Annotated in this window: 43 protein-coding genes (1 of these 43 running past the window's edge); 14 read left to right on the forward strand and 29 right to left on the reverse strand. The window is 60.4% G+C overall.

Features of this window, described 5'->3' with window-relative positions; all coding sequences use genetic code 11:
* The 6 genes from METUNV1_RS07560 to METUNV1_RS07585 all read left to right on the forward strand — a co-directional run.
* A partial coding sequence (locus tag METUNV1_RS07560) for an IS110 family transposase (protein ID WP_043359362.1) occupies window positions 1–355 on the forward strand: 355 nt, incomplete at its 5' end.
* Window positions 356–873: 518 nt separating this feature from the next.
* Complete coding sequence (locus METUNV1_RS07565; RefSeq protein ID WP_008060469.1) at window positions 874–2316, forward strand: DEAD/DEAH box helicase; 1443 nt, start codon at window positions 874–876, stop codon at window positions 2314–2316.
* A gap of 366 nt (window positions 2317–2682) precedes the next feature.
* A complete protein-coding gene (locus METUNV1_RS07570; protein ID WP_139026320.1) occupies window positions 2683–3396 on the forward strand; it encodes a hypothetical protein in 714 nt (237 codons plus the stop codon).
* 71 nt (window positions 3397–3467) lie between these two features.
* Window positions 3468–3935, forward strand: coding sequence for a hypothetical protein (locus tag METUNV1_RS07575; protein WP_008060471.1), 468 nt, complete (start codon window positions 3468–3470; stop codon window positions 3933–3935).
* A 161-nt stretch (window positions 3936–4096) separates the two neighbouring features.
* Window positions 4097–5278 (forward strand): ADP-ribosylglycohydrolase family protein, encoded by a 1182-nt coding sequence (locus tag METUNV1_RS07580; protein WP_043359366.1) that lies wholly within the window; start codon window positions 4097–4099, stop codon window positions 5276–5278.
* Window positions 5279–5346: 68 nt separating this feature from the next.
* The gene (locus METUNV1_RS07585; protein ID WP_008060473.1) at window positions 5347–6972 is read left to right on the forward strand and encodes an AAA family ATPase; all 1626 of its coding nucleotides are present in this window, start codon (window positions 5347–5349) and stop codon (window positions 6970–6972) included.
* A gap of 4 nt (window positions 6973–6976) precedes the next feature.
* Here METUNV1_RS07585 and METUNV1_RS07590 read toward each other — a convergent pair whose 3' ends face one another.
* The 11 genes from METUNV1_RS07590 to METUNV1_RS07640 all read right to left on the reverse strand — a co-directional run bounded on the left by METUNV1_RS07590 (window position 6977) and on the right by METUNV1_RS07640 (window position 29889).
* A complete protein-coding gene (locus tag METUNV1_RS07590) occupies window positions 6977–7879 on the reverse strand; it encodes a hypothetical protein (protein WP_008060479.1) in 903 nt (300 codons plus the stop codon).
* Window positions 7880–7881: 2 nt separating this feature from the next.
* Entirely contained in the window at window positions 7882–11301 is a 3420-nt protein-coding gene (locus METUNV1_RS07595; RefSeq protein ID WP_008060480.1) for a TM0106 family RecB-like putative nuclease, read from the reverse strand.
* Window positions 11302–11548: 247 nt separating this feature from the next.
* Complete coding sequence (locus METUNV1_RS07600; RefSeq protein ID WP_008060481.1) at window positions 11549–13384, reverse strand: DUF262 domain-containing protein; 1836 nt, start codon at window positions 13382–13384, stop codon at window positions 11549–11551.
* A gap of 19 nt (window positions 13385–13403) precedes the next feature.
* Window positions 13404–14126, reverse strand: a complete 723-nt coding sequence (locus METUNV1_RS07605) for a hypothetical protein (RefSeq protein WP_008060482.1) — start codon at window positions 14124–14126, stop codon at window positions 13404–13406.
* Window positions 14123–16138 (reverse strand): BREX-3 system phosphatase PglZ, encoded by a 2016-nt coding sequence (gene pglZ, locus METUNV1_RS07610; RefSeq protein ID WP_008060483.1) that lies wholly within the window; start codon window positions 16136–16138, stop codon window positions 14123–14125. The genes METUNV1_RS07605 and pglZ overlap by 4 nt, the downstream gene beginning before the upstream one ends.
* Window positions 16135–18963 (reverse strand): DEAD/DEAH box helicase, encoded by a 2829-nt coding sequence (locus METUNV1_RS07615; protein ID WP_008060484.1) that lies wholly within the window; start codon window positions 18961–18963, stop codon window positions 16135–16137. Before METUNV1_RS07615 ends, pglZ begins: the two co-directional genes overlap by 4 nt.
* A 2-nt stretch (window positions 18964–18965) precedes the next feature.
* Window positions 18966–21743: a DNA methyltransferase gene (locus tag METUNV1_RS07620; protein ID WP_008060485.1), complete on the reverse strand. Its 2778-nt coding sequence runs from the start codon at window positions 21741–21743 to the stop codon at window positions 18966–18968.
* Between the two features lie 48 nt (window positions 21744–21791).
* Window positions 21792–25532: a DUF6079 family protein gene (locus METUNV1_RS07625; RefSeq protein ID WP_008060486.1), complete on the reverse strand. Its 3741-nt coding sequence runs from the start codon at window positions 25530–25532 to the stop codon at window positions 21792–21794.
* Window positions 25533–25568: 36 nt separating this feature from the next.
* Window positions 25569–26024, reverse strand: coding sequence for a BREX-3 system P-loop-containing protein BrxF (brxF, locus tag METUNV1_RS07630; protein ID WP_043359370.1), 456 nt, complete (start codon window positions 26022–26024; stop codon window positions 25569–25571).
* A gap of 7 nt (window positions 26025–26031) precedes the next feature.
* Window positions 26032–28713, reverse strand: coding sequence for an ATP-binding domain-containing protein (locus tag METUNV1_RS07635; protein ID WP_008060488.1), 2682 nt, complete (start codon window positions 28711–28713; stop codon window positions 26032–26034).
* Window positions 28714–28893: 180 nt separating this feature from the next.
* Complete coding sequence (locus tag METUNV1_RS07640; protein ID WP_008060489.1) at window positions 28894–29889, reverse strand: helix-turn-helix transcriptional regulator; 996 nt, start codon at window positions 29887–29889, stop codon at window positions 28894–28896.
* A gap of 241 nt (window positions 29890–30130) precedes the next feature.
* Between METUNV1_RS07640 and METUNV1_RS07645 the strand changes: the two genes are divergently transcribed.
* The 3 genes from METUNV1_RS07645 to METUNV1_RS07655 are packed head-to-tail and all read left to right on the forward strand — an operon-like array spanning window position 30131 to window position 31622.
* Window positions 30131–30535 carry a hypothetical protein gene (locus METUNV1_RS07645; protein WP_232416233.1) on the forward strand — a complete coding sequence of 135 codons (405 nt, stop codon included), beginning with the start codon at window positions 30131–30133 and terminating at the stop codon, window positions 30533–30535.
* Between the two features lie 2 nt (window positions 30536–30537).
* Window positions 30538–31005, forward strand: a complete 468-nt coding sequence (locus METUNV1_RS07650; protein ID WP_008060491.1) for a hypothetical protein — start codon at window positions 30538–30540, stop codon at window positions 31003–31005.
* Window positions 31002–31622 (forward strand): hypothetical protein, encoded by a 621-nt coding sequence (locus tag METUNV1_RS07655; RefSeq protein WP_008060493.1) that lies wholly within the window; start codon window positions 31002–31004, stop codon window positions 31620–31622. The genes METUNV1_RS07650 and METUNV1_RS07655 overlap by 4 nt, the downstream gene beginning before the upstream one ends.
* Before the next feature lie 867 nt (window positions 31623–32489).
* Here METUNV1_RS07655 and METUNV1_RS07660 read toward each other — a convergent pair.
* The 4 genes from METUNV1_RS07660 to METUNV1_RS07675 all read right to left on the reverse strand — a co-directional run bounded on the left by METUNV1_RS07660 (window position 32490) and on the right by METUNV1_RS07675 (window position 36972).
* A complete protein-coding gene (locus METUNV1_RS07660; protein WP_008060494.1) occupies window positions 32490–34445 on the reverse strand; it encodes a coiled-coil domain-containing protein in 1956 nt (651 codons plus the stop codon).
* Window positions 34442–34996, reverse strand: a complete 555-nt coding sequence (locus METUNV1_RS07665) for a hypothetical protein (RefSeq protein WP_008060496.1) — start codon at window positions 34994–34996, stop codon at window positions 34442–34444. The genes METUNV1_RS07660 and METUNV1_RS07665 overlap by 4 nt, the downstream gene beginning before the upstream one ends.
* Window position 34997: 1 nt before the next feature.
* Entirely contained in the window at window positions 34998–36284 is a 1287-nt protein-coding gene (locus tag METUNV1_RS07670; RefSeq protein WP_008060498.1) for a dsDNA nuclease domain-containing protein, read from the reverse strand.
* Between the two features lie 421 nt (window positions 36285–36705).
* Window positions 36706–36972 carry a helix-turn-helix domain-containing protein gene (locus METUNV1_RS07675; protein ID WP_008060499.1) on the reverse strand — a complete coding sequence of 89 codons (267 nt, stop codon included), beginning with the start codon at window positions 36970–36972 and terminating at the stop codon, window positions 36706–36708.
* 142 nt (window positions 36973–37114) lie between these two features.
* On the opposite strand from METUNV1_RS07675, the gene METUNV1_RS07680 reads away from it, so the two are divergent.
* Window positions 37115–37561: a hypothetical protein gene (locus METUNV1_RS07680; RefSeq protein ID WP_139026322.1), complete on the forward strand. Its 447-nt coding sequence runs from the start codon at window positions 37115–37117 to the stop codon at window positions 37559–37561.
* A gap of 218 nt (window positions 37562–37779) precedes the next feature.
* On the opposite strand, the gene METUNV1_RS07685 is transcribed toward METUNV1_RS07680, so the two are convergent.
* The 5 genes from METUNV1_RS07685 to METUNV1_RS07705 are packed head-to-tail and all read right to left on the reverse strand — an operon-like array spanning window position 37780 to window position 42134.
* Window positions 37780–38949: an MFS transporter gene (locus METUNV1_RS07685; protein ID WP_232416232.1), complete on the reverse strand. Its 1170-nt coding sequence runs from the start codon at window positions 38947–38949 to the stop codon at window positions 37780–37782.
* Window positions 38950–38987: 38 nt separating this feature from the next.
* Entirely contained in the window at window positions 38988–39443 is a 456-nt protein-coding gene (locus METUNV1_RS07690; protein ID WP_008060503.1) for a chromate resistance protein ChrB domain-containing protein, read from the reverse strand.
* The gene (locus METUNV1_RS07695) at window positions 39440–39838 is read right to left on the reverse strand and encodes a hypothetical protein (protein ID WP_008060504.1); all 399 of its coding nucleotides are present in this window, start codon (window positions 39836–39838) and stop codon (window positions 39440–39442) included. Before METUNV1_RS07695 ends, METUNV1_RS07690 begins: the two co-directional genes overlap by 4 nt.
* Entirely contained in the window at window positions 39835–41199 is a 1365-nt protein-coding gene (chrA, locus tag METUNV1_RS07700; RefSeq protein ID WP_008060505.1) for a chromate efflux transporter, read from the reverse strand. Before chrA ends, METUNV1_RS07695 begins: the two co-directional genes overlap by 4 nt.
* On the reverse strand, window positions 41196–42134 hold the full coding sequence (locus tag METUNV1_RS07705) for a chromate resistance protein ChrB domain-containing protein (protein WP_008060506.1): 939 nt from the start codon (window positions 42132–42134) through the stop codon (window positions 41196–41198). Before METUNV1_RS07705 ends, chrA begins: the two co-directional genes overlap by 4 nt.
* Before the next feature lie 113 nt (window positions 42135–42247).
* On the opposite strand from METUNV1_RS07705, the gene METUNV1_RS07710 reads away from it, so the two are divergent.
* A complete protein-coding gene (locus METUNV1_RS07710) occupies window positions 42248–43300 on the forward strand; it encodes a DMT family transporter (RefSeq protein ID WP_043359377.1) in 1053 nt (350 codons plus the stop codon).
* A gap of 17 nt (window positions 43301–43317) precedes the next feature.
* Here the strand turns inward: METUNV1_RS07710 and METUNV1_RS07715 are convergent, their stop codons facing one another.
* The 7 genes from METUNV1_RS07715 to METUNV1_RS07745 form a co-directional block, all read right to left on the reverse strand.
* On the reverse strand, window positions 43318–43650 hold the full coding sequence (locus METUNV1_RS07715) for a helix-turn-helix transcriptional regulator (RefSeq protein WP_232416231.1): 333 nt from the start codon (window positions 43648–43650) through the stop codon (window positions 43318–43320).
* A 157-nt stretch (window positions 43651–43807) separates the two neighbouring features.
* Window positions 43808–44047 (reverse strand): type II toxin-antitoxin system Phd/YefM family antitoxin, encoded by a 240-nt coding sequence (locus METUNV1_RS07720; protein ID WP_008060509.1) that lies wholly within the window; start codon window positions 44045–44047, stop codon window positions 43808–43810.
* Window positions 44048–44145: 98 nt separating this feature from the next.
* Window positions 44146–44781, reverse strand: a complete 636-nt coding sequence (locus METUNV1_RS07725; protein WP_008060514.1) for a hypothetical protein — start codon at window positions 44779–44781, stop codon at window positions 44146–44148.
* Between the two features lie 653 nt (window positions 44782–45434).
* Window positions 45435–46058 carry a hypothetical protein gene (locus tag METUNV1_RS07730; protein ID WP_008060516.1) on the reverse strand — a complete coding sequence of 208 codons (624 nt, stop codon included), beginning with the start codon at window positions 46056–46058 and terminating at the stop codon, window positions 45435–45437.
* A gap of 269 nt (window positions 46059–46327) precedes the next feature.
* Complete coding sequence (locus METUNV1_RS07735) at window positions 46328–46981, reverse strand: hypothetical protein (RefSeq protein ID WP_008060518.1); 654 nt, start codon at window positions 46979–46981, stop codon at window positions 46328–46330.
* The gene (locus tag METUNV1_RS07740; protein ID WP_139026323.1) at window positions 46978–50355 is read right to left on the reverse strand and encodes a site-specific integrase; all 3378 of its coding nucleotides are present in this window, start codon (window positions 50353–50355) and stop codon (window positions 46978–46980) included. Before METUNV1_RS07740 ends, METUNV1_RS07735 begins: the two co-directional genes overlap by 4 nt.
* A gap of 37 nt (window positions 50356–50392) precedes the next feature.
* A complete protein-coding gene (locus tag METUNV1_RS07745; RefSeq protein ID WP_008060521.1) occupies window positions 50393–51811 on the reverse strand; it encodes a tyrosine-type recombinase/integrase in 1419 nt (472 codons plus the stop codon).
* A gap of 339 nt (window positions 51812–52150) precedes the next feature.
* Between METUNV1_RS07745 and METUNV1_RS07750 the strand changes: the two genes are divergently transcribed.
* On the forward strand, window positions 52151–52840 hold the full coding sequence (locus METUNV1_RS07750) for a Bax inhibitor-1/YccA family protein (protein WP_008060524.1): 690 nt from the start codon (window positions 52151–52153) through the stop codon (window positions 52838–52840).
* Between the two features lie 288 nt (window positions 52841–53128).
* Here the strand turns inward: METUNV1_RS07750 and rlmD are convergent, their stop codons facing one another.
* Window positions 53129–54451: a 23S rRNA (uracil(1939)-C(5))-methyltransferase RlmD gene (gene rlmD / locus METUNV1_RS07755; RefSeq protein ID WP_008060525.1), complete on the reverse strand. Its 1323-nt coding sequence runs from the start codon at window positions 54449–54451 to the stop codon at window positions 53129–53131.
* A gap of 117 nt (window positions 54452–54568) precedes the next feature.
* Here rlmD and METUNV1_RS07760 point away from each other — a divergent pair, with 117 nt between their 5' ends.
* On the forward strand, window positions 54569–55702 hold the full coding sequence (locus METUNV1_RS07760; protein ID WP_008060527.1) for a cupin domain-containing protein: 1134 nt from the start codon (window positions 54569–54571) through the stop codon (window positions 55700–55702).
* A complete protein-coding gene (locus METUNV1_RS07765; RefSeq protein ID WP_008060529.1) occupies window positions 55699–56187 on the forward strand; it encodes a DUF7931 domain-containing protein in 489 nt (162 codons plus the stop codon). Before METUNV1_RS07760 ends, METUNV1_RS07765 begins: the two co-directional genes overlap by 4 nt.
* A gap of 787 nt (window positions 56188–56974) precedes the next feature.
* Here the strand turns inward: METUNV1_RS07765 and ccmI are convergent.
* Window positions 56975–57671 carry the 3' portion of a c-type cytochrome biogenesis protein CcmI gene (ccmI, locus tag METUNV1_RS07770; protein WP_008060541.1) on the reverse strand. Its footprint extends 149 nt past the window's final position, so only the last 697 of its 846 coding nucleotides appear in the window; its start codon lies off the right edge, out of view; its stop codon occupies window positions 56975–56977.

Below are 57671 nucleotides of genomic sequence, written 5' to 3' on the forward strand. Positions count from 1 at the left end.
CGCCGCAGGCCTGTGCGCCACCTTCCACCGCGCCCGCTTCAGCGGCGGCGATGCCTTCATCGCCTTCCTGGGCCTGGATGTGACCGTGCGCCAATCGGGCACCCAGCGCGGACGCGGCGCGCTCAGCAAGAAGGGGGATGCCGAGATGCGCCGTCTGCTCTATAACGCCGCCATGGCGGCCAGCCGCTCCAGCACCTGGCAACCGTTCTACCAGCGCTTGCTCCAGCGCGGATTCAGCCGCACCCAGGCGCTGGTCGCTCTGGCAAGAAAGCTCGCACGGGTCGCCTTCTCGTTGATGAAGAACGCTTCCAACTACGTTCCTAAACAACACGAAAACGCTTGCGTTGGAACATAGAATCTCCCACGGAACCGGTCGCGGTCTGCGCAGATTCCCGTGGAAGCGGCGCCCCGCCGCGATGCGGCCTGCGATCACACCCAGCATCGGATCCGCCCCTGATCGCCGCGGCAAAGCCCGCCCTGCTCCAGCCAAGACCCGCAACAAACACGTGCAAGCGGCGCCCCCGCCGCCACATGTCCCGGCTAAGGATCGACGCCGGCCAATGGCCGCGCAGAGCCGCCCCCGACAGCCACCGACGACAGACCGCGTCTGTGCGATAATGCGCGATGCAGTCGCCTCGCCGGTTATGGCGCGGCCAGAGGTATCCGGCCTGTAACGGCCTTCCTTCCCCGCCCTGGCGCCTGCGCCCCCGGGCTCGACTTCCGCGCTGGCCACCACGCCGCGCGCCTCGCGCCGGGTTTTCCGGAACCGATTTCCCCAGCCTGAACCGGCATGCCAGGCGGAAGTCCACAGAAGCGCCACGCGCCCCGGCCACAAGCCGTACGCACGCTTCTGCACAAGAGAGCTTCGCATCCATGTCGTTTGAAGAACTCGGGCTGATCCCCGAACTGCTGCGCGCGGTGGCCGATACCGGCTACACCTCGCCCACCCCCATCCAGGCCCAGGCCATTCCGGTCGTACTGGCCGGCCGTGACGTGATGGGCGGCGCCCAGACCGGCACCGGCAAGACCGCCAGCTTCACGCTGCCACTGCTGCAGCGCCTCGCCCCGCACGCCAACAGCTCGCCGTCGCCGGCCAAGCACCCGGTGCGCGCGCTCATCGTGTGCCCGACCCGCGAACTGGCGATGCAGGTGCACGAAAGCGTCAAGACCTACAGCAAGCACCTGCCGCTGCGCTCGTCCTGCATCTACGGCGGCGTGGACATGAAGGCCCAGGTGGCTGAACTGCGCGAAGGCCGCGAAATCGTGGTCGCCACGCCGGGCCGCCTGCTCGACCACGTCGAAGGCAAGACCGTGAATCTGGGCCAGGTGCAGATGCTGGTGCTGGACGAAGCCGACCGCATGCTGGACATGGGCTTCATCCCCGACATCAAGCGCATCCTCGCGCTGCTGCCCACCCAGCGCCAGAGCCTGCTGTTCTCGGCCACTTTCTCGGAAGAGATCAAGAAGCTGGCGCAGGCCATGCTGCGCGACCCGCAGCTGATCGAAGTCGCCCGCCGCAATGCCACGGCCGAAACCATCACCCACCGCGTGCATGCCTGCGACACCGACGACAAGCGCGCGCTGCTCACCCACCTGCTCACGCAGGACAGCTACGCCGACCGTCAGGCGCTGGTGTTCGTGAACACCAAGTTCGGCGCCAGCCGGCTGGCCCACCACCTGGTGCGCCAGGGCGTGGCCGCCGACGCCATTCACGGCGACAAGAGCCAGCAGCAGCGCACCGAAGCGCTGGAAGCATTCAAGAACGGCAGCGTGCGCGTACTGGTGGCGACCGACGTCGCCGCCCGCGGCCTGGACATCGAAGACCTGCCCTTCGTGATCAACTTCGAACTGCCGCACAACGCCGAAGACTACGTGCACCGCATCGGCCGTACCGGCCGTGCCGGCCGCTCGGGCGAAGCCATTTCGCTGGCTGCCCCGGAAGAAAAGGGCCGCGTCGCCGACATCGAAAAACTCATCCGCAAGCCGATCGAAATCGTCGCCCCGGAAGGCTTCGATCCGCGCGCCACGCGCAGCCGCGAGCCGCGCCACGAGCGTTCGGAACGCAGCGAGCGCCCGGATCGCGGTGAACGCCGCAGCCGCAGCAGCGCAGGCAGCGCCGGCAGTGACGCCCCGCGCACGCCGCGCGCCCCGCGTCCGGCCCAGAAAATGATTGCCGCCGACGGCTTCGACTTCAGCAAGCCCTACGAATCCGCCACCCCGGCCGACACCTCCGCCCCGGCCTCAGGCGACACCTCCGCCGCCAAGCGCCCCCGCCGCATGGTCGCCGCCCTGCTCGGCGGCAGCGGCAAGCGCTGATCACCCCGGTCAGCATCCCCTGCCGACCGCCCTACTCCGCTTTCGCTCCCCGCTGCAAAAGAAAAGGCCCGCACAAGGCGGGCCTGCAAAGAGGGAGTATCCAAGGCCGGCACGCAGCCGGACAGCGATTCAAGCTTAGCGGTTTGAGCGGGCGGGGGTTATCCGGAATCGGCAATGCCGCGCGGAAGCGTGAAAGTTTCCAGATCCACTTACGCAGGCATCTGACCGTCCACTGCGGAGGTCTTCTGCAGACAGTACCTCAACAAACCGTCCTGTCGCCTCCGGAGCTCGGAACCTAGGCTCATTCCATGAGCCCTGCAGCGGAGAGAATCAGCGGAACACTTTCGAATTCGCGAGAGGCCCGCTGTGATCAATCCTGCCGACTGGATGGACCTTTGGCTGAAGAAGCCAGCACTCGAAGCTCACGCGCTTCCTGACATCGCCTATCCAATTCCCACACACGCCTGGGAACTTGCTGCAGTGACAGGCTCACTTCCGTTCAAGTGGATGCTCTACGGCCTGCAGATGCGGGCAAAGGATGACGCCGCACTCTGGAGAGCGCTGTCCCCGGCACTCAACCGACTTGCGGAACTGCTGACACCTGATACTGCACGGGAAAATCTTGCCGTCTCAGGCGAGAACTGGTGGCTTGAAGTCGGGCCGGTGGATCGTGGTCAGACGCTGGTCACATTACAGCGTGAGATGGAGGTCATCGCGGCGATACGCCCGCGAGACGACGGACGGCTACGCATCGCCGCCTACCACCCTCTGGACGCCAAGAGCATCGGCTACCTGATCGCGCTCGGGCAGACGCCGCATCCGGAGTACGGCGTGTGCATGCGTGAGAGCAACTGGGCATACGCACTCGACGGTGCAGCAGCCAACGGCAACGCCTACGCGGCAGATCGCGGCGAAGCCTACCTTTCGTATTGGCAGTTCGGTCTGGGCATCACGCGAGAGGGCCACAGCCTTCCAATCTGGCGCGATCAGATCGCCCGTCCTCCGCGCCCAGCAGCGAGCGTTGCCATCGAGATCGGCATCCACTACGCCCTGTCGGCGAATGACACACAAGGCGTCTGAATACGGATGCGGCACACCTCACTTGCGACGCCTTGCGTCACTAATTCAGTCACTTGCCATGAGGAGAACGCATGAGCACAGCCCAACAACCGGATGTCCCCCTCACGCCGCAAGCGCGTGAGGTGCTTGCCTGGCTTGAGGCCGAAGGCTATCGCCCCACCGTCGACCCCGACGGTGATCTGCGCATCGTCATGTTCGGCCGTCGCTACCTAATTACGCAACGCGCGGACGACAGCAGCCATTACGTGTTGGCAGCGCAATGCATCCATCGGTTTGACGAAGAGGGCCGCGATCAGGCCATGCAACTTGCGCAGGAAGTGAGCATGGGCACCAAGGTAGTCAAGTGCATGGTGCCCGACGCCTTCGTAAGCGTGATCGCAGAAGGACGCTATGCCGAGCCTGCGCATTTCGTAGCGGTTCTCGATCAGCTTCTGGGCGCTGTCGACTACGGCGTACGCGCATATCGGGACGGACTGCACGAGCATGCCGCCCGTCAGGCAGCCGCGGACCTTATCCGGAAAGCGCAGGAACGAAACTGAGGCGGCGCTGCCCTGCGCACCGGACGATGCCGACGACCCGACGTGGAAGACGTCAAGCGTGACGCGCAAGCATCGCTCGTTGTACCTCGCCTAGAGACGGACAACGCAGACACCGATCTTGCGCGGTCCTGCACCTTCGGCGGCCCAGAGAAGGAGAATAAATGACGGAAGAAAACGCAAGAACTTATGGCGAAACGCCCTTGCTGGCCCGCTTCAGAGGCTGCCTTCTCGGCGGCGCGGTCGGCGATGCGCTTGGCGCGCCGGTTGAATTCTGGTCGCGCAGCGAAATCCTGAAGCAGTTCGGGCCGGACGGAGTGCGCGATTATATTCCGGCCTATGGCCGCATCGGTGCCATCACTGACGACACGCAGATGACGCTGTTTACGGCTGACGCGCTGCTGCGTGGCTACATCCGCATGGCCACCAAGCGCATCGGCGTGCATGGTCTGCTGATGCGCCACGGCTACCTGCGCTGGTATCGCACCCAGGGCTACCGCCATCGCGACCTCGGCGACGATGGGATGAACGGATGGTTGCTGACCCATCGGGCGCTTTTCGACCGGCGGGCACCCGGCAACACCTGTCTTTCGGCACTGCGCGCATCACAAGTGGATGGCGTGGCGAACAACACGAGCAAAGGCTGTGGCACGGTGATGCGGGTAGCGCCGATCGGTCTGTACGCGCATGTGCATCACGGCAGCCGCGGACCCGAGCAGGCCTTCGCCCTGGGCATGGACTGTTCCAGGATCACGCATGGCCACATCACCGCCACCCTCTCCGCCGGGTTCCTGAGTGCGCTGATCGCGGCGATCTGCCTCGGGCAGACGCTTGATCAGGCCATCGAGACATGCATCGTGCTGCTGCGTGCTCATGACGGCCACGACGAAACGCTGGCCGCGATCGACGCGGCATACTGCGCGGCGCGACGGTCTCCTAACAGTGCCGACAGCCTTGCGTCGCTGGGCGAAGGCTGGGTGGCGGAAGAGGCGCTCGCCATCGCGCTGTACTGCGCCCTCGGCTGCACGGACTTCGAATCTGCGCTCAGCCTGGCGGTCAGTCACGAAGGCGACAGCGACTCGACCGGTGCCATCGTCGGCAACATCCTGGGCGCCCTGCACGGTGACCGCGTCATCCCGGAACGCTGGCTCACCCCGCTCGAACTGCGCGACGTGATCCGCGACATCGCGGACGATCTGGCGAACCATCGGGGCTGGCCCATAATGTCCTGGAGTTCGCCGGACAGCGGAATTCCTGACACGCCTGAAGGCCTGGCGCAAAAGGCGCAGGTCAAGGCCCGTGACGACGAGCAGGCGCGCATCATTCAACGCTATCCGCCGGGTTAGCCCCTCCGGGGCGCGGCAAGCGCCGCGCCTTGATTAGAATGCCGTTGTCGTCCATTCACTCTCCGGTCATGGCACATCTGCATCCGATGCACCCCGGTCCGCGCCTCGATAGCGGCTATTACCGCGAACTTGACGTCATCCGCCGACTGCAGGATGGCCTGGACGCGAGCTTCGACATCTTCCACAGCCTGACGCTCCACACCCTGCGTGACGGTGCGGACGAACACCGCGAGATCGACGTGGTCGTGCTTGGCCCCGCGGGCGACATGGTGCTGCTTGAAATCAAGGCCGGCCAGCTCAGTCTGAGCAACGGCGAACTGCTCAAACTCTACGCAGGGCGCACTCACGACGCGGCGCGGCAGTCCCGCATCCAGTTTGCAGCCATGGTGAACAAGCTGAAGCAGGCAGGCCTGCACGCAAGAGTGCTCAACTGCCTGGTACTGCCGGACTTTTCAATCGGCAGCGACCAGATCGCCTCCTTTGCCCGCGAACGCATCTTCGATGCCGAAATGTTCGACCGGCTTCCGGAGCTGGTACGGGGCCTGATGCCAGCCGACCCCGACAACAGCCCGCGTGAAGACATCCGTCGCTTCCTTGCGAACGAATTCCGCGTATCGCCGGATCTGCGTGCGCTGGGCGTGCAGTTGCGCGACACCACGCACCGACTGTCAGACGGCCTCGCCACCTGGGTGCTCCGCATCGAATCGCCGTCGGGCGTCATCCGTGTCGACGCCACTGCGGGGTCAGGCAAGACGCAGCTCGCGCTCCGGTTGCTTGACGAGGCGGCCGCACGGAAGCAACGTGCGCTCTATCTCTGCTTCAACCGTGCCTTGGCTGATCACATCGTCGGCCTTGCACCGGCAACGGTAGAGGTCGAGACCTTCCACGAACGCTGTGTCGAGCACTACCGCCGCGTGGTCGGGGAGCCGGATTTTTCCGATGCATCGGTGTTCCAGACCATCGCCGAGCGCTATCACGCCGACGCACCGTCAATGCCCTCGCGCTACGAGCTGCTCGTCATCGACGAGGGCCAGGATTTTCAGCCAGCCTGGCTTGAAAGCCTGCTGCCGCAACTCACCAGCCAAGGGCGTCTCTACCTGATGGAAGATCCCTCACAGCGGCTCTACGAGCGCGAGGAATTCGATCTGGACGGCGCAGTCACGCTGCGCTGCGACGACAACTTCCGCACCCCGCGCCACATCATTGGCGTCATCAACGCGCTCGCGCTGACGGCCCGACCGGTCAGCGCATGCAGCCCCTACGCCGGCGAACTGCCGGACTTCCTCACCTACGGCGGCTCGGCGGAACTGATGCGCAAGACGGTTGAGGCCGTACAGGCGCTGCTCGACCGGGGCATACCGCTCAACGACATCGCCGTGCTCACCGGCCACGGTCTTAAGCACTCTCAGCTTCTTTCACTCGACCGCATCGGCCCATGGCGTACCCGGCGTTTCACCGGCCGCTACGACCGCAACGGCACGCCGCTTTGGACCGACGGCGAGCTGCTGATCGACTCCATCTTCCGCTTCAAGGGCCAGAGCCGGGCCGGAATCGTGCTCACGGAACTGGATTTCGAGGAGCTGACGCAGACGGAGAAGAGGAAGCTGTTTGTCGGACTGACTCGCTGCCATCTGGCAGCACATGTCGTCCTGTCCGGAGACGCCGAGCACGCAGTGGTGCGAGAGATCGGCTAGGGGATCACCCTGCTCCTGCTGACGAGGATGTAAAGCGCGCACTCTGCAGACTTCTGAGGTACTCCTCCCCATAGCTGTTCTTCAGCGTCTGCAGCACATCTTCGACCGATATGAACTGCACCCGCCCGTCGAAACGGGGAATCAAAGCCTGCGGGCAGAAGATGTATAAATTCGCATCGGGCTCTCCTGTCGCCGCAATCATCGCGTTCGCTGCTGCAATAACTAAGTTGCAGGTTCCGCCATTCTTAACTTGGGCCAGAATGGGCCCCTGCCGCCCGACACCCACGATATCAAAGTGAGCCATTGTCCCGCCGTTGCGGAAGATTTTTGCCGTTAACCGCCCGGTAAGGCGCATATACTCCTCGCAGGCCACCTCTATAGACGCCGGCAGATAGCTGCATCGGTTGAGCAAATCAGCTTGCCTGTTACATATCCAAGGAATTGCAACGGGCTCTATAGCTTCCCATCTGACGAAGGTCGATCTCGGCGGGGCCAGCAAATAGGCATGAGGAAAGGCATCTCTCTGGATCAACTGAGGATTATCGAGAAAAAGAACCTTTAGCGGCGGAATTGGACATCCGTCCCTCGGAATATCGTCCAGTGCGCTAAGGAAACACTTGGAGTCGGGTTTCGGCCGCCCGCCGATCACAACGCGATTACCTATACCAAGGGTGTAAGAGGCGAAAACATACGCCCCCTCTTCACGATCAACATTGGCCGCTGTCTTAAGATCGTTCAGCGTGTTCATATGGCGAATTGCCGAAGCGCCCCCAGGACTTGAGTAATCTTCGGGGCTCCATGACTCGATCGGATCGAATCTGATTGCGATCGCTCCCCTTTCATGCAGGTAGTTGAGCCAACCACCGCCATGCCAATCGTCGGTATGCCGAGCGAAGTACACTTCCATTTTTACAGCTCCGTCATTGATTCAGTCTGGGTGGCACCAACGTCCTTCACCCAGCAAAGCGTATTCACCAACGCCATATCCTCCGGCGTTTTGCAGCGGATCGCGGTCAGCGCCGGGTTGGCCACAACCACGGCGAGGCAGCGGGCGCGGGAGATGGCGACGTTGAGTCGGTTGCGGCTGTAAAGAAAGCCGATGTCGCGCGGCAGGTCGTCGGCGCTGGAGGTGGCCATGGATACGATGACCACTTCAGCCTCCTGCCCCTGGAACTTGTCCACGGTGCCGACGCGCGCGCCCTCGGGCAGAGTTTCCCTGAGCAGGTTCACCTGCATGTTGTAGGGCGCCACGACCAGGATGTCGTCGATCGTCAGCGGGTGGTCCTGACCTCGGCGGTCGCGATAGCGTTGCTCCAGCAGACTGCTGAAAAGCGCCTTCACCATGTCGGCCTCGACCTCGCTGCGCTGGCCATAGCCCTCGTGTTCGGCAGGCAAGAACACGATGCCCGTGGGCTTGAGCGCCGGATGGTGCCCGGCGTCCAGCAGCAGCGACTGATTGCAGGTCCCCGGCTCCGACTCGAGGCGCCCGTCATAGACCGCATCCGAGATGAAGCGACAGATATCCGGGTGCATGCGCCAGGTCTGCGCGAGGAAGATGCCGCGATCAGGTGCGATGGTGGCGACGCCGTCGAGCAGGTAGTCGAGCGAAGATTCGCCCGAACGCCCCGGGTGCACGCCCTGGATGGGCTGGCCGAGCTGCATCTGGTCACCCAGCAGCACAATGTTGCGGGCGGACGTCCCCATCGCCACCAGATTGGCCACGGCAACCTGTCCGGCCTCGTCGACGAAGAGGTAATCGAGCTTGCGATCGAGCGCGGGGTCAGCAAACAGCCAGGCCGTGCCGGCGACGAGCTGGTAGGGGTGCGGCCCCTCAAGTTCGCTCGTGATGTCCTCGTTCTCGAACACGTCTTCGACCAACTCGCCGTTCAACATGCTCTCGGCACTCTTGGAGGTCGACTTCTTGGCTCCGCGGAAGACAAGGCCACTCTCGCGCGCCACGCGTTCCACGCCGGACAGCAGGTTGTTGATCGCCTTGTGGCTGTTCGACGAAATGCCCACCCGTTTGCCCTGCTTCAGCAGCGCCACGATGACATGCGAGCCGGTGTAGGTCTTGCCGGCGCCAGGAGGACCCTGAACGAAGATGCAACTTTCCTCCACCCGCGTAATGACGTCGATGATCTGAGGCAGCTGATCTTCGGCACGCGGAACCAATGGCCCGCCCGGCACATGCCCCCTCACCTCTGGCGGCAACTGCTGCAGAAAGCTTTCGAGCGCCGGATATCTGCGATTCCCGGCCACCAGGCTGTCGGCGAACCGGAATACCGCATTCACGAGATCCTTCTGATCGACGGGTTTGCCGGGCCCCAGAGCGAGCGGCGGAGGCGGTAGTTCGCGGTTTGCGGCCAGCGTAAAGCTCACCCGTCTCGAATCTTCGTCGATGACCAGATTGCTCACCCCCGCGCCAGTACGCACGACCGTGGCCGCTACGCCGGAACGCAACTTGGTGTCCTGTGCCGGGTAGCGGAACGTGTAGCGCACCGACCGCTTTACCCTCTCCGGCGGGTACTCCGGATCAGGCTCCAGCCCACCCAGACATTCGCCGTCGTCGAGCAACTCTTCATCGCTCATGTCCATGCGGGCAAACAGCGCCCACCATTCCGGCTTGGCCGCGCGACGGTGAAAGTCCAGCAACTGGTAGGTCAGCAGTTGCAGATGTTCCCTGGCATTCCAGGCTTCGGCCTCCGCTGGGAGCACATCGACCAGGCGTTCGCGATACGACACTAGTCGCTGCTCCGCCGGGCTGAGCTCGCCAGGCGCGGGTGCGTCGCTCCCCTCTAATCCCGCGGCTGAGAACCACGGCGTGTCGACCGGCCGCAAGTTCAGCAGCCACTGCCGCAGCTCGAAGGTCGAGCGCACGTCATCGTAGTTGTAGGCCTCGATGTCTTTCAGGTACTTCTCGTCGCCGGTTTCCTTCCAGCGCTCGAACCAGACGATGCTGGCCCCCGCATTGGTTACGTCACCCGTGCGTCCCTCGAGATAGAAGTGCTCGATGTTCTTGATCGAATATCGCGGTTCCGAAACGCGAATGCCTTCGCGAACGACCTTGTACAGGTCGACCAGCTTTTGGGTGCGAAGAAGGTTGTCCACCTCCGCCTCGCGCGTGCCGTGCAGCGACATCAGTCGCTTCAGCGCTGTCTGTTCATACGCAGCGTAGTGATAGATATGCGCGCCCGGATGATCGCGCAGCCATGCCGTCACGAAATCCATGAACTGTTCGAACGCCAGCTTCTCGCCGGCCCGGTCATAGGCCCAGAAGGCGCGGAACCGCGCCTCGCCACCCTCGTGGAAGTAGAGACCGAACAGGTACTCCAGCCCGCCGTCCTCCAGCGGGTCGCCTTCCATGTCGAAGAAAAGGTCGCCGACATCGGGCCGAGGCATGCGGGCAAAGCCGGTCACGCGCCCCTCCGGCTGCAGCAATCGTTCGACCACGCGCTCACCCGTCTGTCGCGCACGAAGCTGGAGACCGGCCTGATGACGGAGGCGCGCAAACGTGTCCGGCGCAATCTTCGCGACCGACACCTCCGCCGGCAGACCCGCCAGCGCCTCCAGCGTTCGCACTCCGGCAGCTTCCAGCTTGCGGATCTGCACGCGGCTGATGTTGGCCACCTGACTCAGGTGATCGTCCTCGAGCCGGCGCGCGTCGCACAGATCCTCCCATGCACACTGCGCACACTTGTCACAGGGATCGGGATAGGTATCGACAGGCCCGCCCTGCACGCGCTCGACAAAACGCTGTCTGACCGTCTCGAAGTAGCGCGCGTAATCCGCACAGCGGTAGGTGAGCTCCCGGCGATCGCCAAGCACCACGTACATCGCCCGCGGAGCCACGCCCTGCACGACGGTCAGCAAGGCCGAGTAGTAAGCGAGCTGAACCAGAAACTTCGCGCGCGCCGTGCGTGCGAGCTTGGTATCGATGACCTCGTAGCTCCAGTCGCCGAAGGCCGAGGGGTGCTCTACCCGACGCAGGAAGTCGGCGTGCCCGATGAAGCAGCCGTCACGCAGCGTCGCCTGAAAGATCGCATCAGCCCCCGAGCGCATCGCGTCCAGCGTCGCAGCGACCTGCTCGTCCATCGTCCCATCGACGTCCGACAGATCGATGACCCGAGCAAAGGCGCGCTTCAGGTGATCCAGATACGCGCTCTCGTGTTTGAAACCGTGCTGCTGGATCAATCGGTCTTCGTCACTTGCGACCTTGCGCGGCAGCGGCGTGTCGAGATTGATCAGATCGAGCGTCGTCAGGTGATCACATTCGAGGAAGTTGACGAGGTCGGAGGCGGAGTAGAGAACGTTGCCGTTGCGTCTTTGCATTGGATGAATGAACCGGGTTGGCGATCACGGCATGGCAGTGAGCAGGTCCGAAGGCACAGCCCCACGGAGCCCATCGAGGCGCTATCCGCCCAGACCGACCTCGACTGAATGCTCAGGGTGCGGACGGCGGAACACCGAGTTCGCGAGCGACCTCCGTGTCAAGCACTTATCCGGTCACGCAATTGCTCTTCGGATCGAGAGAACTCGCGGGGCCGTCATTCTTCGCGCAGCGCATTAACCTGCCCCATCAAACATCAATTGGCGTCGTCTTCCAGACTTCTTGCGCCAGCGCGATGAGCAGCGCGTGGCGCTTCTCGATGGACGCGGCATTCCACGCAGGAAAAGCCTCCAGCTTGGCGTTGATCCGGGAAATCGATGTGTTCTGGCCGACCTCGGTCAGCGCCACCAGACTGCGCGTCAGGTAGTTGCCGCTCTTGCCGTACTCTGCCTGCTTGGCCTTGTAGAAATCATTTCCCGCGACGATATTGATTGGTTTTTCCAGCAAGGTCAGATTGCCGAGGCGATTCTTGTAGTCGTCGTAGACCGCATTCGGGTTCTCTGCTGCCCACGTGGCACGCAGCTCCGCCTTCGGGTTGTCGGGCAGGATGTGCTCGATTTCCAGCTTGGTGAATGGCTCGAGACTGCCTGGGGCATTCAAGCCGCCGAACGCCATCTCGACGTGCTGGGTCAGCCGCGCCAGCAGGTAGCGCGTGCGGTACTGCTGCATCGAATACAGCGTGAAGCGCTTGAGGGCATCGGCGAGCTCCTGCGACTTGCCCGCCATGTTCTTCTCGAAGCGGTCGGCGACGAAGGTGTTGAGCTGAACCTTCTGCTTCACCGGATCAGTTGTCTCCGCAATCGCACGCAGCTCGTCGGCCCATTGTGAGAAGCTGCGCTCCAGATCCTTGGTCGGCGTCTTGGTGAAGATGTAGTAGAAGAGGAAGCTCTCCAGTTGCGCGACGAAGTGATCGAACAGCGGCTTGGGAAAATTCGCGGCTGCCAGCAGCAGGACGTAGTGCAAACTGAACGCGCCACCAGCCAGCCGCTTGAGGCTGTCCATCGCCAGACTGGGCTTGCCGTCATTCCCCAGCCCGTTGGCGAAGGCCAAGTAGTGCTCGACGTTGCGAATCACCTTGCGGACGAACTCGAAGGGTTTGCCTGCGTAGTCGCAGAGCGCCGCGTTGTCCTTGGCGATGAACCAGTCGTAGATCTCGTCCTCGCGCACCACCGCATCACCGCGCTCGTTCTTGATGACGTAGTTGGCCATCAGGAAGTAGCGCAAGAAGCGCAGCGGCTTTTCCTTCTCCTTCTCCAGCGGCTTGGTGATCTTCTTCCACTCATCCTTGAGCCGAGTGAACTGGGTCTGCTTGACCTGCGTGAACAACAGGTTCTTGAGCAAGTCCATCGGGTTCAGACCGACGCCGCGCTCGTTGATGGTTTCGAAAATCTTCAACGCGCTGCTGACGTCGGTGGAGATCTGGATGAACACCACGTTGTTGGCCAGATAGCCCCAATACTTCTTCAGCTTGGCCGTGTCGTCGTAGTTGTCCTTCAGGTAGCGGTACAGCGTGCCGTAGGCGTTGACCAGATTCTCCAGCGACCCAAAGCTCGTGATGCCAGCAGCCTGGATGCCCGCACGAACAGCCATAGGGTCGGCTTCCAGCTCTACGAGTTTGGCCATCACTTCGCCCGCACCTTCGTAACGTGGTTCCAACTTCAGGGTGGTGCGCACCTCGCCGTCGCTGTCCACATAGCAGGTCGAGATCAGCCCGGAGATCATCTGGCGCTGTGGCTCGCCCTGGAACAGATGCTTGAGCGCGCACAGCAGCAGGAAGAACGTCGTCAAGCGCTGCTGGCCGTCGATGACCTCGTAATGGTTTTTCTGCTCGGTCGGCGACACCAAGACTGTGCCAATGAAATATTCCCGCGTCGTTCCTGCATCGATCTGTTCGCCAATGTCCTCCAGCAACTGATGCACTTCCTTGTCGGTCCAGACGTACTCGCGCTGGTAGTCGGGGACGATGTAGAAGCATTCACGGAATGCCTCCTCGATGCTGTACTTGTGGTTTTCGATGCGAGCCATCTTCTTCCTTCTTCGTTCTTCAAATCGTGCTGCGCAAAGCGACGAACTGGTTACTCGGTCCTTCCGACCGAAGGATCAGGTTTGCACTGTTCGACACCACGTAGGCCAGGGGCCGCGTCAGGGTGAACGGGAACAGCACGGGCAGCGACTGCAGGCTGGGCACTGAAACCGGCTTGCCGGCGTAACGCACGGCCGCCTCGATCAACCAGGCCGTGAGTTCGTCGTTGTCGATCGCGGTTGGTGCCAGCCGGATGACCCGCTTGCCTTTCTCGACCCGCTCTACGGCGCCCCAGCTCGCCTGGCTCTGGATGACCATGTTGGTCATGCGCCGAGTGCCTTCGCGCTCTCCGTAGGTCTCGCTCATCCGGCGATGCACTTCGGCGGACGCGCAGTCGCCCTGGATGGCGGAGAGGCGGCCCACCAGCTCGGCCACCTTGCCAAAGAACGGGTATGTCGCCACCGACATGCCCCAGCACAGCGCCGCGACCGGTATATCCGGCGGCGTCTTGTGGATGGCCACGCCGCGATCCGCGTAATCGACCAGTTCGGCGCGTGGCTCCAGCCACAGCCGATTCAGTACGGTGCGTGTTTTCTTCTTAGCTTCCACGCCAAGCTCGGCTGCATCGAGCAGTGCATTCAGATCATCTAGTCCAGCCACGCCCGCACGAATATTCAGTGCCGCAGCCGCCCAATCAAGCTGAATGAACCGATCAAAGCCTATTTTTGGGGCTGATGAATTCATTCGGTACCAATCACATAACTGACTTTCACAAAGGGCACGATCAACTCTTCGATCGACACCCCGCCGTGGACCACCACCTGCTCGCCCTCCGGCACAAAGGCGGTTCGTCCGCCTGCGAATAGGGGCATGAAGTTCGCGGGCAGTCCAGCGATGTCCAATCTGACTGTGGAGGGATAGGCCGCAGCGGAATCGGCCAGCAATGGCTCACTCCGGTAGATCCGAACGCGCTCACCGCGGGTCTCGGCAATCACGCCCTGGCTGGGCCTGCCAACGCCAGTGGACTCCACATTGCCGTGGTCCGCCGTGAGATAGATGTGGTATCCCTTATCCAGCAGCAGCGAGAACAGCCGATCGACGAAACCGGTTGACAGCCAGTTACCGATCCACATCGCCACGTCTTTCTTCGATCGCTCCTTGTGGAGCCGGTCATCCACCTCATCGATGACCAGGCCCACCACCTTCGGGCGCCGGTCGTTCAAGTCCGCCTCAAGCACATCCAGTTGATCAATCTGGCGCAGCGCGCGTCGGTACATCACCTCATTCGAGTTGACGCCTTCGTTCTGCCAGAACGTCTTCCACAAGGATTCCTCCTTGTCCGTCCTGTCGATGGAGTCGTCGAACTCGCGCGGTTTCAGGCCGGAGAACAGCGCCTGGCGCGACACCGATGTCACAGTCGGCAACCATGCAAACGCGGTTCCCTCGTCGAACGCGAAACGTTTCGTGGTGGCGATCAAGCGCTCGCGGATCTGTACCCACTGGTCGAAGGCCAGCCCGTCGAATACCAGTAGAGCCACCTTGGTTTCCCCTGCGGACCGCCGATGGCGCAAGAAGCGCGGCACGTGGTGCACCATCACCGGGCCCTTGGTCACCGGCTGCAGGATCAGGTCGGCGTAATGCTTAGCTGCGACCCAGACTCGCAGACCCTCGTCTGATTGCGCCTGCAAGGTCTTGATCCGCTCTCGAATCACCGGCAGGTGTTCGCTGCCTTCCGTGTCTGGCAGACCATGCGTGCGGGCCAGGATCTCGCCGTAGCGTTTGGCAAACTCACTCCAATCCTTGTGCGAGGAGGCGGCCGTTGGCGTCGTCTCGATCAGGCCATCGATGCCTTTGAGTACCAAAGCCTGCAATGCTGCCGGGTCCTGGACGATCCCGGCCTTGATCCAGCTCGGCATCCCCGCCGGGACGCTGTGCACCGCCAGCGGATGCAAGCTGCCGTCGAGGAACATGGAGTCGACCAACACCTGCACATCGGAGTGATCGAACGGGATCTCGATCTTGGCGGCGTAGTCTGGCGGTGGCGGTTCGCCCGTGCGCGTGCCATCCAGTCCAAGTGTCTTCAGGTAGCGATACCACGCATCCTGCACCACGCGCAGCAGCGCGCTCTTGGACGCTAGCCATGTGGCGACGGGTTGGTCGGTGAACAGCCCCTTGCCATGAATGATGCCTGCCGCGTGTTGGGCAAACAGGGGCGGCAACGAGCGGTTGGCAAAGTGAAGCCGCAGCAGCTCACGCCAGAAGTCCACCGGGTTGCGAATCGACCTCGGCGCCAGTTGGTAGACGTGTTCGAGGATGAAGTCCTTGGACTCGTTCTCGCCCCGTGCATTCTGCAATTCCGTCTGGTGGGCATGAAACAGCCCGGCAAGATGCTCCGGCTCGACTTGCTGCACTGCGCTGTAAGCCAGCTTGGGGAACAGATCGGCAAGGCTGAGGCGCACCACACGCCCGTGATGCACGATGTCCCACGGCAACGCATTCGCGTCGGCGCTGCGAAGATGCAGAACCAGTGACGGCGCTGGCCCCGCCTCACCGCGATCCCAGGCTGCACGATAGCGTTCCTCGTATTCCGCCCGAAAGGCGAACGGGTCTTCGTACAGCATGACCTCGAAGCCCCGGCTGCGCAGTTCGGACAACAGCTTTTCGTCCAGCAGCACATCGTCGGGGTCGCACGCCACCCACAGCCGGGTGAGATCGGCCGTGAAGTGGCTGAGAATGCGTTCTGACCACTGGCTCATCCCACCTGTCCTCCGGGCATCACATCGCCGGAGACGCGCACCATCATCACGGCATTCAAATCCGGCACGCTTGCATCCATGTCGTCCAGGGCGGCCATGCGTGCATCGTGTTCTTGTTGCAGCCGCTTGCGCCGGTGCTCACGCACGGTGGGTAAGCCAATTCGTCCGATGGCCTGACCTCGGGCCTCGAACGCATACACCGCACGTTCTCGCTCTTCCTTCAGCCGGGCGCGGTGTTCGGTCAGCAGCTCCGTGAAGATCCGTTCACCCTGGGTGCTGGCAGCGGAATGCGATGCCTCGAACCACCTCACCGACTCCTCGGCACCCGTCACGGCATGCACGTCTACGGTTTCAGTGAGCAGTAGATCCCAGACGCGCTTGGCGGTCGGCACGAAGGGCCGGCCTTCCTCGTTGATGAACACCGGAAGGAAGCGCTTCCGGCTCAAGCATTCAGCCGCCAGACTGATCTCCCATAGCGACCAGATGCCGCGTACCGAATCCGGAAGACCGGTCACGCGGATCACCGGCAGCGGCTGCCCGGCGACAAAGCGTGGCAGCTCGCTGATCACAGCCCGGGCGCGTGGGTCTTCCATCGTGACCCATTCCAACTCCGGGTTCTCATCCGCCGTGCGGGCGTCAAAGCAGGCCTGTGCCGACTCGCTGCCGTCTGCCCACTTCACCCGCCACGCATTGCCCACCTTGATGGCGGAGCCGCCGCGCGCAGCTAATCCACTGGTGATGGCGCGCTCCAGCCAGAACTGCGCCGGGTGGTCGCGCCACTTGCGGGCATCGTCTGCGTCGAGATCGTGCTCAGTAGTGAGCAGATCGCTGTTCTTCTTCGACTCCGCCAGGGTGGATCGAAGCTGCGACACCACCGCGTCGCACTCCTGTTCGATGGCATCCGGGTTCTGCAGGCCATGCACGAACAGCTCGTCGAAGATCGGGTCGGCCTCGACCGAATCCATCACGTCGGCCGCCTTGTCGACGCCAAACTCCTGCGCGATGACCTCGAGCTTTGCCTCCAACACCTGGCGCACCCGATGCTCCACGGTGTCTTCGAGCACAAAGTTGATGGCGCGAACCACGTGCTTTTGTCCGATGCGGTCCACCCGGCCAATGCGCTGCTCGATCCGCATCGGGTTCCACGGCATGTCGAAGTTGACGATGACATGGCAGAACTGCAGGTTCAGACCTTCACCACCGGCATCCGTCGAAATCAGCACGCGCACATCCTTGGAGAACACCTGTTGTGCCCGCGTGCGCGCTTCCAGGTCCATGCTGCCGTTGAGCGTCGCCACCGAGAAACCCCGGCTTTCGAGGTAATCGGCCAACATCGCTTGCGTCGGCACGAACTCGGTGAAAATCAGCACCTTGAGCGCCGGGTCGCCTTCCTCTTGCTGCAGCTTGTAGATCAGCTCCAGCAGTGCCTCGGCCTTGGCATCGGTGCCGGCGGCCTCGGTTTCCCGCGCCAGCTCCAACAGCATCTCGACTTCAGACTTCTCCAGCTCCCAGCCGCTGGATTGCATCGCCAGATCCACCTGGGACTGGCCGTCGAGGTCCGCCCACTCGTCGGCGCTGGTGCTCTCGAAGAGGTTGGCCTGCGGCTGCGGCGCATCAAGCAAGGCCTGGCGCTTTTCCAGCGTGGTGCGGATGGCTGCCGTGCTGGAGGTCACCAGCCGCTGCATCAGGATCATCAAAAAGCCGATGTGGCGCTGCTTGGCCGCCATAGCCTGGTTGTAGCCGTGGCGCACATAGTCGGTCACCGCCTCATACAGTCGCTGCTGCGAGCCGTGGCGGGCCTGCCAGGCAACCGCCTGCAGCCGGGTCACACGTGGCTTGAACAGCGGCTGACCTTCGGCGTTGATCGATGCGCGCTTTTCGGTGCGGATCACGAAGGGGCGCACCCGGTCGCGGCTGACGCTGCTCTCGTCCGGGAAGGCTTCGCGATCCAGCAACTGCATCAGCCGCATGAACTGGTCGGTCTTGCCCTGGTGCGGTGTGGCCGACAGCAGCAAGAGATAGGGCGAGGCTTCGGCCAGTGCCGCACCTAGTTTGTAGCGGGCCACCTGTTCGGTGCTACCGCCCATGCGGTGGGCTTCGTCGATGATGACCAGATCCCACGACGCTGAGATCAGGTCCTCGAAGCGCTCGCGGTTGTAGGTGTTGAGTTGCTCCAGGCTCCAGCCGCGACGACTCTCCATCGGCTTCACCGAATCGAGCGAGCAGATCACCTGGTCGTGCATGCGCCACAGGTTCTCTTCCTCGCCCGCGCCGCCACTGCGCCACTGCCGGAAGGCCGCCAGCTCGGACGGTTCGATGAACTGGAACTTCTCACCGAAGTGCAGACGCATCTCCGCCTGCCACTGGCGTACCAGCCCCTTGGGCGCCACCACTAGGATGCGCTTCACCCGGCCGCGCAGCTTCAACTCGCGCAGCACCAAGCCGGCCTCGATGGTCTTGCCGAGGCCAACCTCATCGGCCAGCAGGTAGCGGATGCGGTCACGACTGATCGCACGGTTCAGCGCATAGAGCTGGTGCGGCAGCGGTACTACGCTGGACTGGATCGGCGCCAGCAACAGGTTGTCCTCCAGTGCATCCAGCAGCTTGGCTGCCGCCGTGGTGTGCAGGATCTGCTCCACGCTCAGGCGCACGCTTTCCAGCGAGGCCAGATCTACCGACCGCGCACGCACCACCGCGTCCTTGGCTGGTAGCCAGACGCGGTAGGCCGCCTCGCCCCACACGTCCTGGCGTTCGATCACCCGGCAGGGCGATGCCTGCCGAGTGAACCAGCACCAGTCGCCGATGGTGAATCCGCTGCCGGCCACGCTCAGATCCCGTCCTCGGTACGGGTCAGCGCCAGGTCATAGAGCGTCAGCAGCTTCTCGTCCTCTTGCAGCGTTTCCTCTGGCAGCTTGTTGGCGATGCCGATGATGGTTTGGTAGTCCTTGGCTGCCCATGCTGCGCGGAAGCCGGCACGCAGCACTTCCAGGCGGGATTCCTTGATCTTGCGACCGGTGAAAGCCTTGTAGGTCTCGAATTCCTTGAGCAGCGCCTTCTCGCGCTTCTTCTCCAGGTCCTGCGCCTTGTTTGGATCGGGCACGTACCAACGGTCCTTGGCCTTGGCGACTAGCGTTGGGTCACTCTTGTCGAGACCACGCTGGTCTTTATGGTTCGAGGAGAGATAGCTGTGGATCTGGCTGGGCACTTCACCAGTGCCGTCGTACTTCAGGAAGTTGTCCTCTAGCAAAGCAGCCAATTCGGGCTTGACCTCATGCTTCTTCCACCCTGCACCAAGCTGTCCCATGAATTCAGGACTGATTTCTTGGTAAGTCGATGGGCGGCGCTTCAGAAAATCCGACAGCCAGTCAATCGCGCTGCGTTCGTCGGAGACAAACATCTCCATCTGCGGTGCAACCGCGACCTGCATGCGCTTCTTGTCGTACTCAGCCACTTGCTCTGGCAGAAACACCATTCCATCGCGCTCGACGAAACGTTGTATAAGACCCGCCTGAAACTCTTGTGTGGACATCGGCACGGGAGTGTTATGCCTAACAAACCAAGCAACCATGCGGTCGAAAATGATGCGTGGATCTCGCTCAGAGATAAATTCAAGCTCCCGAGCCCTAATTTTTACAGTGGGTAAATATTTGAGATGGGTGCGTACAAAATCCCATACAGAATCTTCACTGCCACCTTGTTTCGAAAATCTATCTTCTAGCCCGCCGTTGGGTTTATAGGCTGATATAACGAGATCCTGCTTTACCGCTGTCGTTGTAGTAACCGCCTTGAAGCTCCCTTTTCCTTTGTCGAGAGCAGATACATTGGCAACAACAAATCCGGCCTCTTGGATTGCAGTTTGAATTGCATTCCAAACTGATGCCTGTGTATTCGAGAACTCAACTGTCATCCACCGACCTGGCTTCAAGATTCGAAATGCTTCCTTAAAACACCTGCTCATAAGAAGGCGATAATCGTTTAGGCCTTTTCCCTGAACCTTATTTTCGATGGCTTCTTGTTGATTGTTTGTGACCACCCTCAACCAAGCTTCCCAAACAAAGTTGAGTTCGGAGTACATGAGATTCCCGCCAAACGGTGGATCGATGAAGATGTAGTCGATTGAAGAATCCCCGATGGGCAAGGCGGTGGCACTTCCGCAGGAAACAAATGCATTCGTCCCGTCCATAGAATGGCGAACCAATTGAGCACGGGTCCGAAGTGCGAATCGCTCAAGTACGGATGTCTCTACGGACAATGACGCGATATACCACGTACCCCTCAAGCTTGTGATAACACCGCCACCCCCACCAAAATAGTTACCTAAGTGAAGCCTGTTCTCCCGGCCCACCCATGTCAAAGCAGAAGTAAACCAAAAGAGATATTTAGGGTTTGCCTTCGCTATTTTTTCTCGGAACGCGGCCAAAACATGCAAATTTCTCTTAGTGTAAAAATGGTGTGCATGACGAACACCATGTGACTCCATTGGCTGCCGGGTGTTGTAGCCATCAGGTAACGGGGCTGTAGGCACCCATCTGGCTGGCTCCAAATCACTAACCTTCTCAATCAATTCGAGATCGAACTGATCGGGTACTTTTTCATATCTTTTCTTCCCAACGCTGTAATTTATCAACACTGGAACTTGTTTTGCCTGGCGGAATGTGCCTGAAACCTCTTTATCGAACACGGACGACCAAGCTCTGTCCATGTTGCGCTTCGACAAAGCCGCCGAGCAGTGCGGGCAGCAAAAGTCTTCGCGCGCCTTTCCTGCGTCTTTGTCGACCGCCACATCCCAATAAACTATTTCACCAGTGCACTCTGGGCAGAGAAAAACATCTGACCAAACCGTGAAATTAATTTTGCCAACCTGCGACCCATCCGTATGCCGCGTCTGGTACATCCAGCCAAACTCACTTTCTACCTCTGCAATGATTTTTTTCGACTCGGCATCAAATTCATGTACATCAATAGGCGTGTTGTAATTGTGCGAAATGAAAGTGGCAGCAGATGACAGGTCATTTAAGATGACTTTTCGCTTTCCTATTTTCGAGAAGCCCTGAAGAGCCCCTTCTTCATCCCTTGTTAATACGTTTCCGCGTTCGTCTACGCGATATCCAAGTTCTGCGACGGCAGACGAGTCTCCGCAGAGCTGTGCGGCTACGCCAGTCATCCCTGTCCCGCAAAATCCGTCAAACACGACATCACCCGGCTGCGTGTAATGCAGGATGTACCGCATGATTGCCTTATGCGGCACCTTGGTGTGGTAACTGTGAGCGTTGTAAATCGGGTCGTTCTTGCCCTCACTCACATCTGCCGCAAAAGGTTCTTTGCTGTAGTGAACAGACGAGTCGTATGGTTTGCCGTAGTGCCGAACAAAATCCTCGATGAAAGGATTCGGGCAGGCCGTGTAGTAAGGCGGATCAGACAGGTTGAGGATGTCTTCGTCCGATGCGATAGGAAAACCCTCGATCTTGCGGAACGTGGGATCTTTGAGCTTCTCGGCGAGAAGCTTTAGGTAGTGCTCGCGGCGCGCCTCATCACTCGGGAACGTTTGCCCGAGGCATTCAACCGGGCCTGACTTGGCCGCGTGGTTCTGGAAAAGATCATTCATCAGTCGTTCCTCAAATTCTTGTTGTCATGGTCGGGTGATCACGTCGCGTCACTCGATCACGAAGCGCAGCTTGGTGGCGTCCTTGCCCTTGCAGCGCTCGTTCATGAAGGTGTCGAAGCGCTTGCGTAGGTCGTCCGGCGTGGCCGGCGAGCCGCCTTGCAGCAGCGCCTGTTTGATCTCATCGCCCTTGACCGCGATCTTCTCCAGCCCCGACAGCGCCTCTTGTACGGCATTGGCAAACTCGGTCGTCATCGGGTCCGGCAGCTTGCGTGAAGTCAGGAAGGCGTCGATCAGCTTTTTGGACGCCGGCGGCAACAGGCCCAGGCTGTCCTGCGAGAACGGATCTTCCAAGTTCTCCAACAGGGTCTGCTGCCAGTTGGCCAGCAACTCGTCCAGATCGTCATCCAGCTTGTGCAGGCGGTTGGCCGCCGGGATCAACTCCAACTGTTCGGCAGACGGGCGGAACTGGCAGTGCGGGCAGACGGCGGCCATGACCAGGGTCGGCTCATCCAGGGAGGAACAGCTCTTCAATCCGTTGAGCGACTCCTCAAACGCGGTGAGCTGGCTGGTGGGCATCAGCGACACGCCAGCCAACACGCGCAGCGCCAGCAGGCGGTCGTCCTTGCGCAGGGCGTTGCGGGTCTTGTCCTCGGCCACGCCCAGCCGCGCCTTGCTGTGGCTGGCGATGTAGGCGGTGATGTAGTCCTTCTTGAGCTGGTTGAGCGTTTGCCGGTATTCGGCGGCGTGCTCGGCTGTGCGGTCCTGACTCAACTTTTCCTGCAGTGCCTTGCGGGCCGTCTCGGCCTGCTTGACCCACGGGTGCTCGGCGGGCAACACCATCTCGGCCTGCGAGAGGTAGGACGCCGTGCTGCCCAACTCCACCACCAGTTCGAGCAGACGCTCGACGGCGGCCAGGATCTCCAGATTCTTCTTCTGGCCGTCCAGGTCTTCCTGTGTGATGCGCAGATTCTTGAGCTTGCCGACGGTGTTGTAGGGCGCCAGCGACTCGGTGAACTTCTTCAGCGAATCCAGCCGGGCGTGCCAGTCTTTGGCTTCTTCTTCGCGCAGCAGGTTTTGGCCCCAGAAGCCGAGCTTGCCTTGCTGCAGGTCGGAGCCGGCCTTGAGCACACGTGGCACCAGCGCGCTGACTTTCTCCTGCAGCTTGATGACCGGCTCGGTGTCGCCCTGGCTGGCCTTCTGGGCCAGACCGGACGGCAGGTCGAACAACTCGAACAAGGCGCGAAGCACCGCGAGGTTGATCTCCTTGGGCGCCTCAACGTGCTTGAACTGCTTGAGTTCTTCCAGCGAGCGCTCTGCGAGCTGCACCAGCTTGCCGGAGTCGATCTTGTCGCCGGTGATCGACAGCACGATGTCGCCGGAGTAGACGAGACCACCCAGCACGGTGACCAGCAGATCCGGTTCCAGCCGGTATTTGATCGGCGCGAAATACTCGACGTCCGAAGTGCCCGACAGCAGTTCGCTGCGGTTGAGCACCTGGCCGTGGCCCTTGGCCTTGAGCCGGTTCAGCACTTCCTGCGCATAGCGGGAGTTGGCCGGGTCGACGCGGTCGCCATCGAGCAACTCCAGCGCATCGAGTACGGCGAGCGCATCCTTGGTGCGAGTCCCGCCGGCCAGGGCGCGCAGCGCGTTGCCGATCAGTTGCTTGCGGTTGGCCTCCGTGACCAGCACCGAGAAGGTGGGGTATTCCGGCGAGAGATCGACGAAACGCTGGCCCAGCACCAGGCCCGAAATGACGTTCACCACGTCGCGGAAGTTGATGCGTTCGTCCGCACCCAGCCGCGCCCGGTCACGCAGCGACACGCCTTTGGCCCACTCCTGCAGGTTCTTTTTCTTGCCCTGGTAGGTGACTTCGAAGGCGGTCATCTGCTTTTCCTGCAGCCACTTGCTCATGGCGCGCAGGAAGTCCTGTGCCTTGGAGAGGTAGATGGCCTTGGCGCCGCCGCTGGCGGTGGAGGCCAGATCAAGTGCCGCCGCGTAGGACGACAGGTGCCGCTTGAGATCGTCGTCCAGCCCGGTGAGGCGGAAGAAGACCTCGTCCGACAGGTTGTTGTCGGCGAACTTCGGCTTGTCGAAGGGCTGGATGAAGTAGACGTAGAAGTCGCGCTCGGGCTGGGCCGTGGGCCGATCGTTCGGCGCCCCGAAGAACAGGTAGCCCATGCGCTCGACACGACGCTCCTGCCACTCGAGCTGGTACTGCCAGATCTGGAAGCCGGGATAGCGCAAGTCGTCGCTGCACTCCATCAGCGCCTTGACGGCGCTGTAGTAGGCACGGTCCAGCGCGTCGTCGGACAGGGCTTCGGCGCGTTTTTCGATCTGCGCGTCGTAGTCGATGTCCTTCTTGAGGTCGAGGTAGTACTGCTCGGTGTCCGGCGCCTTGGAAATGAACTGGCCGTTGACGGTCTTCAGCACTTCCCGCATCACGGTCTGCACCATCGACAGCAGGTTCTCGGCCGGATCGCCCGGCATGTCCTCCACGCCCGGCTGGAACAGGCACAAGGCGTCGCGCAGCTCGGCAGCCGTGGGGCCAATGGGCACATGGATGTCGCCGCCCGTGGTCAAGCGGTGGACGGCCAGCGCATTAATGACACGCAGAGCCATTGCCTTGTAGGCCGGGCGCGTGAATGCTTGCTGCACGCGGGACTCCAGCACTTCGGACACGCGCATCACTTCTTTGATGTTCGGGTCGGCGCGCAGGACCGAGTTGGCCTTGACGGTGTTCCAGAAGCTCTCGTAGCTGATGAACAGCGGCTTGTCGGCGGGTACTTCCTGGTCGAGGATGGCCAGCATCGCGGCCTCGATGGTCTTGAGTGCGCCGCGCTTCTCGGTGAAGTGGATCTGCTCGAAGGTCTTCAGGTAATCCGGGTGAACCGGGAACAACCGCACGTACTCGTCCATGCGCTCGTTCATAGAGCCGTAGAACTTGGCGAACGGCGTGAGGTATTCGCGGATCTTGTTCTGCTGGTCAGCAGTCTTCTTGAGCAGGCGCGCGGAGACGACGAAGCTGACGTCCTGGCGGTCGATCAGAATCTGGGTGAAGCGCTCGTTGACGCGGCGCATGCTGTCGGCCACATGCTGGAAGCGCACGCTGTCGAAGATGGCTTCCTGTACACCGGCCACGAAGCGGAACTTCAGGTGCTTGGTGACTTCGCCGATCTGCCGCAGGATGGCCAGGTCCTGCACCAGCTCGTGGTCGCGACGGGACTGCAGGTACTCCAGGAACTCGTCGACCACCAGCAGCACGCCCTGGTCCGGGAATTTCTCCGCGAACGCGGCCATCATCTCCTCGAAGGAGTCCTTGTTGTTGAGCTCCTTGTCGGCGGTCGGGAACGTGTAGTCGACGCCGATCTTTTCGAGGCAACGCTCAAGCTGCAGGGTGATGATCTGGCGCAGCGGCATCTGCAGCCCGCCCACCTCGATGCGCAGCACCTTGAAGCGGCCAGCGATCGGGGCAACCGCCTCGGCAACCTTCGGGTGGCGGATCATCGGCGCGTAGGCGGCGTCTTCAGCCACCAACGACAGCACCGACATCAAGTGCGATTTACCGGTGCCGTAGTTGCCGACGATCAGCACGCCCTTGTGATCGACCGAGTCGTCAAAACTGAGCTGGGGAACCATGAGCTTGGAGATCCGCTCGGCCATGTCATCGGAGATGACGTAGGTCGCGACGAGCTTCTTGGCTTCGTCAGGGCGCCCGGCATCGAGCAGCTGAATGACTGACTCGATCTGCTCGAACTGGATCAGATCTCCGTATTTCATGTTCTTGGCCATATGGTTTTCTCTTCCCCCGCAGTTTCAGCAATTCGGTCAAATTTCGAGTACGACCACGCCGTCGCGGCTGTAGTCACGATGTTCTGGATGGCTCATGTCCGCGTACACCAAGCGATCACCGCGCAGCTCGCCAGGCCAGACGGCCACGACGCGCTTGGAATGAGCCAGCCGCCTGACGAGGTCAAGCGGGTTGATCTGCAGGCCCGGCTCGAACAGCAGCTCGATGTTGTCGAGCATCAGCGGGTCTTCAGTTCGTTCCTTGTCCGCGATCTCCCGCAGCAGCTCACCCGCCGAGAAGCTGCGCTTGTTGTTCGGCGTGGCGGCCAAACGGCGCCCCAGCTCCAGGCCGACGTTGAGCGGCTCGATATTGAGCTTGGTGCCGAGCTGGCGGAGCAGTTGCGTTTTGCCACTGCGGCTGGGGCCAACCAGCAGGATCAACTTGCTGTTGAGGTCGCCGATTTCGCCGATGAGTCGTTCAAGTCTTGCCAGCACTTATGCCTCACCAGTTGGCCACGAACATTGAGCGCAGCGATTCGATCTTCTTGGGCATAACACTGTCGCAGGTCCAGCCGAGATAGGTTGCAGCCCGGGTGGTGCCCACGTAGAGATATTTGTCGAAGAGCTCCGGATGAATCGTCGCCAGGCGATCGACTCCAACGAAGAACACCGCTTCGAACTCCAGCCCCTTGATGTGCTGGACGTCGAAAACACGGACATCGTTGTCCTGACCCATGACTTGTCCCTTGGGGCACGCGACAACCTGCGCGTTCTCTGCAGCCAAAGCTTCATTCAACGCGTCAGCAAGCGGCTGCACCTCGGCTCCACTTTCAACAAAAATGGCGATCGAGGGCATTTGCTCGAGAAACAGCTCGATCTCTCGGATCCGTTGAGCTAGCCAATCCACCACTTCATCCTGCTCAGCAGCGTTCTCCAATAAGGTAGGCGGGACGCCTTCGTTGTCGACATGCGCAGGAAGCGTCACGCCGCTATCAGTTCCGCCGGCCGCCACGATGATTGCTCTGGCCAGATCGTTGAGGCGCTTGCTCTGTCGGTAGGAAACCGTGATTTCTTTGACGTCGATTTCCGGGAAGACCCATTTCACATCGTTGATCGAGCGGCTGCCCCAGGTCGTTAGACGCTGATTGAAGTCGCCACACGCAAAAAAGGATCGGATCCTAGGATTGGCAAGCGCTGCCATGCAGGCCAATTGGATAGGCGAAAAGTCCGTGGCCTCATCTACGACGACTTGATTCTTGTGCAAGTCGAGGACGGGCTTCAGCGATGACCAGACCGGGAGGTCGATGTCGCGAACGATATTTGCGCGACTCAACAATTCGTTTGCCCCTCGGAGGATGCCAAGCAGAACGACATCCAGCTCCAGCGGGTAAATGTCGGTCGGGCTGAATCCATCCTTCCGATACCAGCGACCGTCTTCTTGGCGAGTCCGACGATATGCACGATATCGGCGGGGAATAGCGTCCAGGTATCGCTTTACTGGATTGGTGAAGCGACGGGCGCTGGCTTGCACCAGAAGGCTTGCTCCCACGTCAGCTCTGTCTGACTCACCGAGACCGCGATCGCCGAGCCATTCGATGATCTTGCCATTGCGGGTGTTCTTCCCCAACGTACGCTTACGAGCTTGAGTACGTGCCTGGGCACGAACCGCCTGCATGTAGGCCGTCACCGCAGCGGCACGACCAGTCCGAGGAGATGTCGCGTCTTCCTCATCAGCCTCAAGATCATCCGGGTCGTCGGTATCAATATCCGGCGTCTGCTGCAATCCATCGATGAATTTGGCCAGCACATCGATGAACCCATTATCTCGGTTGAGTTGGAGGTTCAACGCGGCATGGATCTTCTTGTCCGTAACCTCCTTGAGGCCTGACACCAGAGATTGAATACCACCGACTTCGCCGACAAGTGCTGAGAACGTTGCCGCCAGACTGTTGCTGTTGGCGCGCTCAAGAATCTCGACCAGCCTCCGACCGACCAATGAAATGTTGGCAGAAGCGTTTTCGCTCAAGCCTACGGCTGCTTGGCGCAGATCATTGATGAACGTGGTTCTTTGCCAGGCATCGAAATCCTCAAACCACTTGATTGGGGTGTCGGATGCCTCAGGAAGTAGCGTCTCGGCCGATTCCTTCAATACGAAGGTGCCACCGCCAGATGCTGTGCGCAGAACGCCGAAGGTGCTGCGACCCAGTTCGCGACGGTAGTCGGTCCATGTGCGGATTCGCATGTCGGGTGCCGGAACGCCCTCACGGGCAAAGGCTTCCTTGAGGTACTGCTTGAGCAGTTCCGTTGGCGTGAACATCACCCAGCTGTTCGCGTGCGACACACCTGTTGCGCTTGCAATCATTTCAACCGTTCGGAGTTCTCCTTCCTCGAGGTAAGCGCTGTCAAGCTTTTGGCCGAGGCGGCGAATCAATGTAGTTGTCTTGCCCGTCCCGGGCGGGCCAAGAATCAGCAACCGCTGGTCAAGCGGCAAACGGAAAATTTCATCCTGGTATTGGTCGAGAATCGGTTGGTCTCGGAGCCCCATCTTTGTGATGATGCTGCGGCGCACACCCTCAACGATGTTGGCAGTTTCGCTCTCCTCTGCAAGGAGCTGTGCCAGTCGATCTTCGGAAGTTTGCTCGCTGTTATCGGCGTACAGAACCGAGCGAAGCGACTCCACAGTGAAGAGCCCAAGTTCATCTGCTTCTATAACCGTGTCGCGGGAGTCCCAGCCGTCAGCAAGTCGAGACGGCTGCAGTTGAGCACGCTCGACGACTTCAACAACATCACCGTTCGGCAGGGCAAACTCTGACCCGACAGGCAGCGAAGCCAAGCGGCCAACAGGGGCGCGATAACTGGCAAGATTGGGCACGCTGGTGATCGGCGTCGTGCGGCAAATGTAATAGACCCGTTGCTGCCCGTCTTCATCAACCACAGCAATACGCGCGATCGCCGGTTCTTGAGTGAGGATCTGGTAGCTCTCCAGATTCTCCCGGTTTATCTGCCCAAGCCGTTGAACTGCCGCTCCACTCGTAAGCGTATTGACAGACGCGAGCGCATCAATGCCAAGTGCGGGCGCACTGCGCAGCGCATTTCGTGCGGCGGCTGACACTTTGTCGAACTGGTCCAGCGCGTCTCGAGCGACTTGCTCAATGTGTTGCTTTGATTGTGGCAGCGGCTCCATTTCTTCTCCTTTTTGGCCTTGCAGTCCTAGCTTCAGGCAAGTTGGTTCAGTGCCTAATAGCCGGTCGCCAAGATGCCCGCTGACTCCGAGTATTAGGGCGGTTTCTTCTTGAAGTAGGATTGGCTCTTTAGCACATCAGCGTGCGACCAAACCGCGCACTCAACCTAACTGCCAACGGGCTCACGGCTTGAGCTTCGCGGACTCATAGTTGGATAAAGAGACTGAGAGCTTCATCAGAACGCACCGCCTCAGTGAATCGGGCGCAACTACTACGCAGTCGTCCCCGAACTTCAACACATCCATCAACAGCTCCCGATCATCGGTGTAGGGCACCTTCAGCTCATACCCGCCATCCTCCAGCACCCTCCCCACCTGATCCGGATGCCATTTTTCCGCCGCCACCCACCTCGCCCGCTCGGGCGTGAAGTGCAGCGTGGCCCAGGTGACGTTGTCGCCTGAAAAGATGCCGTAGCCGGAACCGAGCACCTGGTCGAGCCGCTTTTCGGAAACCTCCTTGGCCTTCTTCTCCAGGATGTCGGCCGCGCGGATGGCGTCGAGCGAGAAGGCGCGCAGGTCTTCGCGCAGGTGGCACCAAGCGTCGAGGTACCAGTTGTCGCGGTAGTAGATGAGCCGCTGCGGCGAGATCTCGCGCGCGGTCTCCTGATCGGTGCCGCGGGCGTGGTAGCGGATGAGCATGCGCTTGCGGCGCAGCAGGGCCGAGCCGACCGCCTGGAAGTGACTGAGGTGGAAGCGGCGCGCACCGACTGTTTCGATGTGGATGCGCTTCTTCACCTCTTCCGCCGGGTTGTCGGCGCTGCCGAGCAGGCCGGACAGGCGGGCGAGCAGCGGCTGGATGTGCGGGCCGAGCAGGCCGCCGGTGTCGAGGTTGGCGAGCAGGTGCTGCATGGTGAGCAGCGCGTGGATCTCTTCCGCCGAGAACCACAGCCCGGGCAGTTCGTACTGCGGACCGATGCGCTGACCTTCCTTCTCGAAGCGGTAGCCGCCGAGGTCGCGATCGAACACGATGGGCGCGTGCAGCCTGTCCTTCATGTAGGCGAGGTCGCGCTTCAGCGTCGCCCACGACACGCCGAGCTTGTCCTGCAACTCGGCGCGCGGTACGGCCTTGCGGCCGGCGAGCAGCTGGTCGATGCGGTAGATGCGCTCCATGGCGCTCATGCCGTGTCTCCGTGTTCCTGGCGGGCTGATGCCCGTTCGCGTGAGCTCAGTTGGTGAGCCTTGTTGATCCGATGATGCCTCACGCGCACCGGGAAATTTCGTGCGCAACCGATCACTCAGCCTTTCGGATGATGCGTACATGAGACAGCCTTCACTTACTGCCCGGGTGCGCTATTCGCCCCGCCCCTTCACCGACTACTGCCCGAACCCCGGGCCACAGACCTCAGTGCTCTGGCATGCCGTGACCGGCGACCACGCGGACGAAGACCTTCAGGCCGCGCGCTGGAATCTGATCTGGCTGTGTTCGTCCGAGCTCGATCAGGCGCTGGCCCTGCCGCGCAAGGCTGGGCCGCACTGGAAGGCGGCGGTTGCAAATGTGCACCTTTCGGTGCTGGCGCCTATCTGGCCGGAACTGCGCCACGCAGTGCTTTGTCAGCCCGCAGTGTTCCGCGCCTGGCTCCTGCGTGAGCGCGAACGGGCGCACCTGTTTCTCATCAACATCGACCCGGTGATCGAGGTGATCAACCGGCGTCTGGAGGATGCCATCCAGCGCCTGGGCGGCGCGGCGTCAACGCGCATCCCGCCGACCCGGGTGCGCGGCAACGTGACCTTCGTCGATTTCCGCGCCGCGCGCCAGGGGAGCTGAACATGACCGCCCAGATACCGGAAACCCTGCTGCTCGACAGGCGCCCGCGCTCAATGTGCTCCGAGCCGCTGAATGACTACTTCGCGCTGTCCGGCTTGCGCAGCGGCTTCGAGATCAGCTGCACCGCGCTGTGGCGCGGCTATGTCGGACATCGGGAGATCACGCACGACCGGCTCTACCTGCTGCGCATCGACGCCTGCTACCCCGACGGGCGCGAAGCGAAGCTCACCGACTTCTTCCCCGAACATCCCGATCGGGTGTTCGCGCACTGGTACAGCGGCACGCTGCGCATACCCGAGGGCCGGCGCCTGCACTATGTGCATGGCGGCTATGTCAGCACCTTCGAACGCGACCGCCTGATACGGGTCGAGCGCGGTACGGTGGTCGGCATCGAAATGCGCACGAATGGTGTCGCCCAACATGCCAAGATCGATCCGGCCAACGGCACCGACCCGGAGCGCCCGGAATGAGCCCGCACACGCTGCTCACGTTGTATCTCGCCGCCAGCGTACTGACGCTGATGATGGCGCTGGTACAGCAGGCGATCTCGGCCTTCCAAAACCGTAAGGGCCGGGCGCTGCTCGATCTGAGGCCGGCGCCAGATACCACTCAAGGACGATGGATCAAGCGCACGATGATCGCCCCGCTGGCGGCGCTTGCTGTCGTCGCGCTCTGGCCGGTCGGCCTGTGGCTGCTGATCGTCCGGTTGTACCGGCTCTGTCGCCAGACAGTGCCGGGCCCCGAGGATGACGCGGGGCACGCCGATATCGAGGAGCCCTTCGACACCGCACTCAGCGACTTCAGGCCTCGCAGCGACCATCTGGTCGAACGCCTGACCCGGGCCGCGATCGAGCAGCGCGAAACGGTCACCGACCCGCTGAACGCCGCCCCGCCCCTGCCCTTCGGACACCTGAATCGCCGTTGGCAGGCGTTTGCGGATCAGCTCGATCCGGGCGACGAGCTGTGGAGCTTCGAGTCACCGCACGTCACTGCATTCGGCACGCTTGAGGTCAGATGCGGCTATGCGCGGATGCGTCGTGGGCAGGTGCTGGACGGAATGACCGCAGAGCGGACGCGGGAAGCGTGAAGCCGCTGGAGAAAGCGTCGCGTCGCGTCGAGGTGAGAGGCAGAGGGTTATGGCGGAAGCTGTGAGATTCGAACTCTTATCTAAACCCAAAACTAGAAACCCCGACGTTTGTGTATGTAAATCAATGGGTTTCTAGTTGCACATCGTGCAGCCAATGGCGGAAGGTCAGGGATTCGAACCCTGGAGTGCCTTACGACACTGCCGGTTTTCCTTACCTGCTATAGCTTTCGCTACCAGACGAAGTCTGTTTGGGGTCTGGACTTTGCCTTCACCGTGGCAAACTGCCTTAGGTGGGAGCCGTCAAGTCTCTACACGTTCCTAGCAAACTAGGCTTCGCTCGGCGTTACCTCGATTTTCATCAGGGGCTTCTCCGACTTTGACTCCTTACATCTGCAACGTTTCCGAAGCAGCGCTCGAGTTAACAAGACCGGTGCATTCAACCGCTCTGCCAACCTTCCGTGAGGCGCATTATAGCTGACTTCGAGGTCATCAAGGGAGGCAGCTGCCAGCCCTTTACTTGTCATCCGTTTAGAAATAGGCACATACGAATCTCGTATTGCAGATTCCGGTGGCGCAGCCTTGGTCGCGCTGGGGCTGACGGCGACGAGTGGCTCTGCTAGTTCGCGGCAATCGCCCATGAGGCGCCGGTTGAAATTGCTGCAGTTACACGCGACCGATGCGTCATCGCCATCAAGCCGGAGAATGTTTAGCGTTGTCTCACACCGCAGAGACGCTCACGCCAGTAACTTCAAGACATTCTCGATAACCGGCTGCAACCATACTTCGAACATCGATTGGCGGCTTGAGGAAGCTGACCTGGGGCGGATTGGCTTCAGTTCCCCGTCCGAGACTTCAGCAAAGCCTCTGTTACGAGAAATCCCCCACAAGATAGGGAATGAGCGGTGGATTATCGGGGTCACCGTTGACCAGGTGTCGGCTGCTAATAGACAGGTCAATATCGCTGGGCACGGCGCTGAACTCGTTATCGATGATGATGAATTGAGTCTCTCTCAACTCCCCTGCAGCAAGCTCGTAAATTAATCTAAAAAACGCTGCGATGACCTCAGGATTTTCCACCGAGCTGACGTTCTTAGTCGGCGTGTCAATGATTAGCACAGGCGGCAGTCTGGAGTCTCCAGTTCGTGCGCAAACCCTATGCAAGGCCAACGCGTAGCAGGTCTTAAATAGTGCCTTCATGCCTCCGCTGCCGGCATTGTCGAAGGAGAGCACCACAAGGGCTTCATTAACGCCCAGAGGAATGCGGGGATAAAAGGTCGCCGGGTCTATCTCTACGCGATAGTCAGGTTTGACATCAGGGAACTTAGCCCGCACTAAGCAGTTGAGGAAGAGTTCCCCCAGCAGTTCGACGTTCTTTCGGTCGTTGAATGCTGATTTCTTCGCACTTTCGAGCTTGGCGCGCAGGTCCGCTTCGTCAAGCTTCAAGGCCTCCGCGTGCGCCTGTTGCTCTTGAAGTACGTCTGGAAGCTTCCGGTATCGCAGCATCGCATCGAGTCGCTGCTCTAGCGTGGCGACGGTGCGTTCGTGCTGCAATGCCTGAGAAAGAAATGCCGAGTCATACTCTTTTAGCCTGAGGTCGAGCGAATAGTCAGTTGCGCTCCGCTCGCTAGCTATTTCAGCAGCGCGAAGCAGAACTGAGCGCTTTTGCGCACGCAGGCGCAGCAACGTATCCTTGAGCTCTGCCTGTCGAGCGGCCAGGTCCTCGTTGACCACCGTCTCGTCGAGCGCCCCGTCTGCATTGGTAATGTGCTCCGGCTGGCCGCAGACGGCACACAGCCCAGTCTCGCGTTTCGGGAGCGTTTGCGTGCATCGAGGGCATGACGAAAAGTCTACGCCGCCCAGAACCATCCGCGCAGAAGCCGTTCGCTGAAAGCGAACCGAAAGCATCTGCAACTCGTTGAGGTGACGCTCGAGCTCCCCGATGCGGAAGTCGATGTCAGCAGAGGCTTGTTCAAGCGCAATCTGTTCTTGTGCAAGACGTCGTGCGCGGTCGCGCAATTCCTCGGCAGCGTGCGGTGTTGGTGAACGCTGTTGCCTCGCCGCCTGAGCGGCAGTGCGCGCATGTTCGATTTCCGCCTTGGTCGACTCAATCTTCACATCGTAGGCATTGATGTCGTCTAGGCCCGCCTCTTCCAGGGCCTTAGAAAGCGCTTGGGCGCCCGATAACAGCCCAAGACGCTGCTCGCGCAACTCTTGCAGGCGGGATTCAAGTTCGGCAACCTGTTCGGTACGATAGCCAAGTACATACCGCAGAGCATCTACGCTCTTTGCCCGAATAGCATAATTATCGGAATCCAACCTGAAGAAGACATTATCCATGCCGTCTTGGTCGAGGTAGCAAAAGCGGAACAGGTCCCGAAAACTCAGCCGCTCAAGGCGCTCGTCTGGAGTCCCCTTGCGCCGACGGACGTAGGGAGGCTCCTCTTCGGCGAGGTAGAAGAGCAAGTCCGAGAGGACCGCAACGCCGGAGTCAGGCAGAACTTCGTTGGTCCCCTTCTTTGCCGGAACGAGTACCTGAAGGGTCTCCTCGTCCTCTTTCCAGGCGGCCATGACCTGACTGGCGTCCCGGTCACGATGCAAAGTGGTGGGGACGTCGTTGACAGTCAACTCCAATGCTGCGGAGACCATCTCCGCCTGCAAGGCAGGTGTCCACGAGTAGCTTCCACCGAGGCAAAAGTCGATGAGCCGCCCGATGCTGGATTTGCCAGACCCGATGGGGCCAAAAAAGTAGACGACCCGGGGCAGGTCGATTCGCTCAATCGATTTATGAAGCGCCAGATGGAGCTTGCTAAATGCAAGTCTCATATGGAGATTTCCTCCCCCCATTTCATGTTAGTCAGTTCGGGGAACGTGGCGTAAACAAAATCCTTCAGGGCAGTCCCGCTGCGATTGCCAAAGGTCTTTGCCACGAGCCTTGCGCGAGTGGCAAGGTCCTCCAGTGGTTCCTGGTCCGCCAGTGCATTTGCCATGGCTTGCCCCTCCGGCGTAGGCCAGAGCTGAACCGTCTTGCCCTTGACGTCCACTGCGACAAGCCCTCGGGCTGCCATCAGCGATACCCAGCGACGGTATCTGTGGTCCCAGGGGCCGTATCGGAACCGAACCATCTTGCTCTCGATGGTCGTTCGCTCAAACTCAGCTATCTTTGCTTTGCCCGCATCCTTCCCGGCAGAAGTCAACGCACGCTCAAGACAGTTGGGATAGCGAAGAAGAAAGTCCAGCTTTGCCAACTTTGTTAGCCCTTCGATGGGCCGACTCTTGTCGCCCGCGTGCGCGGCCATCAGGAGTAGAAGCCGTGCTATATGCAAGTTATCGTCTCGCTCGGTTGCAGCGAGAGCGCGGGCAAGTTCGAGTGCCATCTCAGGTATCTTTGTCTAGGGGGGCTCCCCATGCGAACTTACATTCGCCTGAGAGCATTCCGGCTATGCCCATAAGGGTGTCTTTCGGCTCACGAAACACGCGCTCTGGCTCATCCCTCGCAAGGTTGTCCATCCGCTGCAGGATTTGTTTGTAAATCGCGAGGCCACGAGTCTTCTCGTCAGGGTGGTCAAAGGCCATCGCCTCGGCATCCTTACATTCGACCAACACGGTACTGACAAGCTGGTTCGCGATGGCGTCGAAGTTATCTGCCTCGAGGTAGGCCCTTTCCATCAAACGCTGGTCTGCCGCGTCCATGCGCATGCGCAGCGGCTCGAACTGACTGCCAAGATAGGCATTGCGCATTTTTCGGTAGAGTACGTTTGTGCGACCTGGGGAGGCCTGGAAATCAATGCCCGCTCCGCTGCCTACATACCGGAAGGTTGGCTGCCGAGCCCGAGTTATCAACTCGGCCGCCGACTCCGGGGTTAGGCATTTACCCCGAATCGCAGCATCCGGCCTGCCATTTGTGGCGAGATATGCAACAGCGCCATCTATTCCGTCGACTCGCAGTCGGCAAGAAGCTTGAATAAGTCCAATCAACTCGTCCCGCAGGCGGCAGCAGGAGGGAGTCGTCAAGCTGGCGCAACCAGGCAGTTTTGCAACAACAGCGGCAGCCATCGTGTCGTCGTACCCCCTAAGGCTTGGCCCGAGCGCAAATCTAAGTTTGCGCAAGACTCGAAAGAGCACGTCCGCATCTCCGCCCGTCTTGGCGCCAAGCTCGGTAAAGGCTGTTTTGTAAGGCCCCGCTAAGTCGGTGTGGGTCAAGACACGAGAACAACACTGAATAAGGCGGTCAGGGCTTGCTGCGAGGGAGGCTTCTTTGTTAACCGTTGCAGACGGCACATAAGTCGGTGCGTTCGAAATGAACTCGTAGCTGTCGATGATTTCGCCATGGATTTTCTCTAAAGCGCAAAACCTCGAAACAGAGTCGACCAGTGCTTCATCACCCCAGCGCCATTTCGCGTTTTCACGGCCGTCTGTCTTGACCTGGACTGCGACGTAGCGGTCGGTCGGCAACTCCAGGAGGTAGTCGTCGTGATGCTCACACCACAAAGCACGAATTAGACGTTTGCCGGTGAGGCTTTGTGAGAGTAACCACACTCCGATGGCCCATTGATAGCGAAAGCGCTCTTGTGTTTCGTCGCCCCGGTCTGAAGGCGTCGTCGCGAGGCCGTCAACTTGCTCCGGCAGGCCGAGCGGCACGGGTTCTTCCTTCTTCTGCCCCATCTCCCTTACCCCTGAATGGCGTCAGCGTATCTCGCAAGCATCCGATAAAGGCTTCCATCTAGGCAATCAGGTTCGCTCAAGCGCGGGCCGCAGCCTTTCGCCTATCCCAGGTGAAGACCTCCGCAGTGGCGTCGGCGGTCACCGATTCTATCGGTCAAGCGTACTGGAGTCCGCATCTTCTCATTCGTATTGCATCAATACTTCCTCTCTCGGGCGATTCGACGCGTCAGAGTGCAACCTTAGTGAAAATCCCAATTTGTCCCCTGGAGAGCGCCGAGTTCAGCGAACACATCCACGAGGCTGGGCAACCAGGTGCACAACGTTTCCTTTTCGCTGCACCTGGCCATAGACCCCTAGCAGTTGAGCGCCTAGGCCCGCTGAGCGGAACCGCGCAGGTATGAACTGCAGCTTCGAGAGTCGGTCAGGAGGTTGGCGCGCCGCTAGCAGCATCACAACCCGCGTTAAACCGGTCGGCAAACTCAATGAACGGCATACCAAGTGCGATACACCATGCCCGCGCCTCGATGATGTCGAGCCGCCTCTCTCCTCGCTCGCACTTGCTAACGAAGCTCTGGGTGACACCTAATTTCGATGCCACATCTTCCTGCGTTAAGCCTCCGCTTTCTCTGGCCTCCCGGAGCAAGTCCAGAAACAGCTTGTACTGCATGGAATAGATGGACTTCTCCATTGACGTCTCACATCAGAAGGAACGTCAGGGAGCTTGAAGTCTATTTTCGAATAGTCCAAAATCGACTATTTGCCAATTTTGTTGGAACGGTTGTCTTCACTATCAAAAGGATGGAGTCGCCTTGGACAATGTAAGGAAGGCTATGGACGCGCTGCTTTCATGCGGCGATGTAGACCTCATGGAACCATCTGGCAAGAAGTTGGCAGCTCGAGAAGAGTGCTTCGTTACCCCTCCTGAGAGTCTTTCTGGCATGCCCCTTGTCTACGCAACTTACGAGGGTTCAGGCGTCGTTGGTAGCCCAACGGCGGGCTTCGCCTACTTCGTCGAGAAGAACGATACCTTGGTTGTGATAAGCGCTGACCGCACTAGGGTTAGGCACATATCGCAAGAACAAATCATGCAGACGGTCGCAATGAGGGTCGCCCAATCGCTAGGCGCTAGTTTTCTGGTCCATGGAACACAGGTGCTCTGCAACATCAAAGGTGTCTCTCAAACTGGAGAAACCTACGGCGAGGCTGCCTTGAGAGCCATCCTTGCGTTTGAACGTGCTGAACAAGACGGTCAGGCAAGCGGCGGCCCACTTCGCTAAGCCTCATCTACCGGTACGACCGGCAGCTCGTGCGAACGTCGTCGGAACCGTCGGCTAAAGACAAACAGAGCCCCACATCCAGCCGCGGTGATGCCCGCTGTGCGCATTCATGATGTGAACAACCGACATCGCGCCATCGGTCCTATCATTTGGATTGCATGCTCGCTTACGACGAAAGTGTGAACTCTGTTCGCGGGGCCGTTGCGAGCCATCGGTGCTCACTTGCCGTGATGCCGAAATGCCTTCCAGAGCATCAAGTCGTATCCAATCTTCAAGACCCCGCAGGCGACCAGTGGTGCGGCAAGCCAGCCCGCTGCGAACAGTGCCCCACCTATGGTTGGGCTGATGGCAGAGGCTAGGCTGCGCGGGACTGCAGTAAAACTCGCTGCTGCGGCCCGCTCCGCCGGAGTCACCACTTCCATCACGAAGGCGCTGCGCACCGGTACGTCCATTTGCGACAGCAACGCCCGCACGAAGAGCAACGCAAACGTGAGTTCGAGATGGGGCACGAAGGCCGCCACGATGAGGCACACGCTGGCGGGGATGTGAGTGAACACCATCGTATTCACCAAGCCTATGCGCTCAGCAACCTTTGGTGCGACAAGCTGCGACACGGCCGACAATAATCCAGCCCAGAAGAAGAAGCTGCCTGCGGCCAGCAGTGACAGGTCGAAGCGCTGAAACAGCCACAGCGCCATCAAGGCATTGATGGCCAGCCCACCCGCGAAGGAATCCAGGGAGAACAACAACGCCAACCGGACAACAATGCCCTTCGATTCGCCGAGCGGCTGTGGCGCGGAGACTTCCAATTCCCGTTCTGGTGCGGGCAGTCTTCGATACAGCAGCCAGACCACGCCGCCCACTAGGCCATAGAACGCGAACATCACCCTGAAGGCAGTCAGTTGTCCAACACCCGTGGCCGCCACCAACAATTGTGGTACCCCGGAAGCTAGGGCGCCCAATGCAGCAAACAGTGCGCCCAACAGGGAGTAGCGAGCAAATAGGTCCGTTCGCGCCGCGCCGTGGCTGGACTCAGCCAGGCGCGCATGCTCGAGCGGCAAGAACACGCTGACATCCCCGGAGCTTGGGTTGAGGGTGCCCACGAAGGCGACCAGGAGCAGCGGCCAGAAGCTCGACAAGCTGGCGAAAGACAGTCCGGTGCCGAGCATGAGCAACGCCGCGCCCAGCAGCAGGCGGCGGTGATGGAAGCGATGGCCCCAGGCTCCTACTGCCAGGGTTGCGAAGGCTGACCCCAGCAGTGTGGCCGTGCTCAGTAGGCCCACATCGAGCGTGCCGAAGCCGAGTGCCAGCAGGTAGGCCGGCAGCAGAACCGCCACATAACCATCGGCGAAGGCCCGCAGCGCTTTCCCTACCAGGAGCGGTAGCACGACCCGGTCGGCACCCGCTGGCAGCAACCACCGTTCAATCACGCCAGCCCCAAGAAGCGCCCCATCTTCTTGAGCGGGGTATCGGCACACCAAGCGTAGAGCGCGTCGTAGATGACCATGCCATGCGCCAGCATCTCGTGGTCGTCGGTGAGGTTCAGCGACAGGCCCTTTGAGATGGCCAACAGGCCGGCAGACTCGCTAGATAGCTCCGGCTGCCCACAATCCGCACCGCGTACGATGAGCGCCAGCTTGTCGAGCGCCGCATCGCGTAGTTGGTACTTGGCGATGAAGGCATCGAAGCTGCACTGGTCCCCGTGATGCCCCAACTCGACATTGGGCACGTCGTAGGGGATGGCGCCGGTCTCGTTCGCAATCCGCATCACGTCGCCTGCCGGCACGTAGAGAAACTCCGGACTGTCATCGACGAAGCGGGTCACCAGCCAAGGACAGGCGATGCGGTCAATCTTGGGACGCTCTCGTGTAATCCACTTCATCGGGTCACCTCCATCGGTTTGGGAGACAGCGGAGTCAGCTTGCCGGTCAGCACTTCCTGGCCATCCAGGAAAAGGCGGATGGACGCTCCCTGCTGGCGAACCTCGTAGCAAGCCTCAGGGTCCCGGGACTTCGTCCAGCGCCAGCACAGCTCACTGCCGGCAACCCGCCAGTACCCTTGCGTGGGCCTGCCCATGTCCGTCCCGCGCAAGTCCCCACGCTCCAGGAACTGGTAGGCAAAGTGGACGCCATCGCCGAAGTCCTGGTTGGTGAAGGCTTGCGTGAGCGCCGTGCCTCGCAGCTTCAGCCAGCCTTTGTCGGCAGCCGTCGTATTGAAGGCGACTGCCAGGGTCGCCACGGCGAAGGACCATCGCGCCGCGCACACATTGAGTTTCACAGAAGGAACGTCTTCAGCAGGAAGCCGAGCAGTGCACACCCGGCAATCACATGAATGACATTTGCCTTGAAGCGGAACAACGCAATCGCTGCCCCCAAGGCAATCAGCGCTGACACCCACTCGAACGAGCCTTCGAAACCCTTGGGCCACAGGACGTGGTAACCAAAGAACAGAGCCAAGTTCAAGATGACGCCAACCACCGCCGCCGTGATGGCGGTCAGCGGCGCGGTGAATTTCAGGTCGTTGTGGGTCGTCTCGATGAAGGGGCCACCCAGCAGGATGAAGACGAAGGACGGCAGGAAGGTGAACCAAGTGACCAGCGTTGCCGCGACCGCACCCGCAAGGAACAGGCTATCCGGACCAAATACCGCTTTGACATAGCCGCCCACAAAGCCGACGAAGGTAACAACCATGATGAGCGGGCCGGGAGTTGTTTCCCCCAGCGCCAGGCCGTCAATCATTTGGGTCGGCGTCAGCCAGCCGTAGTGACCGACCGCCCCCTGATAGACATAAGGCAGCACGGCGTAGGCTCCGCCGAAAGTCAGTAATGCCGCCTTGGTGAAGAACCAGCCCATCTGAGTCAGGGTGTGGTCCCAACCGTAGCCAGCGGTCAGCAGTCCCATCGGCACCAGCCACAGCAGGATGCCGATGAGTGCGACCTTCACCAGTTTGCTCCAGGCGAATAGAGCATGCTCAGGCGTCGGCGTATCGTCATCAATCAACGCTCGGCCAAAAGACTTGTCTGCTTTGCCATGCCCACCACCGGCCTTGAATTTGTCCGGAGCGATACGCCCACCGAAGTAACCAATCACCGCCGCCATCGCTACGATGGCCGGGAACGGCACGTTGAGCGCAAAGATGGCAACGAAGGAGACCGCCGCAATAGCCCACAGCACATTGTTCTTCAAGGCACGCGAACCGATGCGGTGCGCCGCCTGGACGACGATGGCCGTCACCGCAGGCTTGATGCCGTAGAACAGCCCCGCCACCAGCGCCACATGGCCAAACGCAATGTAGACCCACGACAGCCCAATCAGGATGAACAACGAGGGCAGCACGAATAGACCACCCGCAATGATGCCGCCCCAGGTGCGGTGCATCAGCCAGCCGATGTAGGTAGCCAACTGCTGGGCCTCGGGGCCGGGCAGCACCATGCAGTAGTTCAGCGCATGCAGGAAGCGGCGTTCGGAAATCCAGCGTCGGCGCTCCACCAGTTCCTGATGCATGATGGCAATCTGCCCTGCGGGGCCACCAAAGCTGATGAACCCAAGCTTCAGCCAGAACAAGAAGGCTTGCCAGAAGCTGACCTCCGCGGGGAGGCCATCGCTTGTTTCGTTTGTTGCTGTCAGGGTCGCGTTCATGATTTCGGGCCTTTCTCAAATGAGGCCAGTAGTCCGTCAAAAATTCGGCTCGCCAGCGCGAGGAGTTCGTCGTCATCGGGGATGGTGTCGCGTAAGCCGGCCAGAGCGCTCTCGATGCCCGCTGCCTCCAGTGGCTGTACGCCGCCCACATCCAGGAAATGCACCAAGGCCCCAAGCCTCTGAAGGGCCGGCGTCTCCAGGTTGAAGTTGGCAAGCAGCACTTCGAAACTCACCCGGGCGCCGACGTGAGTGAACGTGGCGCCGTCGAAATCGAACCCGAGCGCATCCGCCGGGCAATCCGCAGGCGTTGCCAGCCAGAGAACCTTGGCTTGCGGGTCGATGTAGCGGCGAATCAACCAGGCACAGGCCAGCCGGTCCACCCAGGGACGCCGCCGGGTCGCCCAGACTCGCCCTTGGTAGTCCTGGATACTCAAGCGGGCAATGGCCTCATCGACCGGATGGGGTTCATCAGGAGACAAGGCCCAAGCCGCCCGCTGTTCGAGGTCGCGCAAAGCCTCGTCAGCCTGTTTCTGAGCTTCTCCTGGGAAGAAGTCGATGGCCGCCAGGTTGGTGAATGCCTTACGTAGCTTGCGCGCTTGCTTCAAGGCTTCGTTGGCCGTGTCCGGACGGAGGCTCTCGCGTGCCGCCGAGATGTCGCCCAGCAGATTGGCGAACTCGGTACTGCGGTCAAACAACGCCGCGAAGTTGCCGTCACGGGGCTCTTCAAGACGAACCACCAGCGCCGTCCCCTCCGCCGCACGAACGTCCGTCGCAACGGTATCCAGCGTGCTTTGGCAGTCCTCACGTTCCGGCATCAGATAGACGCCATCGCGCAGGACGGCGGCGCCGGATGCCTTGAGGTTTCGCCAAGCCCGCATACGGGCCGTAGCGTTCTCAGTAGGCAGACTGGTAATGAGTGCAATCCATGTGTTCATGAATACACTCTACATGCCAGTAACGAATTCTACAAATACGTTCTCTTGCTACACATATCTCTCAATCTTCAGCGGCATGCCACAATTTGACCGATGCACTTCCTACCTCTGCCATGAACCTACGTAGCTCATCCTTCAACCCCGGCGTCGTGGCTGCACTGGTTGCCGCCCTGCTGTTCGGAGCAAGCGCTCCTATCGCCAAACGGCTGCTTCAGGAAACCAGCCCCTGGATACTTGCTGGGCTGTTCTACCTGGGCTCCGGGATTGGCTTGAGCGTTTATCGCCTAGTCACACGTGCCCAAGCGGTATCGCTTCAACGAGGAGAGGCGGGTTGGCTCGCTGGCGCGGTGCTAAGCGGCGGTGTCGGCGGTCCGATTTTGCTCATGTTTGGCCTGACCGGCATGCCTGCTTCAGGGGCGGCGCTCTTGCTGAATGCCGAAGGCGTCCTGACGGCGCTACTGGCCTGGATAGTGTTCAAGGAGAATTTCGACCGCCGCATTGCGCTGGGCATGCTCGCCATTGCCTGCGGAGCGGTGATTCTGAGCTGGCCGGGCGAAGCCAGGTTTGCCGGCGCGCTGCCGGCCCTGGCGATTCTGGGCGCCTGCTTGTGCTGGGCCATCGACAACAACCTGACTCGCAAGGTCGCGTTGGCGGACGCAACCTGGATTGCCGCCGTAAAAGGAACCGTGGCCGGTAGCGTGAACCTCGGGCTGGGTTTGGCAGTGGGGGCCGAGCTACCCACTCTTTGGGTCACGCCAACCGCCATGTTGGTTGGCCTGCTGGCCTACGGGGTGAGTCTCGTCCTGTTCGTGGTAGGCATGCGGCATCTGGGCACCGCTCGAACCGGGGCCTATTTCTCCGTTGCGCCATTCTTTGGCGCCGTGCTGGCGGTGCTGAGTGGAGAGCCCATCACGCTGCCTCTACTGCTGGCAGGCGCCCTGATGGCGCTGGGTATCTGGTTGCACCTCACCGAGCGGCATGAACATCAGCATGCCCACGAAGCGATGGAGCACAGTCATGAGCATGCCCATGACGAGCACCACCAACACACTCATGAATCCCCGATTGCTTCGGGCGCCAAGCACACCCATCTGCACAAGCATGAGCCGATGGTCCATATCCATACCCATTTTCCGGATGCACACCATCAAGGACACAGCCACTGAGGCTTGGCTTACCTAGTTCAAGGCTTTCCGGCCTTCTGCATCCGTGGTTTGCTGGCCCGCTGACGAGGGGCCGCCTCCCGAGTGAGCATCAGCGGATTGATAGTGGGAACCGGGGCAATCATGTCGAGCCAAGCCTGTCTCCCCAGGGCGCGGATGACCAGAATCAGCGTCCGCAGTGATGAGCCCGCTCCACTTTCCAGGTTGCGCAGGGTGCGGAGGCTGATGCCGGCCCGCTCAGCCAGGGTCGCCTGGTCCAGGTTGCGGTGGATTCGAAGGGTCTTCAGCCGTTCGCCCAGCGCTGCCTCCATCTCGGCCGGAGTCTGATGCTGCGGGGTCTCGTTCGTTGTCACTTCGCCCTGTACCTGCTTGTAATAACAGGCAATATTATTCCTCTTATTTTCCCCTGCGGTGGCAATTTAACAGGCAAATTATTGCCTTTTGCTGCGGATGCTCTATGCGCCGCTGACCCCAGGGCGCCGCTGCAGATTGATACCTGCACACGGGCGGTCACTCACCATTGAACATGCGCTCGATTTCTGAGCTATGAGAGGCGTCAATGTCATCGGGCACCTCGAACATTCCTTTGGCAACACCTAGCCGTCTTTCCGTGGCTGCTGTGGCGGGCACGAGTTTCGCGACAGGGTGTCCGGCTCGAGTGATGACGACCTCGTTCAGCTCACCACTCTCCAGCCTCGCGACTAGCCTGGACAATGAGGCTTTTACCTTCGAGAGGTCAATGGGCTCCATGTCGCACGCCTCCTGAATCTCACCATTGAACGAACGGCGCTGGCCACCTGGACGGTCTCAATTTCGGATAGCAGCTGCAGTTCAACGATGCGCTTGCTCTAGCGTGCCAGGAAATCTGCTGCGGCGAATTTGATGCGTCCAGGTAGGAGCGGGAGCGCTTGCAGGGGCGTCAATCCGCCCAAGGACTCGTGGGGGCTGGTGAAGAACCACAGCTTGTTCTGGCCGGGCATGTCGCCCAGAGATTTCGTCACCGCCTCCAGCTTTCGTCTGGCCGGCGTCGCGCACAGGTAGAACGCGGGGAAGTAGTCGGTGGCGTCCACCCGCACCGTGAACATCCGCCGGGCATTGACAGCTTGAGAGAGCGCTCGGGCGGACAGGTGGAGACCGCTCTGTAGTGCTGTCGCCGTAATCAATTCGCCATCTTCCACCCACTGCCGGCGAGCGGCCAAAGCCAGGTCTTCTACGAGGGCACGCAGGCCGCGTCCCATCCTTTTGCCTGCGCCTGCTCGCACAGGGCGAGAGAGCGTCGCCTTGGAGGTGGGCGGATTGTTGACTTCAAGATACAACGCAATTTCCTGCTTCAGACGCCGGCCCAATTCCGCGTCGGGGAGCGCGAGGAGTGCCCTGACTGCAGTCTCCCCGCACGTCCTGGCGGCCAGCGCTCCGGCGAGGAGTGCTTCGTAGGTGTCTTGGTCGAGCTGCGGGCCGGTCGTGTCGGTGAGGTGCGTTTTCATAGGGGCATGTCGTGATGAGACTGAACTTCAGCGCAGAGAGGGGCTACCGCTTCTCCGCGGAGAGCTTCGTCTTGTCGGCTGTTCTTTGGGAGAACGCATCAACACCTGGATGACAGATGGATTCGCCTGCTGGAGCCGGTCCGCTTCCACTCGATAGCCATACAGTTGGTGTAAGCAGAGGGCCACGGCGCAGGACCTGGAGAATCCGCCTTGGCAATGGACGACTATCGTATGGACAGCCCCAGGGAGGTCTTCGACAAAGCGACGGATGAGAGCGGCCTGATTGTCTGTAAAAGCGCCGGACAGTTTTGCCTGGGCCCTTGTGGACAGCTCTTTACTCAGGAAGTCCACGTCATGGAATTCCAACCGTAGCAGGTATGCGAATCCGTCGAGGGCTGCTGGTGGCGTGTTCGGCGTTGTTATGGAGATGATGGCGACGGACGAAAGGCGAGGCAGTTGCTCCGCCTCGTGCCTGGAGACGGCAAACACCTGTCGCCTGTTTTGCAGTATCGGGTGGTACAGGTGGTTTATGACGTCCTTCAATCGTTGATGCATGTGGCGCCTCGGGTCATCGAGGGGGTCGTAACAGAGTCGGTAGCTTCAGTCTATATGCTTGCCGCCTGCTTAAGCCTACGGTCTGCCACAAGGCTTAGTTAATACTTCTCGTGGTTCATGAGAGCGCGTAGGTGACGTGCTTCGCCTGCGTAGCTCTTTGCTCGGCCAACATCGTCCTTCATGGCTTCGATAGCCTGCTGAGCATCGGGGTCAGTGAAGACCTTCTCTACTTTGCGGACAAGAGCGAACAGGTTCCAGGCTGCGATGAGGACTAGGTCTTGGATAGGCTCGTCGATGTAGGCGTCGCCCACGGCTTTCTTCCTGCCCGTCGCTCCGTGCCAGCGCGGATTTTTCATGAAACTAGGCACGCTGTCGGGTCCGAAGGACAGAAGATACCCATGGACAAGGCTATTGCGGTACTCGTTCAAGTCCTCGGCGGCATGTGCAGCGACCTTTAGGACGGCATTGCATTTGTCGCTCAGTTTGGGGTTGCCCTCACCCAGCATCTTGAACTGTGCCTCGGTGTTCATTGTCTCGGTGAAAGGGCGAACGCCTTCAATGTCCCTCTCGCTCAAGGCCCACAGGGCGCGCTCGAGCGTGTTCTCGAAAAGACCGTAGGCAGTGATAAAAGCGCCAATTAGCATCAGATGGTTCGACTGAAGGCCAAACCGCATCAGTCGTTCCTGGATGTCCAAGGACTTCTCTGTATAGTCGTACGGCATTACCTCCTCCGTTCCGGGGCGCCGCCCCCGAACTCGCACTCAGCGGGAGACCGCCGCTTCGCGGAATGTTCGGGATTGGTTCGCTATGCGACAGCCAAGACCAGCAGTTGCACCGTATCTGATGAGTGGGCCGTAACCTGAACGATGTATTTGCCGAATCGCCACCGCCAACCGGCATATTTAGCCCCTCGGTCCCAATAAGCCTGAACCTCGGTGGAATATTCGCGACTGATGTCCTCGCCACTTCGCCCACCAATTGGCTCTGCTCGTTACTGGTTGCCATCAGCTAACCCCAGCAGCAGATGCTTTTGCTGTTGTAGCCATTCAAGATAGGCTGTCGCTCGTTCAGGACCGATGACCACTCGCTGACTCGTCCGTGCAGACAAGTCCACGATGGATTTCCTCTCGAAATTGATGACCATCGAGTCTTTGAGTCGCTCCAGCAGAGCCGTCAGCGCCATCGCCGTATCAACGAAAGCTAAATAATCCGCATTACTCCCACCAGGAGCAGGAAGCACCCCCTCAGCCGGAGCTGAAAGCGCGGGCACCTCTTCCTTTCGCTGGATGTAGGTCTCCAATCGCTTCAACTTGTCCTGCAAATTCGAATTTTCCAGCTTCAGTGCAAGCATCCGAGCCCGCAATACCTCCGGAGGCGCATCCTCATCCCGCACTGCAGCCCATTGAGTCTCCGGTATCCCCGAATGTTCAGCCAGTAGGCTTTTGTACCGGGGGTTGCGCATGAGCGTCGTGCGGTGAATGTTGGTAATGGCGCCAAGGTATTCCGCCAAGGCGCCCAGAGACCTGAAGACCATCTTGTGCTTCTTGCACTTGGCCAACTCGCTCTTGATGAGGGCAAGGGCCTGTTGTTCCCGCTCATCATTGAATTTTTTAATATTGGCCGCACCGCGAAGAGACTTGGTCATTCAGACTCTCCAATGCGCAAATGACCTGAAGCAGGCAAGGCGGGTTGGCGAGTCAATTGGTTGCCCAGCTCAGAGAGAGACAACTGATTTGCCCGCATCACCGTCTTCAGTAAACTCGCCGCAAGCGTGACGTCCGCTGGGCCAGGCAGTTCAGAAAGAAAGTCTCGGTTATCCCGACCTCCCAAAAGGCGCCGCCGGATACCGCTGGCCACCGCTTGAACCTGAGGAGTTTGCATTGTCGGATAGGCATTAGATTCTGCTATCCGACAAAGAAGAAACTCGACTTCGCTCGAGTTCCTCACCACCCGCTGCAAATGCTGACGAACGATTTCTGGCTCTTCTGCGTGATAAAAGTTAGCATCGTCACTTGAGCCGCCTTTTGCCACGATTTCAGCGTGCGACTTGGCAAGAACTTCTTCGCTCAGTTGCCAGCCAATCCATTCGTTAGTATCCAGTTCAACTGAATCCCATAACTCATCGGCACCGTCAAGCTCTCCAGCCTCTTCTAAAGTGTCGGATTGCTTCAACTGGTAGCGTATTCGCTCCAGAAGGGCGTTCTTCTTTGCCGCAATGGCAGGCAGATGGTCGATACCCTTTAGCGCCAGCGGACACATTCCACAGCGCTTGAAATCACCGACGGACTTCACGACGTCTGCAGGGCACTCATCGCCAACTGGACATATATGTGTGGGATGAAACCGCACCAGACTCATCGGGCCGTTTCGTAATTCCTCGATGGCCTCAGCGCTCAAGTTCTCAGTTTCCGCCGTATTCCAAAGGGTAATCGCGGGCATGACGCGGAACTGTTGAATTGCCGCTTCTCGGTTCGCCATAAAGCTTCGCGCCATGGCGCTATCGGGCTTGTCTGGCCGAACGTACGCTGCATTATCTTGCTCGAATCGCTCTGCATCACCGAAGATTGCACGGTCTGCCGCCTCAAGTCTTTCATGCAAATCTTCAGCCCGAGGTGCTTGATAGTACCCGGTCACAGCGGTGCTGCTATGACCGAGCTCCATTGCAATATCCGAAGTCTCCATCAACCCTTGCCGATTGGTAGCATATGTCGCTCGGCAAGCATGTGGGGTATTGATTGTCCGAATGGAGACGGGGCAATACCGCGTGCCGTCCTCCGATACGATTACTTTGGGCTCGGCACTGCTCTTAGCCCTGGGTATAGAAGTGACTTTGACAAACAATGTACGCCGACCTAGCACTCCTGAGTAGAACTCCTGGAACCCCACCAACAACAAAACCCAATAATCCTGGTAAATATTTTCCGTAATCGGATTAGCCGACGAGGCTCCTCTAAACAAAGGAACAATATGCCCGAAGCGTGAGTTTTTACGGCCTTTATAGGGCACCGCCTCATCCATATCCGGCTCATCTATGCTGCATTGGAACGCGTTTTCTCGAAGCAACAGGGACCGTACGCGGAATACGATGTCGGGAACCCACGGCTTCGGCTTCGTTTTATCGGTATTCACAAACAGCCGATAGATATAGCGCCCCGAGGGCTGAAAGGAAAACTCATGGATAGCTTGTTCTCCACGGTTCTCTTGGTCCCATGTTCTTCTGTCAAGCCATCGCAGCCCCGAAAGACGCGACCCTGTCTCAACCGCAGCAACTAATACCCGAACAACGGTCAGGTGCGGCACGAAGCGTTCAATCGGGGCGCCCCCCTCGCCCTTAAATAGTCGGGTTACCCAACTAAAAACATTTGGAACGTGAGTTATGGGAGCAAGCCTCCCCCTCACTCGAACAAAGGGGACAAACCCCTGCACCGAGGTGTCCAACCAGCGCATTAGGCTGAGTTGCCGAAGTTCATCGATGCTGAATTCGTTTGCCAAGCACTTTCCCAACAAGTATTCACCCATGGCCTCCACAGCGTAGACATAATGAATCAAGTAGCTGTAGGCCGCTTTTGGGAACACAACTTTGGAGGTCTTAGTCCTTTTCGAAACGCGAGGCAGGTCAAACTCGTCGAATATCGGATTTCTAAAATCAGGGCCAGCTATTTCCTTCTCTTCTGAAAAGAACGACTCAACAAAGCGGAAAAATAGCTGAATGTGCTTCAATGCAACATATTGGCTCTCACGGCCACGGCGTAACCTCAATAGCTCGGGGAATGTCGCCGGATATTGCTCTAGCGGTTCATCGACAGAACGATAAAAGAAGGCATAGCGCCCAAAGTCCTTTGGCGCCGTAGGCAGCCGAACGAGCGAATCCGGATAAAGCTCCTTCCACCACGGCAAATAGAGAAACAGATAGTCGGAGAGGTGGTTGAGTGACGAGGTAATGCTTTTCTCATCCTCGTACCCCTTTACCTCCTTGCGATGCTTCAAGAACGCTTTCATGGCTGTCCGCCAATGCATCACAAGACCATCATAAGAAACGTGGTCCCTACCTGGGTACCGTGGCAGTTCGACAAGCCAATCAAAACCACCCCGTCTCTTGCCCGAATATTCTTGATAATACGTTAGCGCATCGGCATGGCGCTTAGATTTGGCAAGAGCAAGAAATTCTTCAACATCCTTTTCCGAAAGTTCACCGACCACTTTCGAGTTGGCTCTTCTTCTTTTAGGGAGTAAGTTATTGTCAGACTTTGTATCTGACTTTTCGTGCGCCAGCACGAAATCAGCAAACGACTGTTCGAGGATATTTCCTGTAGTCCATTGCGAATATCTAACTAGCTCGTCGGAGGAGTAGCTAACACTTTCTGGAAATGCCTTCCGTAGTTCAGCGAGAAACAAGACCCAAGGCACTGGGGATGTAATGGCAGGCATGCCGCTTTGACCTGCCATGAACTGGCGTTGCGCCCTGTGGAGTTCAGCCAATTCATCAAGGCGGACATCCCCTATGTTGCCCCATGAAGCCGCAAAAATCACTCGTGGCATGTAATAGAACATACGGCGGGCATCGCCTTCAGCAATTCCCTCAGGAGGACTCTCGGGGTTGAATTTTCGGGTAAAGGCATACACCTCACTACCAATTGGCACAGGGTCAAAATACGTACCGGGCGAGAACACCGTAGGTAACAGAATGGCCTTTTGCTGCCAGAGTTCGACCAGCAGCAGTTTGAAACCCTGTTTGATGGCTGGGATTGCGCAAGCGGGGGGCCGTAACCCGTGAAGGTTTTCTTCTAACTGGTCTAGCAGGTCGCTTAAACCCTCATTGCGGCTATTCAGCGCTGAAAAACTTAAGGCTGTATCTAAAAAGTTGCCACCAAACTCCGCTTTTGACCGAACATTGGCAGCTGAAAACAAATACTGGAACCCGTGCGGTGAGTCCCACTTAAGACGAGCAGGCGGTAGCCCGTAGCGCCCTTCCAAATGAGCCAGAACCGTGTTTATCCCGCGGCGAATTATGACATTCATGTCCATCACGGGGCAGAGGACAATGCGGTCTGTCGCGTTAATCACGGCGGTCTCCATCTGGGTCACGAGGAATAGCGAGCAATTGGTCCTCGCGGAGCCCCAAAAGGTATTGGTCGGCTTGAGCCAAGCGCCGCTCGATACTTCTACGCTTCTTTCGGGCATAGATTCGGGTGCTGCTGATGCTCTTGTGCCCCATCAACACTTGAACTTCAGCCAATTCAAGGCCGAAGAGCCCCTTTTCGGGGTCCACTGGAAAATCATTCACCATATAGACGCCGTAGAGGTGCCGGAGCGAATGCAGAGTCCAGTGTTTCTTGCCCACATTCGGCTGAGGCACAGAAGCCCGCTCGCAAGCCGCCTTGAAACTCTTATTCAGCGCGGCGTCTGAGGCCCCCACATAGGGCTTCCCGCGCAACCCCGGTTCGACGTACTGAAACACGTAGTCGCCTTCTGATTTATTGCGCGGCGGGACATATTCAGTTTTCACATACTGTTCCAGAGCCTGGAAGAACGCCTGCCTGAATGGCTGAATCAGGTAGGTCATGGAAACCTCTCTTCCCTTGAAACGAGCCTGCTCTTGCACGGTCAAATCTCCGCCAAGCCTTCTTCCGAGCGGGTCGAGCACGTAGATTCTTTGGTTTTGAATATCGATGTCTGACCATTGGAGGTTCAGTGCTTCGCTGACTCGAATTCCCGAGGCAGCCAACAGAAGCCATAAGGCTCGGTCCCGCCACGACGTGGCTGCGCTTGCCAGGGGAAGAACATAATCGAGAGGGAAATCGGGATTGCGCAAGTCCGTCTGAATAGGCTCCGACGGATTTACCAACCTGCGAGGCCTCGTGAGGCCTTCGCCTCGAAAACGCATCACGCTTCCCAGCACGGAATTCATGCGCATGTTTCGCTTCTCAGCTGCAGATAACCTATCAGCACCGGAAAGCGCCGCAATCAGTGAGGAGTAGGAATCCTGGTGTTCCAAGCCAAGGAGCTTGGCTCGCTCAAACGCCTCAACGGCCAAGGATTCAGAAAGACGCAGAAATCGATTGATTGCCGCTAATGTATTGCTGAAGCTGTTAGCCGCTATGGGTTTGCGTTCCAAGGCATGACAGACATCCGCAAGCCATTTGTTTTCAGGACTTTGCTGGAGGGACGCAGATACGCGCGCGCACACCACTCGCGTGCCATCCCTTAAGATGACCGGATAGGTATCGATAACTTCGTTGAGATGGCGCTTACTGGGGGCCGAGGAGGCTCCAAACGCCTTCGCCTCGACAAGATAATCTAAGAAGCCTGCGACGACTTCGGCATAGCGCTTCTGAGTCGCAAAAGCGTAATCCCAATTTTTCTCACAAAAATAGGAAAACGCTGGAACGGGTATCCCCTGCTCATCGAGAAGTACCCAAGTCGTGTGTCCGAGTCTATCGGTCTCAACACGCACGAAATTTTTCAAACCAGCCATAGACCACCTGTGCAACAGGACGCGAACAATCTAGCGCCATTAGTTGCACAGTGCAAGAACTAATCGTCAGGCTTGATTTAACTAGGCTTTAAGGTGCTGCACTAGGTGCACAAAAACCGGGTTAAGATAAGAACTCACGAACGCCTTGCGACGTTGCCGGTTTTCAAGACCGGTGCATTCAACCACTCTGCCAAGCTTCCGGATGCCGCCTGCCGGGCGCGGAGCCGCGCGGGGCAAGGGTTGTGATGAGGGGCGAAGTCTAGCACGGGCCGCTGTCATTGAAACTTCGCCCCCCCTGCGATAGTCTTTAGAACACTAACTATCCTTCGGGAGACTTTGATGCAACCGCAATTCCAGAGCATGCAGACCACCGGTTCGATCGCGGTCGGCCAGAACCGTGTGCTGCGCAACACCTATCTGATGCTGGCCGTGTCCATGGTGCCGACGCTGATCGGTGCGCTGGTGGGCATACAGATGCGCTTCTCCTTCTTCGCCGGCAGCCCGCTGGTGTCTTTCCTGGTGTTCATGGGCGTGGCCTGGGGCTTCATGTGGGGCATCGAGAAGAACAAGAACAGCGGGCTGGGCGTGGCCCTGCTGCTGGGCTTCACCTTCTTCATGGGCCTGATGCTGAGCCGCGTCCTGCAGGTGGCGCTGGGCTTCTCGAACGGCGGCAGCATCATCGCGATGGCCGCCGGCGGCACCGCGGCGACCTTCTTCGTGCTGTCGTCGATTGCGGCGACCACGAAGCGCGATTTCTCCGGCATGAGCAGCTTCCTGACCGTGGGCGCCATCGTGCTGCTGCTGGCCATCGTCGCCAACATCTTCCTGCAGATTCCGGGCCTGTACCTCGCGATCTCGGCCGGCATCGCGCTGCTGTCGGCGGCCTGGATGCTGTACGACATCCAGAACATCGTGCGCGGCGGTGAAACCAACTACGTGAGCGCTTCGCTGTCGGTATATCTGAACCTGTACAACCTGTTCGTCAGCCTGATCAATCTGCTGATGGCACTGACCGGCCAGCGCGAATAAATCCCGCTGTCACCGGATAAACAAAAGCCCCGGGGGCGAAAGCGTCCGGGGCTTTTTGTTGACCGCTGGTTTTCGCGGCCTGACGGCTTCTGCTTGATGAGCGCCGCGCGACTGCCCAGGCAGCATCGCGGCGAGGGCGCCGCTCCCACGCGCTCCCACGAATCCGGCCACAGACTGCGGACACCCGTGGGAGCGGCGCCCTCGCCGCGATATGGCCGTTGAAGGGGCACAGAGCCCCCTTCAGGCGCTGCATGGGGGAGCCGCTCCTTCTCCCGCCGGTCAGCCCGCTCAGCCGCGCTCGATCAGCGCGATCGATTCGACGTGCGAGGTCTGCGGGAACATGTTGGCGATGCCGGCACCGCGCACGCGATAGCCCTTCTCGTGCATCAGCACCGACAGGTCGCGCGCCAGTGTGGCCGGATTGCAGGACACATACACGATGCGCTTCGGCGCCGCTTCGTCGGCCGCGTGTGGCAGCGCCTTGCACAGCTCAACTGCGCCCTCGCGCGGCGGGTCGATCAGCATCTTGTCGAAGCGGCCGAGCTTCGCGAGCGACGCTTCATCGGTGTCGAACAGATTGGCGACCGCGAAGCTGCAGCGCGCGCCCAGGCCGTTGGCATCGGCGTTGCGCGCCGCTCGTTTCACCAGCGCGTCCGCGCCTTCGATGCCGACCACATCGGCGCCGAAAGTGGCGATCGGCAGCGAGAAATTGCCCAGGCCGCAGAACATGTCAGCGATGCGCTCGCCCGGCTGCGGGTCCAGCAGCGACATCGCGCGCCGCAGCAGCGAGCGGTTGATGCCGTGATTCACCTGGGTGAATTCGGTCGGCGCGAACGCCAGCTTCACGCCGAAATCCGGCAACGAGTAGGCCAGTTCGGGCATCGGGATTGGCCAGAACGGCACCGCGGTATCCGGGCCACCCGGCTGCACGTAAAGGTATAGCCGGTGCTTCTCGCCGAAGGCGCGCAGCGCAGCCTCGTCCTCGGCCGTCATCCGGTCGAGGATGCGGAACACCAGCACCGTCATCTGCTCTTCGCGCTCACCGCCGATGGCGATCTCGATCTGCGGCAGACGGTCGCGCAGCGAAAAGCCGCTGATCAGCTCGCGCAGCGGCAGGAACAGCGCCGACACGTGCGGCGGCAGCACCTCGCAGGAACTCATGTCGGCCACGTAGCTGGACTTCTTCTCCCGGAAACCGACCAGCACGCCGCCCTTGCGCGCGACGTAGCGCACCGACAGCCGCGCCCGGTAGCGATAGCCCCAGCCGGGACCGACCAGCGGCGCGAACACGGTTTCCGGCTTCACCCGGCCGACATGCCACAGCGCGTCTTCCAGCACGCGCTGCTTGACCGAAGCCTGCGCGGCGACATCCAGGTGCTGCATGCTGCAGCCGCCGCAGTAGCCGAAATACCTGCAGCGCGGCGTCACCCGCTGCGGGCTGGCGCGCACGATGCGGCTGATCTGCGCCAGTTCGTAGGACGACTTCTTGCGGTAGGGCGAAAAATCGACGGTTTCGCCCGGCAGAGCGCCATCGACGAAAATGACCTTGCCTTCGTGATGGGTGACGCCGCGACCTTCGTGGTCCAGCGATTCGATACGGGCGACCGGCATGGGCTGTCCTGCAGAAAGCGAAAGGGCGCGATTTTACCTGCAGCCGTGGCGCACTTGTCCGCTGAAGCGCAGCCGGCCCTGCCCCGCCGCTGCCGGCTTCGCGGATAATCGCTGTCCATGGACAAGACACTGCTCGGCGGGCTCACGGCCCGCACCTTCCTGCGCGACTACTGGCAGAAGAAACCACTGCTGATACGCGGCGCGATTCCAGGCTTCAACGGCCTGCTGCCGCGCGAGGACCTGCTCAATCTGGCGCGCGACGAAGACGTCGAATCGCGTTTCATCGAACACGACAGCCACAACTGGAGGATGGAGCGCGGCCCGCTGCCGGCTTCGCTGATCCGTCGCCCGAAAACCCGGCCGTGGACGGTGCTGGTGCAGGGTCTGAACATGCTGCTGCCGGAGGCGGACGCGCTGATGCGCCGCTTCAGCTTCATCCCCTACGCGCGGCTGGACGACGTGATGGTGAGCTACGCCACCGACGGCGGCGGCGTCGGGCCGCACTTCGATTCCTATGACGTGTTCCTGCTGCAGGGCACCGGGCGCCGCCGCTGGCAGATCAGCGAACAGAGCGATCTCACGCTGGTCGAGGACGCACCGCTGCGCATCCTGAAGAATTTCGTGCCGGAACAGGAATGGGTGCTGGAGCCGGGCGACATGCTCTACCTGCCGCCCAAGTGCGCGCACAACGGCATCGCCGAGGGCGAATGCACCACCTACTCGATCGGCTTCCGCACGCCGTCGATGCAGGAACTGGCCACCGGCTTTCTCGACCATCTGCGCGAACAGGTGTGCCTGGCCGGCATGTATGCCGACCCGGATCTGACGCTGCAGGCCGACCCTGCCCTGCTGCCGGCGGCGATGATCGACAAGGTGGAGGCGGTGCTCAAGGGCGTCACCTGGACGCGCAAGGATGTCGAGGCCTTTCTCGGCAGCTATCTGAGCGAACCCAAGCCGCATGTGTTCTTCGACGCGCCGGACGACGCGCTGACGCCGAAGCGTTTCGCCGCCGCGGTGACGAAGAAGGGCGTGCGCGTCGATGGCCGCACGCTGCTGTTGCGCAGTGGCCGGCAGTTCTGGGTGAATGGCGAACCGGTCGAGCTTCCGGCTGGCAGCCATGACGCGCTGAAGGCGCTCGCCAGCGCGCGCCGGCTGGACCGCGTGCCGGACGAGGCGGCGCTGATCGAACTGCTGTACGACTGGTACGACGCCGGCTTCATTCACGTAGGTGCGCAGGACACCGCCGCTTGAGCGACCAGGCCACAGCGCAGCGCTTCGACGACCGGGCCGGCTATCAGGCTGCGATCAGCGGCCTGCTGACCGGCATCGACCGCAGCCTGTACATTTTCGACACCGACCTGACCGGCACCGGTCTGGACGGCCGCGCCGCGGTCGAGCGGCTCACCACCACGCTGGCAGCGTCGCCGCGCGCCGAGATGCGCATCGTGCTGCACGATGGAGGTCCGCTGCAGGCGCGCATGCCACGGCTGTGGGCACTGTGCGCCGCACAATCCCATCGCGTGCAGATCCGCCAGACGCCGCGCTCGCTGCGCCACCTGACCGAACTGTTCATGCTGAACGGATCGTCCGCCCTGGTCATCCGCACCCACAGCAACCACTGGCGCGGAAAGGCGGTGAGCGGCGACGGGGTGCTGTGCGCCGGCTACCGCGGCCGTTTCGACGACATCTGGGAGGCCTGCTCATGTTGCATCAGCACAACAAAACTGGGGCTGTAAAACCTTGTTTCGAGACGTGCAACTTGATACGCATCGCTCGTGCTACTATTTTGGGCTGATCGAGGTCGCTAGCTCGATCGGGTGATTTACCGAATTCACGTTGATTGCCAACAGCCAAGGAAACCAAAATGCAAAAGTCCCTCCTCCTCGCCGCCGTCCTCGCCGCTGCCCTGGCCGCTTGCTCGAAGCCGCAAGAAGCCCCGGCCCCGGCCGCTGAACCGGCTCCGGCCGCTGCTCCGGCTCCGGCCCCGGCTGCTGAACCGGCACCGGCTCCGGCTGCTGCCCCGGCTGACGCTGCTGCTCCGGCTGCTGCCCCGGCTGACGCTGCTGCTCCGGCCGCTCCGGCTGCTGCCCCGGCCGAAGAGAAGAAGTAATTCTTCTGCCTCGTGCATGAAAAAAGCCGGCGCAAGCCGGCTTTTTTCATTGGTGCTTCAGATCCTGCAGTCCGCTCATCGAAGCATCGATATCGCTTGCGGTGTAGCCGAAGCCAGTCCATGCCCAGCGAAGACCACGCAGCACCGCATATCGGGTATCCATCCGCCTCTTGGCCGGACTCCCGACAGGGAATGAGCCACCCTCTCCGAGAAGGCCCCGTCGCGGCGAAGCGCCGCTCCCACGTATCCTGTTCAGTGCTTCAGCTGTCTGCGCAATGACGATGCGGTCGGCCTTGACGTCCGGACCTTCGAGCACAGGCCGCACTGACCCGCCGTTCGAACCGCCGAACTGACACCCCCTACATTACGCTCCGCCACGGCACCGCCTGCGTCGCAGCGATGCGCGTTACGGATCAGGGCTTTTTCGCCGATTCCAGGTCCTGCAGGCTTTCCCGTATCGGCGCGATCAGCGGGGAATCCGCCGGCAGCAGCTTGAGCAGACGGTCCCAGTGCAGGCGCGCACCCGCGGCGTCGCCACGCTGCATCGCCGCGCTGCCGGCCAGCGCCAGCGCCTTCACGTTGTCCGGATCGATTTCCAGCGCCTTCTTCAGCAGCCGCTCCGGCTCGCCCGCGAGCTGACGGCCCTGCTTCATCGCCACCGCGTCGGCGTAATCGGTCCAGGCCTGCGCGTCGCGATCGACGATCTTGACCAGACTGGCGTAAGCATCGGCCGCCTCTTCAAAACGTCCCATCGCGAAGTAGGAGCGCGCCAGCATCTGCCAGCCTTCGGCGTTGCCGGGATCGGCCTTCATGCGCTCGGCCAGGCGCGCCACCATGTTCTGTATCTGTTCCGGCGTCACTTCGCCCTGCTCGGCCTGGGGTTCGCTCCGCCGCGGTGCCTCGACGGCCTGCGGGTGACCCAGAGCCAGGTAGACCGGCAGCGCGATCACCGGCACTGCCGCGGCGGCGACGAAAGCCAGCCAGCGGCCGGACGAGCGGCCGCGAACTACGGCCGCAGCACCCGCCTCGTCAAGCACGCGCCGCTCGATTTCGGCGCAGGAAATGCGGTACTGGGTGTCATCGATCAGGCCGGCGGCCAGATCGCGGTCC

It is taken from the genome of Methyloversatilis universalis FAM5 (assembly GCF_000214035.2).
In the GTDB taxonomy this organism is placed as follows: Bacteria; Pseudomonadota; Gammaproteobacteria; order Burkholderiales; family Rhodocyclaceae; genus Methyloversatilis; species Methyloversatilis universalis.

Coding starts and splice junctions, on each gene's coding strand:
- METUNV1_RS07730 (WP_008060516.1), bottom strand. CDS start 46,058: ATGCCGTACGACTATACAGAGAAGTCCTTGGACATCCAGGAACGACTG.
- METUNV1_RS07575 (WP_008060471.1), top strand. CDS start 3,468: ATGAGCACAGCCCAACAACCGGATGTCCCCCTCACGCCGCAAGCGCGT.
- METUNV1_RS07710 (WP_043359377.1), top strand. CDS start 42,248: ATGAACCTACGTAGCTCATCCTTCAACCCCGGCGTCGTGGCTGCACTG.
- METUNV1_RS07565 (WP_008060469.1), top strand. CDS start 874: ATGTCGTTTGAAGAACTCGGGCTGATCCCCGAACTGCTGCGCGCGGTG.
- METUNV1_RS07640 (WP_008060489.1), bottom strand. CDS start 29,889: ATGAGCGCCATGGAGCGCATCTACCGCATCGACCAGCTGCTCGCCGGC.
- METUNV1_RS07675 (WP_008060499.1), bottom strand. CDS start 36,972: ATGGAGAAGTCCATCTATTCCATGCAGTACAAGCTGTTTCTGGACTTG.
- METUNV1_RS07580 (WP_043359366.1), top strand. CDS start 4,097: ATGACGGAAGAAAACGCAAGAACTTATGGCGAAACGCCCTTGCTGGCC.
- METUNV1_RS07585 (WP_008060473.1), top strand. CDS start 5,347: ATGGCACATCTGCATCCGATGCACCCCGGTCCGCGCCTCGATAGCGGC.
- METUNV1_RS07740 (WP_139026323.1), bottom strand. CDS start 50,355: ATGAATGTCATAATTCGCCGCGGGATAAACACGGTTCTGGCTCATTTG.
- METUNV1_RS07635 (WP_008060488.1), bottom strand. CDS start 28,713: ATGGAGCCGCTGCCACAATCAAAGCAACACATTGAGCAAGTCGCTCGA.
- METUNV1_RS07605 (WP_008060482.1), bottom strand. CDS start 14,126: ATGAATTCATCAGCCCCAAAAATAGGCTTTGATCGGTTCATTCAGCTT.
- METUNV1_RS07620 (WP_008060485.1), bottom strand. CDS start 21,743: ATGAATGATCTTTTCCAGAACCACGCGGCCAAGTCAGGCCCGGTTGAA.
- METUNV1_RS07665 (WP_008060496.1), bottom strand. CDS start 34,996: ATGGCACTCGAACTTGCCCGCGCTCTCGCTGCAACCGAGCGAGACGAT.
- METUNV1_RS07655 (WP_008060493.1), top strand. CDS start 31,002: ATGAGCCCGCACACGCTGCTCACGTTGTATCTCGCCGCCAGCGTACTG.
- METUNV1_RS07680 (WP_139026322.1), top strand. CDS start 37,115: ATGGACGCGCTGCTTTCATGCGGCGATGTAGACCTCATGGAACCATCT.
- pglZ (WP_008060483.1), bottom strand. CDS start 16,138: ATGAGCCAGTGGTCAGAACGCATTCTCAGCCACTTCACGGCCGATCTC.
- METUNV1_RS07760 (WP_008060527.1), top strand. CDS start 54,569: ATGGACAAGACACTGCTCGGCGGGCTCACGGCCCGCACCTTCCTGCGC.
- METUNV1_RS07595 (WP_008060480.1), bottom strand. CDS start 11,301: ATGCAAAGACGCAACGGCAACGTTCTCTACTCCGCCTCCGACCTCGTC.
- chrA (WP_008060505.1), bottom strand. CDS start 41,199: ATGAACGCGACCCTGACAGCAACAAACGAAACAAGCGATGGCCTCCCC.
- rlmD (WP_008060525.1), bottom strand. CDS start 54,451: ATGCCGGTCGCCCGTATCGAATCGCTGGACCACGAAGGTCGCGGCGTC.
- METUNV1_RS07600 (WP_008060481.1), bottom strand. CDS start 13,384: ATGGCTCGCATCGAAAACCACAAGTACAGCATCGAGGAGGCATTCCGT.
- METUNV1_RS07625 (WP_008060486.1), bottom strand. CDS start 25,532: ATGGCCAAGAACATGAAATACGGAGATCTGATCCAGTTCGAGCAGATC.
- METUNV1_RS07735 (WP_008060518.1), bottom strand. CDS start 46,981: ATGACCAAGTCTCTTCGCGGTGCGGCCAATATTAAAAAATTCAATGAT.
- METUNV1_RS07720 (WP_008060509.1), bottom strand. CDS start 44,047: ATGGAGCCCATTGACCTCTCGAAGGTAAAAGCCTCATTGTCCAGGCTA.
- METUNV1_RS07750 (WP_008060524.1), top strand. CDS start 52,151: ATGCAACCGCAATTCCAGAGCATGCAGACCACCGGTTCGATCGCGGTC.
- METUNV1_RS07650 (WP_008060491.1), top strand. CDS start 30,538: ATGACCGCCCAGATACCGGAAACCCTGCTGCTCGACAGGCGCCCGCGC.
- METUNV1_RS07745 (WP_008060521.1), bottom strand. CDS start 51,811: ATGGCTGGTTTGAAAAATTTCGTGCGTGTTGAGACCGATAGACTCGGA.
- METUNV1_RS07725 (WP_008060514.1), bottom strand. CDS start 44,781: ATGAAAACGCACCTCACCGACACGACCGGCCCGCAGCTCGACCAAGAC.
- METUNV1_RS07670 (WP_008060498.1), bottom strand. CDS start 36,284: ATGGGGCAGAAGAAGGAAGAACCCGTGCCGCTCGGCCTGCCGGAGCAA.
- METUNV1_RS07660 (WP_008060494.1), bottom strand. CDS start 34,445: ATGAGACTTGCATTTAGCAAGCTCCATCTGGCGCTTCATAAATCGATT.
- METUNV1_RS07705 (WP_008060506.1), bottom strand. CDS start 42,134: ATGAACACATGGATTGCACTCATTACCAGTCTGCCTACTGAGAACGCT.
- METUNV1_RS07590 (WP_008060479.1), bottom strand. CDS start 7,879: ATGGAAGTGTACTTCGCTCGGCATACCGACGATTGGCATGGCGGTGGT.
- METUNV1_RS07690 (WP_008060503.1), bottom strand. CDS start 39,443: ATGAAGTGGATTACACGAGAGCGTCCCAAGATTGACCGCATCGCCTGT.